45 protein-coding genes and 1 tRNA gene (2 of these 46 only partly in view) are annotated in these 57671 nt (G+C 72.7%); 28 read left to right on the top strand and 18 right to left on the bottom strand.

What is annotated here, in order from left to right; all coding sequences use genetic code 11:
- From ACGFIB_RS25710 to ACGFIB_RS25655, 12 genes are all read left to right on the top strand, one after another.
- Nucleotides 1-130 carry the final stretch of a chorismate mutase family protein gene (locus ACGFIB_RS25710; protein WP_393375565.1) on the top strand. 179 nt of this gene lie to the left of the window's left edge, so 130 of the gene's 309 nt are visible here — the last part of the coding sequence; its start codon lies beyond the left edge, outside the window; its stop codon occupies nt 128-130.
- Nucleotides 131-185: 55 nt separating this feature from the next.
- Complete coding sequence (gene pabB, locus ACGFIB_RS25705) at nt 186-2261, top strand: aminodeoxychorismate synthase component I (RefSeq protein WP_142574698.1); 2076 nt, start codon at nt 186-188, stop codon at nt 2259-2261.
- Nucleotides 2262-2263: 2 nt separating this feature from the next.
- The gene (locus ACGFIB_RS25700) at nt 2264-3256 is read left to right on the top strand and encodes a prephenate dehydrogenase/arogenate dehydrogenase family protein (RefSeq protein WP_393375562.1); all 993 of its coding nucleotides are present in this window, start codon (nt 2264-2266) and stop codon (nt 3254-3256) included.
- A 5-nt stretch (nt 3257-3261) separates the two neighbouring features.
- Nucleotides 3262-4947, top strand: a complete 1686-nt coding sequence (locus ACGFIB_RS25695) for a class I adenylate-forming enzyme family protein (RefSeq protein WP_357262279.1) — start codon at nt 3262-3264, stop codon at nt 4945-4947.
- Between the two features lie 224 nt (nt 4948-5171).
- A complete protein-coding gene (gene aroF, locus ACGFIB_RS25690) occupies nt 5172-6254 on the top strand; it encodes a 3-deoxy-7-phosphoheptulonate synthase (RefSeq protein ID WP_142574701.1) in 1083 nt (360 codons plus the stop codon).
- Nucleotides 6255-6297: 43 nt separating this feature from the next.
- Entirely contained in the window at nt 6298-8430 is a 2133-nt protein-coding gene (locus tag ACGFIB_RS25685; protein WP_393375559.1) for a molybdopterin oxidoreductase family protein, read from the top strand.
- Nucleotides 8427-9908: an FAD-dependent oxidoreductase gene (locus ACGFIB_RS25680; RefSeq protein ID WP_357262285.1), complete on the top strand. Its 1482-nt coding sequence runs from the start codon at nt 8427-8429 to the stop codon at nt 9906-9908. Before ACGFIB_RS25685 ends, ACGFIB_RS25680 begins: the two co-directional genes overlap by 4 nt.
- A gap of 30 nt (nt 9909-9938) precedes the next feature.
- A complete protein-coding gene (locus tag ACGFIB_RS25675) occupies nt 9939-11432 on the top strand; it encodes an MFS transporter (protein ID WP_393375556.1) in 1494 nt (497 codons plus the stop codon).
- 362 nt (nt 11433-11794) lie between these two features.
- A complete protein-coding gene (locus tag ACGFIB_RS25670; protein ID WP_357262288.1) occupies nt 11795-13021 on the top strand; it encodes an ATP-grasp domain-containing protein in 1227 nt (408 codons plus the stop codon).
- Nucleotides 13018-14325, top strand: coding sequence for an MFS transporter (locus ACGFIB_RS25665; RefSeq protein WP_393375552.1), 1308 nt, complete (start codon nt 13018-13020; stop codon nt 14323-14325). Before ACGFIB_RS25670 ends, ACGFIB_RS25665 begins: the two co-directional genes overlap by 4 nt.
- Nucleotides 14326-14339: 14 nt before the next feature.
- Nucleotides 14340-15155, top strand: coding sequence for a cupin domain-containing protein (locus ACGFIB_RS25660; protein WP_393375550.1), 816 nt, complete (start codon nt 14340-14342; stop codon nt 15153-15155).
- A 183-nt stretch (nt 15156-15338) separates the two neighbouring features.
- The gene (locus tag ACGFIB_RS25655; protein WP_393375547.1) at nt 15339-16265 is read left to right on the top strand and encodes an aldo/keto reductase; all 927 of its coding nucleotides are present in this window, start codon (nt 15339-15341) and stop codon (nt 16263-16265) included.
- A gap of 49 nt (nt 16266-16314) precedes the next feature.
- On the opposite strand, the gene ACGFIB_RS25650 is transcribed toward ACGFIB_RS25655, so the two are convergent.
- The 3 genes from ACGFIB_RS25650 to ACGFIB_RS25640 form a co-directional block, all read right to left on the bottom strand.
- A complete protein-coding gene (locus ACGFIB_RS25650) occupies nt 16315-17028 on the bottom strand; it encodes a response regulator transcription factor (RefSeq protein ID WP_142574708.1) in 714 nt (237 codons plus the stop codon).
- 67 nt (nt 17029-17095) lie between these two features.
- The gene (locus ACGFIB_RS25645) at nt 17096-18184 is read right to left on the bottom strand and encodes a sensor histidine kinase (RefSeq protein ID WP_393375543.1); all 1089 of its coding nucleotides are present in this window, start codon (nt 18182-18184) and stop codon (nt 17096-17098) included.
- A 42-nt stretch (nt 18185-18226) separates the two neighbouring features.
- A complete protein-coding gene (locus tag ACGFIB_RS25640; protein WP_393375540.1) occupies nt 18227-19108 on the bottom strand; it encodes a UbiA family prenyltransferase in 882 nt (293 codons plus the stop codon).
- A gap of 364 nt (nt 19109-19472) precedes the next feature.
- On the opposite strand from ACGFIB_RS25640, the gene leuA reads away from it, so the two are divergent.
- The 4 genes from leuA to ACGFIB_RS25620 all read left to right on the top strand — a co-directional run bounded on the left by leuA (nt 19473) and on the right by ACGFIB_RS25620 (nt 26257).
- Nucleotides 19473-21206 (top strand): 2-isopropylmalate synthase, encoded by a 1734-nt coding sequence (leuA, locus tag ACGFIB_RS25635; RefSeq protein ID WP_393375537.1) that lies wholly within the window; start codon nt 19473-19475, stop codon nt 21204-21206.
- 93 nt (nt 21207-21299) lie between these two features.
- A complete protein-coding gene (locus tag ACGFIB_RS25630) occupies nt 21300-24095 on the top strand; it encodes a helix-turn-helix transcriptional regulator (protein ID WP_393375534.1) in 2796 nt (931 codons plus the stop codon).
- Nucleotides 24096-24166: 71 nt separating this feature from the next.
- Nucleotides 24167-25507 (top strand): APC family permease, encoded by a 1341-nt coding sequence (locus tag ACGFIB_RS25625; RefSeq protein WP_393375532.1) that lies wholly within the window; start codon nt 24167-24169, stop codon nt 25505-25507.
- Nucleotides 25508-25615: 108 nt separating this feature from the next.
- Nucleotides 25616-26257, top strand: a complete 642-nt coding sequence (locus tag ACGFIB_RS25620) for a phosphatase PAP2 family protein (RefSeq protein ID WP_357262309.1) — start codon at nt 25616-25618, stop codon at nt 26255-26257.
- On the opposite strand, the gene ACGFIB_RS25615 is transcribed toward ACGFIB_RS25620, so the two are convergent.
- The 4 genes from ACGFIB_RS25615 to ACGFIB_RS25600 all read right to left on the bottom strand — a co-directional run bounded on the left by ACGFIB_RS25615 (nt 26220) and on the right by ACGFIB_RS25600 (nt 31503).
- Complete coding sequence (locus tag ACGFIB_RS25615; RefSeq protein ID WP_393375529.1) at nt 26220-26882, bottom strand: response regulator transcription factor; 663 nt, start codon at nt 26880-26882, stop codon at nt 26220-26222. The two genes, ACGFIB_RS25620 and ACGFIB_RS25615, sit on opposite strands and share 38 nt — an antisense overlap.
- Nucleotides 26883-26923: 41 nt before the next feature.
- The gene (locus ACGFIB_RS25610) at nt 26924-28735 is read right to left on the bottom strand and encodes a sensor histidine kinase (protein ID WP_393375527.1); all 1812 of its coding nucleotides are present in this window, start codon (nt 28733-28735) and stop codon (nt 26924-26926) included.
- A complete protein-coding gene (locus ACGFIB_RS25605) occupies nt 28736-31039 on the bottom strand; it encodes a sigma-70 family RNA polymerase sigma factor (protein WP_393375525.1) in 2304 nt (767 codons plus the stop codon).
- Nucleotides 31040-31152: 113 nt separating this feature from the next.
- Nucleotides 31153-31503 (bottom strand): YciI family protein, encoded by a 351-nt coding sequence (locus ACGFIB_RS25600; RefSeq protein WP_142574717.1) that lies wholly within the window; start codon nt 31501-31503, stop codon nt 31153-31155.
- Nucleotides 31504-32012: 509 nt separating this feature from the next.
- On the opposite strand from ACGFIB_RS25600, the gene ACGFIB_RS25595 reads away from it, so the two are divergent.
- Both ACGFIB_RS25595 and ACGFIB_RS25590 read left to right on the top strand, forming a co-directional pair.
- On the top strand, nt 32013-32813 hold the full coding sequence (locus ACGFIB_RS25595; protein ID WP_393375522.1) for a DUF998 domain-containing protein: 801 nt from the start codon (nt 32013-32015) through the stop codon (nt 32811-32813).
- Between the two features lie 247 nt (nt 32814-33060).
- Nucleotides 33061-33792, top strand: coding sequence for a dienelactone hydrolase family protein (locus tag ACGFIB_RS25590; RefSeq protein WP_393375519.1), 732 nt, complete (start codon nt 33061-33063; stop codon nt 33790-33792).
- Between the two features lie 74 nt (nt 33793-33866).
- On the opposite strand, the gene ACGFIB_RS25585 is transcribed toward ACGFIB_RS25590, so the two are convergent.
- From ACGFIB_RS25585 to ACGFIB_RS25550, 8 genes are all read right to left on the bottom strand, one after another.
- Nucleotides 33867-35216, bottom strand: a complete 1350-nt coding sequence (locus tag ACGFIB_RS25585) for a sensor histidine kinase (protein ID WP_393375516.1) — start codon at nt 35214-35216, stop codon at nt 33867-33869.
- Complete coding sequence (locus ACGFIB_RS25580; RefSeq protein ID WP_357245315.1) at nt 35213-35884, bottom strand: response regulator transcription factor; 672 nt, start codon at nt 35882-35884, stop codon at nt 35213-35215. Before ACGFIB_RS25580 ends, ACGFIB_RS25585 begins: the two co-directional genes overlap by 4 nt.
- 51 nt (nt 35885-35935) lie before the next feature.
- On the bottom strand, nt 35936-36550 hold the full coding sequence (locus tag ACGFIB_RS25575; RefSeq protein ID WP_393375513.1) for a hypothetical protein: 615 nt from the start codon (nt 36548-36550) through the stop codon (nt 35936-35938).
- 317 nt (nt 36551-36867) lie between these two features.
- Nucleotides 36868-38010, bottom strand: a complete 1143-nt coding sequence (locus ACGFIB_RS25570) for a sensor histidine kinase (RefSeq protein ID WP_393375510.1) — start codon at nt 38008-38010, stop codon at nt 36868-36870.
- Between the two features lie 64 nt (nt 38011-38074).
- Nucleotides 38075-38713, bottom strand: a complete 639-nt coding sequence (locus ACGFIB_RS25565) for a DedA family protein (protein ID WP_191053561.1) — start codon at nt 38711-38713, stop codon at nt 38075-38077.
- A 284-nt stretch (nt 38714-38997) separates the two neighbouring features.
- The gene (locus ACGFIB_RS25560) at nt 38998-39288 is read right to left on the bottom strand and encodes a hypothetical protein (protein WP_142574724.1); all 291 of its coding nucleotides are present in this window, start codon (nt 39286-39288) and stop codon (nt 38998-39000) included.
- Nucleotides 39289-39590: 302 nt separating this feature from the next.
- Nucleotides 39591-41069, bottom strand: a complete 1479-nt coding sequence (locus tag ACGFIB_RS25555; RefSeq protein ID WP_393375507.1) for an N-acetylmuramoyl-L-alanine amidase — start codon at nt 41067-41069, stop codon at nt 39591-39593.
- Between the two features lie 19 nt (nt 41070-41088).
- Entirely contained in the window at nt 41089-41988 is a 900-nt protein-coding gene (locus tag ACGFIB_RS25550) for a M23 family metallopeptidase (protein WP_393375504.1), read from the bottom strand.
- A gap of 101 nt (nt 41989-42089) precedes the next feature.
- Between ACGFIB_RS25550 and ACGFIB_RS25545 the strand changes: the two genes are divergently transcribed.
- The 5 genes from ACGFIB_RS25545 to ACGFIB_RS25525 all read left to right on the top strand — a co-directional run bounded on the left by ACGFIB_RS25545 (nt 42090) and on the right by ACGFIB_RS25525 (nt 50853).
- Nucleotides 42090-45026 carry an AfsR/SARP family transcriptional regulator gene (locus ACGFIB_RS25545; protein WP_393375502.1) on the top strand — a complete coding sequence of 979 codons (2937 nt, stop codon included), beginning with the start codon at nt 42090-42092 and terminating at the stop codon, nt 45024-45026.
- Nucleotides 45027-45055: 29 nt separating this feature from the next.
- Nucleotides 45056-48223 (top strand): formate dehydrogenase, encoded by a 3168-nt coding sequence (gene fdh, locus ACGFIB_RS25540; protein ID WP_393375499.1) that lies wholly within the window; start codon nt 45056-45058, stop codon nt 48221-48223.
- The gene (locus ACGFIB_RS25535) at nt 48216-48968 is read left to right on the top strand and encodes a 4Fe-4S dicluster domain-containing protein (protein WP_393375496.1); all 753 of its coding nucleotides are present in this window, start codon (nt 48216-48218) and stop codon (nt 48966-48968) included. The genes fdh and ACGFIB_RS25535 overlap by 8 nt, the downstream gene beginning before the upstream one ends.
- Nucleotides 48969-48990: 22 nt before the next feature.
- Complete coding sequence (nrfD, locus tag ACGFIB_RS25530; protein ID WP_393375494.1) at nt 48991-49926, top strand: NrfD/PsrC family molybdoenzyme membrane anchor subunit; 936 nt, start codon at nt 48991-48993, stop codon at nt 49924-49926.
- 183 nt (nt 49927-50109) lie between these two features.
- A complete protein-coding gene (locus ACGFIB_RS25525; RefSeq protein WP_393375491.1) occupies nt 50110-50853 on the top strand; it encodes an alpha/beta hydrolase family protein in 744 nt (247 codons plus the stop codon).
- Nucleotides 50854-50927: 74 nt separating this feature from the next.
- Here the strand turns inward: ACGFIB_RS25525 and ACGFIB_RS25520 are convergent, their stop codons facing one another.
- Nucleotides 50928-51359 carry a hypothetical protein gene (locus tag ACGFIB_RS25520; RefSeq protein ID WP_393375488.1) on the bottom strand — a complete coding sequence of 144 codons (432 nt, stop codon included), beginning with the start codon at nt 51357-51359 and terminating at the stop codon, nt 50928-50930.
- Between the two features lie 222 nt (nt 51360-51581).
- Here ACGFIB_RS25520 and ACGFIB_RS25515 point away from each other — a divergent pair, with 222 nt between their 5' ends.
- Nucleotides 51582-52841 carry a sensor histidine kinase gene (locus tag ACGFIB_RS25515; protein WP_357262351.1) on the top strand — a complete coding sequence of 420 codons (1260 nt, stop codon included), beginning with the start codon at nt 51582-51584 and terminating at the stop codon, nt 52839-52841.
- Nucleotides 52826-53473, top strand: coding sequence for a response regulator transcription factor (locus ACGFIB_RS25510; protein ID WP_357262354.1), 648 nt, complete (start codon nt 52826-52828; stop codon nt 53471-53473). The genes ACGFIB_RS25515 and ACGFIB_RS25510 overlap by 16 nt, the downstream gene beginning before the upstream one ends.
- Before the next feature lie 9 nt (nt 53474-53482).
- Here ACGFIB_RS25510 and ACGFIB_RS25505 read toward each other — a convergent pair whose 3' ends face one another.
- Nucleotides 53483-54022, bottom strand: a complete 540-nt coding sequence (locus ACGFIB_RS25505; RefSeq protein ID WP_357262357.1) for a DUF6886 family protein — start codon at nt 54020-54022, stop codon at nt 53483-53485.
- 114 nt (nt 54023-54136) lie between these two features.
- The gene (gene selD / locus ACGFIB_RS25500; RefSeq protein WP_393375485.1) at nt 54137-55153 is read right to left on the bottom strand and encodes a selenide, water dikinase SelD; all 1017 of its coding nucleotides are present in this window, start codon (nt 55151-55153) and stop codon (nt 54137-54139) included.
- 91 nt (nt 55154-55244) lie between these two features.
- Between selD and ACGFIB_RS25495 the strand changes: the two genes are divergently transcribed.
- The 3 genes from ACGFIB_RS25495 to selA all read left to right on the top strand — a co-directional run.
- Nucleotides 55245-55338: transfer RNA gene (locus ACGFIB_RS25495), tRNA-Sec, on the top strand.
- A 294-nt stretch (nt 55339-55632) separates the two neighbouring features.
- The gene (locus ACGFIB_RS25490) at nt 55633-56499 is read left to right on the top strand and encodes a hypothetical protein (protein ID WP_357245344.1); all 867 of its coding nucleotides are present in this window, start codon (nt 55633-55635) and stop codon (nt 56497-56499) included.
- Between the two features lie 546 nt (nt 56500-57045).
- Nucleotides 57046-57671, top strand: partial view of an L-seryl-tRNA(Sec) selenium transferase gene (gene selA / locus ACGFIB_RS25485; protein WP_393375482.1) — the 5' portion only. The gene runs 664 nt beyond the window's last position; the window shows 626 of its 1290 coding nt (coding positions 1-626); it begins with the start codon at nt 57046-57048; its stop codon lies off the right edge, out of view.

The following is a 57671-nucleotide window of genomic DNA, read 5'->3' as shown; positions in this document are numbered from 1 at the left end:
GCGGCGGGCCGCCCGATACGCGCAGGACCACGGAATCGACCCCGACTTCCTGCGCCGCCTCTACGAACTCGTCATCGCGGAGACCTGCAGGGTCGAGGACCTGGTGATCGGCGATGTCGTCGCTCGGTGAACGCGGCGCCGGCGGCTCACCCGGTTATTCCGACACGGCTTGGAGGAACCCCGGAATGAGAACGATCCTGATCGACAATTACGACTCGTTCACCTACAACCTCTACCAGCTCCTGGGTGAGGTGAACGGGCAGCCGCCGGTGGTGGTGCGCAACGACGCCGACTGGTCCCAGGTGCCGATCCACGAGTTCGACAGCGTCGTGATCTCCCCTGGTCCCGGCCGGCCCGAGCGGGCCCGCGACTTCGGCGTGAGCGCGCGGGCCATCCGCGAGAGCGGGCTGCCCGTGCTCGGCGTCTGCCTCGGCCACCAGGGCATCTGCCACCTGTTCGGCGGGACCGTCACCCACGCGCCGCAGCCGATGCACGGCCGCGTCTCGCAGGTGCGTCACACCGGCGCCGACATCTTCGCCGGCCTGCCCTCGCCGTTCTCGGTCGTGCGCTACCACTCGCTGGCCGCCACCGACCTGCCGGACGAGCTGGAGGCCGTGGCCTGGACCGACGACGGCGTCGTCATGGGAGTCCGGCACCGCACGGAGCCGATCTGGGGCGTCCAGTTCCACCCCGAGTCGATCAGCAGCGAGTACGGTCGCGAGCTGCTGGCCAACTTCCGCGACCTCGCGCTGGCCCACCGCCAGGCCAGGGAGGAGCGCGCCGCCGCCACTCGCTCGCCCTATCGGGTGCACGTGCGCAGGCTGCCGCTGCTGCCGGACGCGGAGACCGCCTACCGTGAGCTGTTCGCGGGCAAGGAGCACGGCTTCTGGCTCGACAGCAGCTCGGTGATCGAGGGCCTGTCGCGGTTCTCGTTCATGGGCGACGGCTCCGGTCCGCTCGCCGAATACGTCACCTACCGGGTGGCGGAGGGCGCGGTCACCGTACGCCGGGCCGACGGGTCGCGGCAGCGGGTCGAGCAGCCGTTCTTCGAGTACCTGGACGAGCAGTTGCGTGAGCGCGCCGTGCCGGCGCCCGAGGGCCTGCCGTTCGACTTCAACCTCGGGTACGTCGGCTACCTGGGCTACGAGCTCAAGGCCGAGGCGGGCGGCCAGGCCGCGCACCAGGCCGAGGAGCCCGACGCGGCGCTGCTGTTCGCCGACCGGATGCTCGTGCTCGACGACGTGGAGGGCGCCTGCTACCTGCTCGCGCTGACCACGAACGCGGACGGGGACACCGACGGTGGCGCGCTCGCCTGGCTGGACGAGACCGCGGCGCGGCTGTTCTCCCTGCCGCGGCACCGGCCGGCCGAGCCGGTCGCGTTCGCGGGAGTCGGCATGACCGACCCGGCGATCGCCGACGCGGTCGAGATGCGGCACGACAAGCAGGGTTACCTCAGCCGGATCGGCGAGTGCCTGGAGGAGATCTACCACGGCGAGTCCTACGAGATCTGCCTGACCAACGCCGTCACCGTCCGGGCCGAGATCGACCCGCTGCGGACCTACAGCCACCTGCGGAGCATCAGCCCGGTGCCGTACGGTGCGCTGCTCGACTTCCCCGACGTCGCGGTGCTCAGCGCCTCGCCCGAGCGGTTCCTGACGATCGGCCCCGACCGGGTCGCCGAGTCCAAGCCGATCAAGGGCACCCGACCACGCGGCGCGACCCCGGAGGAGGACGAGGCGCTCCGCCACGACCTGCTCAGCCGGGAGAAGGACCGCGCCGAGAACCTCATGATCGTCGACTTGATCCGCAACGACCTGAACACGGTCTGCGAGGTCGGGTCGGTGCACGTGCCCCGGCTCTTCCACGTCGAGACGTACGCGCCGGTGCACCAGCTCGTCTCCACGATCCGCGGCACGCTGCGCCCGGAGGAGTCGGTGGTGAGCTGCGTGCGGGCCGCCTTCCCCGGCGGGTCGATGACGGGCGCTCCCAAGCTCCGCACGATGGAGATCATCGACCGCCTGGAGGAGGGGCCGCGCGGCGCCTACTCCGGCGCGCTCGGCTGGTTCTCCCTGGGCGGGGCCACCGACCTCAGCATCATCATCCGCACCCTGGTCGCCACCGAGAACCGGGTCAGCTTCGGAGTCGGCGGCGCGATCGTGGCCCTGTCGGACTCCGAGGAGGAGTTCGAGGAGACGGTCGTCAAGTCCCGCGCCATGATCACCGCGGTGCTGGCCACCGCGGCCCAGACCGTAGGGGCCTGACGATGACACGCAGGGACCACACGACGGACCACGCGGCGGACCTGCTGCGGCGCTGCGTCGTCGTCGGCGGCGCGGGCGCCGTGGGCGGCCTGTTCGCCGAGCACCTGCTGCGGTCCGGCGCCGAGGTGCTCGTCGTCGACCCCGGCGCCGGGGAGGCACTGCCCGGCGAGGCACTGCCCGGAGAGGCGAGGTTCCTGCGCGGCGACATCACGGACATGGGACCCGATCTCCGCGAGGAGATCGGGCGGGCCGACCTCGTCCTGCTCGCGGTGCCCGAGCAGGTGGCGCTGGCGGCGGTGAAGCAGGTGGCCGCGGCGATGCGGCCGGGCGCGCTGCTCGCCGACACGCTCTCGGTCAAGGGCCCGGTCGCCGGCGAGATCCTGGCGCACGCCGGGGACGTCGAGGCGGCCGGTCTCAACCCGATGTTCGCCCCGTCGCTCGGCTTCGCGGGGCGGCCGGTCGCCGCCGTCGTGCTCCACGACGGTCCCCGCGCGACGGCGCTGCTGCGGCTGGTCGAAAGCTGGGGCGGCCGCGCCGTACGGCTCGGCGCGCACGAGCACGACCGGCTGGCCGCGGCGACCCAGGCGCTCACTCACGCGGCGGTGCTGTCGTTCGGGCTCGCGCTGGCCCGCCTCGGCGTCGGCGTCGCCGAGCTGGCCGCGGTCGCTCCGCCGCCACACGCCACGATGCTCGCACTGCTGGCCCGGATCGCCTCGGGCACCCCGGAGGTTTACTGGGACGTCCAGTCGGCCAACCCGCAGGCCGCCGCCGCCCGCGAGGCCCTCGCGGACGGCGTGCGCACACTCGCCGGCCTCCTCGACGGCCGGGCGGACGGGGAGGCGGAGTTCGCGGCGGCCCTGGGCGGGCTGCGCGACCTCATCGGCCCCGGCCTCGACTTCTACCGCGACACCTGCGCCGAGATGTTCGGCGCGCTTCCCCCGTACGAGCTCAGCCCCACCACGAGCACGTCATCTCCTGTCACGACTGAAAGGTGAGATCGATGACCATCTCCCACGAGACCGTCCTCACGCCGGAGCAGCGCGCCAGGTTCGCCGCGGACCCGGACCTCGGCGGCGGCAACCTCCTGACGAAGGCCATCGAGGCCAACCCGCACCCGGAGCTGCCGTTCATCCACCTGGGCCGGCCGCTCACCAACACCAAGGGTGAGCAGCAGACCGAGTTCAGCCTGCTGGACCTCGACGAGCTGGCCCAGAGCTGGTCGGTGTGGTACCTGCGCCAGGGCGTGCGGCCCCGCGACCGCGTGGCCATCTACCTGGAGGACTCCTTCGCCTACTCCCTGCACTTCTACGCGCTGTCCCAGATCGGCGCGGTGGCGGTGCTGGTCAACAGCAAGGCGTCGCGGTACATCGCCACCGAGCTGTGCCGCCAGACCAACCCGGTCGGCATGTACACCGACCTCGCCCACCTGGAGATCCTCGGCGAGGAGTTCCACCTGCTGCCCGGCCTGAGATGGACGCAGGTGGCCGAGGAGCTGCCCGCGCCTCCGCCCGCCGTGCTGCCGCAGGAGGCCCGCTTCCGCCACGTCGGCGAGGACCCGGTCTCGATCCTGCACTCCTCCGGCACCACCGGGCGGCCCAAGCCGGTCATCCAGACCCACCACTCGTGCGTGGCCGGGCCGCGCTTCCGCCTCGTGGACCACCACGAGCAGCCGGGCGCCGTGATGATGACCGCGCTGCCCCAGTCGCACCTCGGCTGCATCGCCTACACGACGTACGCCATGCTGGGCGGCACGCCCATCGTGCCCTGGTTCGACACCAGCGGCCCCGAGCTGGCCAAGGCCGTCGAGCAGTTCCGCCCGACGACCGTCATGGCCTTCGGCCACGCGTACGCCGAGCTGGCGGGCGCGGACCTGCCAGCCGGCGCGATCGACTCCGTCAACGTCTGGATCTCCATCGGCGACGCGGTCCACGAGAAGCACATCAAGGGAATTCTGGCCAAGCGTGACCCCTCGCTGCCGCCGGCCGCGTTCTTCGACCGCCTCGGCACCACCGAGCTGGGCTGGGGCGTGCTGCTGAAGGTCCGCACGCTGGCCGACGAGCGCAACGACCGGTGCGTGGGCAAGCCGGTCGGCGTCGCCGAGGTCGCCGTGCTGCGCAGGGACGGCACGATCGCCGACGTCAACGAGGTCGGGCTGCTCGGCGCGAAGGGCCCGGCGATCACCGCCGGATACTGGAGCGACTCCGACACCACCTACCGCAGCAAGCTGTCGGGCTACTGGCTGACCGGCGACATGGCCTACCGCGACGAGGCGGGCAACTACTTCCAGGTCGACCGGGCGGTGGACGCCATCGAGACCCCGACCGGCACCGGCTACTCGGTCTTCATGGAGGAGCTGCTGCTCAACGACCTGCCCGAGGTCCTCGACTGCGCCGTGGTGGCGGGCATCCACCGCGGTCGCACGGTCCCGGTGGCGGTCGTGACGTCGAGCGCGCTCAGGCCGGACGCGCAGAAGCTGCTCAACGAGGCGAACGAGAAGCTGAAGGCGGCCGGTCACCCCGAGCTGACCATGCTGGAGGTCGCGCGCAGCGACGAGGACTTCCCGGTCGGCGTCACCGGCAAGGTCCTCAAGCGCCGGCTGCGGGAGAAGTACAGCTCGCTGTCCACCTACATCCGCGAGAACGGCGGCAAGTCGCTCGGCACGATCCTCACGGACGTCTTCGTCTGATCCCGCCCGGCCGACGCCCCCGATTCCCGCGACACGCACGCGGATCGAAGGCGATTCGCACGCGGATCAACGGTGATCCGCACCCGATCCGCGCCGCCGGGCCGGGCCGGAGGTCCCCCCCAAGACCCGGCCCGGCGGCGCACACCCCGACCCCGGCCCCGACCCCGACACCGCCGCCGCCCCGACACCACGAAGACCCGACCACACGGATGTGGAGAATTCCCATGACTGACGCCGAGCTGTTGCTGGTTTTCGACTCGACGATCGATCCGTCCGGCATCGACGGGTGGGCCCAGCACTTCGACTCCACCGGCACCACGGCCAGGACGTACCGGCTGGGCGGGGCGGACGTGATGGTGGCGCAGGGGCCCGGCACCCTGCTGCCCCTCCCCGCCGACCTGCCCCGGCCCCGGCAGACGGCACAGGCGAGCGGCGGCTTCCGGCTCGGCCGGCGCGAGCTGTTCCCCTCGGGCACGGCCGTGTCCATCGGCTCCGCCGTGATCGGGGACGGGGACATCGCCGTCTTCGCCGGACCCTGCGCGGTCGAGAACCCCGGGCAGATGATGTCCACGGCCAGGGCCGTCGCCCGGCACGGCTCGGTCGGCCTGCGCGGCGGCGCGTTCAAGCCGCGCACCACGCCCTACTCCTTCCAGGGCCTCAAGTGGGCGGGCCTGGACCTGCTGGCGCAGGCCAGGGAGGAGACCGGCCTGCCGATCCTCACCGAGGTGGTCGACCCCCGGCACGTCGACCGGATGGCCGAGGTCATCGACGGCTTCCAGATCGGCACCCGCAACATGCAGAACTTCGAGCTGCTGACCGAGGTGGGCCGCAGCGGCATGCCGGCCGTGCTGAAGCGCGGCTTCGGCTGCACGGTCGACGAGCTGCTCACCGCGGCCGAGTACCTCCTCGCCGAGGGCAACGACCAGGTCGTGCTGTGCGAGCGGGGGATCAGGACGTTCGAGGGGGCCACCCGCTTCACGCTCGACCTGTCGGCGGTGGCGCTGCTCAAGCGGCGCACCCACCTGCCGGTGATGGTCGACCCCAGCCACTCTCTCGGCATCCCCGAGCTCATCGAGCCGCTCACGCTGGCCGCCGTGGCCGCGGGCGCGGACGCCCTGCTCATCGACGTGCACGTCCAGCCCGAGCAGGCGCTGTGCGACGGCAAGCAGGCGCTGCTCCCCGAGGACTTCGCCCGGCTGATGAGCCGGCTGGAGATGCTCGCGCTCGGCGTCGGCCGCCGGATGGCCCCGGCCCCGGCCGCCGACTACTCAGAGATCCACGACGCCCTCACTCCCGACGTCGTCTAGACCGGCCCGGCTGCGTACGAGTGCCGGTCGAGGAGGTGGAGCGATGAGCGCGGCGACGAGCACGCGCCCGGCGGACGCCACTGTCGGCGCCGTCGACACTCACTGCCCCTACTGCGCGTTGCAGTGCGGCATGACCCTCAGCCCGGCGGGCCGCGCCTCGGTGCGGGTGCGGCCCCGCGACCCGTCCGCGGGCGGACTGTGCCAGAAGGGCTGGGCCGCCGCGGCCCTGCTCGGCTCGCCGGCCCGGCTCACCACGCCGCTCGTCCGCGACGGCGGGACCCTGCGCCCGGCGAGCTGGGACGAGGCGGTCGGCCTGGTCGCCCGCAGGATCAAGGAGATCACCGCCGATCGCGGGCCGGACGCCGTCGCGGTCTTCGGCGGCGGCGGGCTCACCAACGAGAAGGCGTATCTGCTGGGCAAGTTCGCCCGGGTGGCGCTCGGCACCTCCCAGGTGGACTACAACGGCAGGTTCTGCATGTCGTCGGCGGCGGCCGCGGCGCACCGCGCCTTCGGCCTCGACCGGGGGCTGCCGTTCCCCCTGACCGACCTGGAGGGCGCGGACGCGGTGCTGCTCGCCGGGGCCAACCCGGCCGAGACCATGCCGCCGTTCCTGTCCCACCTGCGCCGCGCCATGGACGCCGGCGGGCTGATCGTGGTCGATCCCCGGCGCACCCCCACGGCCGAGCGTGCGGCGCTGCACCTCGCGCCGGTTCCCGGCACCGACCTCGCGCTGGCGCTCGGCATCTTCCACGCCGCCGTGGCCGACGGGCGCCTCGACCACGGTTTCGTCGGCGACCGCACGACGGGGTTCGACGAGGCCTGGCGGGTGGCCGCCGCCTGGTGGCCCGAGCGGGTGGAGCGGGTGACCGGCGTCGCCGCCGCCGACCAGCGCAGGGCCGCCGCGATCCTGGCCGAGGCCGCGAGCGCCTACGTGCTGACCGCACGGGGGACCGAGCAGCACTCCACCGGAGTGGACACGGTCGGGGCCTGGATCAACCTGGCGCTCGCGCTGGGCCTGCCCGGCCGCCGCGGCTCGGGCTGGGGCTGCCTGACCGGCCAGGGCAACGGGCAGGGCGGGCGTGAGCACGGGCAGAAGGCCGACCAGCTGCCCGGCTACCGGCGGATCGACGACCCGGCGGCCCGCGCGCACGTGGCGGGGGTGTGGGGGGTCGAGCCGTCCGCGTTGCCCGGCCCGGGACGGTCGGCGTTCGAACTGCTCGACGCGCTCGGCACCCCCGACGGCCCGTCCGCGCTGCTGGTCTTCGCCAGCAACCCGGTCGTGTCGGCGCCGCACTCGGCCCGGGTGGCCGACCGGCTGGCCGCGCTCGACCTCCTCGTGGTCGCCGACATCGTGTTGTCGGAGACCGCCAGGGCCGCCGACGTGGTGCTGCCGATCACCCAGTGGGCCGAGGAGGACGGCACGCTGACCAACCTCGAAGGACGTGTGCTGCTGCGCCGCCGCGCGCTGGCCCCGCCGCCCGGGGTGCGCACCGACCTGGAGGTCCTGCACGACCTGGCCGTACGGCTCGGGCAGCCGCCCGAGCGCTTCCCCGCCGACCCCGAGACGGTCTTCACCGAGCTGCGGGCCGCGTCGGAGGGCGGCCCCGCCGACTACTCGGGCGTGACCTGGGACCGGCTGCGCGCCGGAGAGCGGCTCCACTGGCCGGTTCCGGCCGGGCCCGAGTTCCGCCGGCCGGGTCATCAGGGAACGCCGCGGCTGTTCCTGGACCGGTTCGCCCATCCCGACGAGCGGGCCAGGTTCGCCGCCGTGGACCACAAAGGGCCGGCCGAGCCGCCGGACGAGGAGTTCCCCCTGTACGCGATCACCGGGCGGGTGCTCCAGCACTACCAGTCGGGCGCGCAGACCCGCCGGGTGGAGGAACTGCGCGCGGCCGTGCCCGAGGCGTACGTCGAGGTGCACCCGGACACCGCCGAGCGGGCGGGGCTGCGCGACGGCGCGGCGGCGGCGGTCGTCGGCAGGCGCGGGCGGGTCCTCGCGACGGTGCGCTGCGTGCCGTCGATGCGGCCCGACGTGGTCTTCCTGCCGTTCCACTTCCCGGGCGCCCAGCGCGCCAACCTCGTGACGAATCCGGCGCTCGATCCCGTCAGCCGGATGCCCGAATTCAAGGTCTGCGCCGTACGGCTGTCGCCGGCGGGGGAACGGGAGGCGCAGTGAGAACCAGGGTCGTGATCGCCGGCTACGGCATGGCCGGCGCCCGGCTGGCGGAGGAGATCCGCCGCCGGGACCCGGCGGGAGAGCGCGTCGCGATCGTGGCGATCGGGGACGAGCCCCACCCGCCGTACAACCGGGTCCTGCTGTCCAACGTGCTGGCGGGCGCGATGTCCGCCGAGTCGGTGCGGCTGCAGGAGGAGGGCTGGGCCGTCGCGCACGGCGTGGAGGTGCGGCGGGGCCGCGAGGTCGTCTCGATCGACCGCGACGGGCGCCGCGTCACGCTCGACGACGGCACGCTGGTCGGCTACGACGTGCTCGTGCTGGCCACCGGCGCCCGCGCGTGGGTGCCGCCCGTGGAGGGGCTGACCGGCGACGACGGCGAGCTCGCCCCCGGCGTTGCGACGTTCCGCACGTTGGACGACTGCGCCGCGATCGCGGCGGGAGCGCGCGGCGGCGCGCGGGTGGCCGTGCTCGGCGGCGGCCTGCTCGGCCTGGAGGCGGCCAGGGGCCTGGCGGCGCGCGGCAACGCGGTCACCGTCGTCCATCCGAGGGCCCACCTGATGGAGCGCCAGCTCGACCACGGCGCGGGCCAGGTGCTCGCCCAGGTCCTGCGCGGCCTCGGCGTGCGGGTGCTGCTGAACTCGCGGGCGGCCCGCTACCTGCCCGGCGACGGGCTGAAGCTGGACGACGGCCGGCTGGTCGATGCCGACCTCGTCGTCGTGGCGGCGGGGGTGCGCCCGCAGACTGCGCAGGCGTGGGTGGCCGGGCTCGACGTCGAGGGCGGCGTGCTGGTGGACGACGACCTGCGCACGAGCGACCCGTTCATCCACGCGATCGGCGACTGCGCCCGGCATCCCGGCACGGTGCCCGGGCTGGTGCAGCCCGCCTGGGAGCAGGCCGCCGCGCTGGCCGCGCTGCTCACCGGCACCCGGTCGCCCTACCGCGGCACGAAGGTGGTGACCCGGCTCAAGGCGAGCGGGGTGGACCTGGCCGCGCTCGGCGACGTGCACGCCGCGCCGGACGACCCGCACGCCGAGGTGCTGTGGCTGAGCGAACCGTCCCGTGGCCGCTACGCCAAGCTCGTCGTCCGCGACGAGCGGGTGGCGGGGGCCATCGCGCTCGGCGTGCCCGACGCCGCCGCCGCGATCACCCAGTTCTACGACCGCGGCCTGCCCGTGCCGCCCGACCGGCTCGCGCTGCTGCTCGGCCGGGCCATGCCGTACGGCGAGGGCGCGGCCTCCGACGGCGGAAACCCGGCGGGGCTGTCCGGAACGAGCGTGGTGTGCCGCTGCAACGCGGTCAGCAAGGACACGCTGGTCGCCGCCTGGCGCTCCGGGGCCCGTGACCTGACCGCCCTCGCCTCGGCGACCCGCGCGACCACGGGCTGCGGCACCTGCACCGACACGGTGTGCGGCATCGCCCGCTGGCTCGCCCAATCGGAGAAGGCGCAGGCGGCGGGGACGGCGCATGCCCCTTCCTGAGACCCCGACCATGCTGACGAGGAGTTGCCCATGAGCGAAACGAGGGCGGCCGCCCGGCGCGGCCGCGGATGGATCGAGCACTGGAACCCGGAGGACGAGGAGTTCTGGGAGACCACCGGCCGGCGGGTGGCCCGGCGCAACCTGATCCTGTCGGTCTTCACCGAGCATCTGGGCTTCGCGATCTGGGTGCTGTGGTCGGTGGTGGTGCTGAGCCTGCCCGCCGCCGGGCTGCCGATGAGCGTGTCGGAGTCGTTCTGGCTCGTCTCCGCGCCCAATCTGGTGGGCGCGGCGATCAGGATCCCCTACACGTTCGCGGTGCCGCGCTTCGGCGGCCGGGTGTGGACGACGGTCTCGGCGGCGCTGCTGCTGATCCCGTCGTCGCTGCTGGCGTTCGTCGTGCCGAGCGGCTGGCTGGCCGCGCAGGACCACGACACGAGGTTCTGGGTCCTGCTCGCCTGCGCCGCCGTGGCGGGCGTCGGAGGCGGCAACTTCTCCTCCTCCATGGCCAACATCTCGTTCTTCTATCCCGAGCGGCGCAAGGGCTTCGCGCTCGGCCTCAACGCGGCCGGCGGCAACCTCGGCGTCGCGGTCGTCCAGCTCCTGGTGCCGCTGGTGGTCGTCGCTGGCGTCCCCGCGGCGGCGTCGGGCACACGGGTCCACCTCGCGTACGCCGGCCTGGTCTGGATGCCGTTCATCGTGGTGGCCGGGCTCGGCGCCTGGCTGTTCATGGACAGCCTCGCCGAGGCCAAAGCCGACCCCCGGTCGTACGCGGCGGCGTTGCGCCACGGGCAGACCTGGATCGTGTCGCTGCTCTACGTCGGCACGTTCGGCTCGTTCATCGGGTTCTCCTTCGCGCTGCCGCTGGTGATCAAGACGACGTTCCCCGAGTTCCTCGCCCAGCACCCGTTCGTGCGCGACTACCTCGCCGGGCTCGGCTTCGTGGGGGCGCTGGCCGGGTCGGTCGCCCGGCCGTTCGGCGGCAGGCTGTCCGACCGGTACGGCGGGGCCCGGGTCACGCTGGCCGTCTTCGCCGGGATGGTCGTGGCGACCGTCGTGGCGGCGGCCGGGGTGATCCGTCACGACTTCGGCCTGTTCTTCTGCGCCTATCTGGTGGTCTTCGCCTGCTCCGGCGTGGGCAACGGCTCGACCTACCGGATGATTCCGGTGATCTTCGGTGAGCTGGGGCGCAGGGAGGCGGCCAGGGCCGGCCTCGATCCGGCGCTGACCGCGACGGACTACAAGCGCAGGGCCGCGGCCGTGATCGGCATCGCCGGGGCGTTCGGCGCGTTCGGCGGGTTCCTGATCCAGCAGGTGTTCCGCCTGGCGAGTCTCGACGCGGCGAGTGCGATGAAGGGCGTGACCGGCGTCGACGCGGCCCGCGTCGCCCAGGAGTACGCGGGGTGGTCGCTGCCCGCCCTGTGGATCTTCGTCGGCGCCTACGTGCTGCTCGCCGGGCTCACCTGGTGGACCTACCTGCGGCGCGGGCCGAGCCGGGCGCCGAGCTTCGCCTACGCCCGCGTATGAGTTTTTCGTAGCACTCAGGCGTAACCAAAGTTGTAGGCCGTCTGCCCCTTCCGTCATCCGGTCCGGTCGGTAGGGTGCGCGGCCGTTGTGGCGGCCGTGTACGCGTGCCAGCGTGCTGGTCACAGGGCCCGTGAAACGGCTCGTGCGGGACCACGTACGGAACCTCGTACCGGACCACGTACCGGGACCTCGTACGGACTTGGAGGGATTTCGATGGCACGTCGCATCCGCGTGAGCAAGCCGACCGGAAAGCCCCAGCCGAACTCGCCCGACCTCCGCACCCCGTCGGGCCGCGCACTGCCCTACTGACCGATCCACATCAGGCGCACAACCACTTCCAGCAGAAAGAGGGGAGGATCCCGGTGAGCAATCTCGTCATGGTCATGCCCTACCGGGCGTTCGTCATCAAGGCCCGAGAGGAGGGGCACCGGATCTGCGCGGTCTGGGATCCCGCCCTGCAGACGCCGGACTACCTGGCCGGCATCGCCGACCTGGCCGACGCCTTCGTGCTCACCGACTTCGCCGACCCCGTCGCGTTCGACCGGACCGTACGGCAGGCCGTGCGCGACTTCGACGCCGACCTCGTCTACCACATCGGGGCCGAGGAGAGCATGCTCGCGACCTACCGCATCGCCGAGGACCTCGGCAAGGCGGTCAACCCCGCGCGCTCGATCGAACTGCTCAACGACAAGCTCCAGTTGCGGCGGCTGCTCGCCGAGCACGATCTGTCGCCGGTGCGGTTCGCCCACGCGGCGCGCTGGCAGGACGTGCCGGCCCTGCTCGGCGGCTTCGACCTCCCCGTGGTCGTCAAGCCGACCGAGCTGGCCGGCAGCCGCGGGGTGTACCTGCTGAGCGAGCCGGGCCAGGTCGCCGAATGGGGCGCGCTGCTCGACTCGTACGGCTACGGCGGCCCGGTCCTCGTGGAGGAGTACCTGCGCGGCCCCGAATACAGCGTGGAGTCGATCAGTGACCACGGTCGCCACCAGGTGGTCGGCGTCACCCGCAAGGTGCTCGGCCCGCCGCCGCTGTTCGTCGAGGCCGGGCACGTGCACCCCGCGCAGGCCGGGCCCGACACGGCGGCGATGGCCGAGCTGACGATCGAGATGCTGCGGCTGACCGGTTACCGGACCGGCCCGGCCCACACCGAGATCATCTGGACCGCCGCCGGTCCCCGGATCGTCGAGTCGCAGGCGCGGCTCGGCGGCGACCAGATCCCGCGGCTGGTGCAGCTCGCCACCGGGCTCGACATCGAGCGGGCCGTCTTCCGGATCCTCGACGGCCGGTCGCCGGGCACGGTGGAGCGCCGGGCGGTCGCGCACATTTCGTACTTCAGCCTGACGCCCGGCGAGGTCCGCGCCGTCTCCGGTGTGGAGGAGGCCAGGGCGCTCGACTTCGTGGACATGCTGGAGTTCCCGTTCCGGCCGGGCGACAGGATTCCCGAGACGGTGGACTGGCGCACCCGGCACGGCTTCGTCGTCGTGACCGGGGAGACCGACGAGCAGGCCGTCGCGCGGGCGCGGCACGTCCACTCGCTCGTACGGGCCGAGGTGGGCGAGCCGGTCACGGCCGGGGCGGGCGTGGCGTCATGAACCTGTCCGCCCTCCATCCGAACTTGCGCGTCCGCATCGCGGTCGGCTTCCTGCAGCGCCTGCTCGACTCGATGGTCATGTCGTTCATGGCCATCTACCTCGCCTTCGAGTACGGCGTGGCGGTCGCGGGCGTGCTGGTCGTGACCGTCATGGTGCTCGGCGTCGTGGGCACGCTGGCGGGCGGGCACATGTCCGACGCACGCGGGCGGCGGCGCACGCTGCTGCTCGGGGAGACCGGCGTCTGCCTGACGTTCGCGCTCATGGCGGTCGCCGACTCGCCCGCCTGGCACAGCCCGGCCATCGTCTACTGCGGCTACCTCGTCAACAAGTTCGCCGCGAGCTTCGCGATGCCGGCGAACGACGCGATGATCCTCGACGTCACGACCCCCGAGAGCCGCAAGCTCGTCTACACGATCAACTACTGGTCGATCAACCTCGCGCTGGCCTTCGGCGCGCTGCTCGGCGGCTTCCTCTACAACGGTCACTTCACGCTGCTGCTGACCCTGGCCGCCGGGGGCACGGTCGTGATCGCCGCGGCCACGTACTTCCTCATCGCGGAGACCAAGCCCGAGGAGACCGAGCCCGAGGAGACCGAGCGGGGGCAGAATGAGCGGGGCGAGACCGGCGGGGCGGCCGAGCCACGCGGGTCGATCCTGCGGGACTTCGCCAACGGCTACCGGCTGGTGCTCCAGGACCGCGCCTTCGGCCGGCTGCTGGTGGCCGCCACGCTGTTCATGTCCATCGAGCTGCAACTGATCAACTACATCGGCGTACGGCTGGCCAGGGACCTTCCGGCGCAGAACCTGCTGTCGATCGGCTCGTGGTCGGTCCGCGTGGACGGCGTGGAGATGCTCGGCATCCTCCGTGCGGAGAACACGGTGCTGGTCGTGGCGCTCGCGCTCGTCGCCCACCTGGTGCTGCGCCGGGTGCCCGACCGGGTCCGGATGTACGCCGGCGCGGGGCTGTTCACCGCCGGATACATGGTGCTCGCCGTCAGCGACACCGGCTGGGTCCTGCTCGTGGCCGCGCTGGTGCTCACCGTGGGCGAGCTGATGGACGTGCCGGTGCGGCAGGCACTGCTCGCCGACATGGTCCCGGCCGCGTCCCGCACCCGCTACATGGCGGTCTACAACCTCAACATCCGGGTGGCCCTGGTCGTCGCGTCGCTGTGCATCACGATCGGCTCGGTCCTTCCTCCGTGGGGCATGGCCGCGCTGTACGGCGTCTTCGGCCTTGTGATCATCTGGCAGTACCACGCGATCCTCACCCCCTCCGCCGCCCGCGCAGAACTCGCGCGGGCGTGACCAGGGAGAGTCCGATGAACCTGACCACGCAAGAGATCGGCGCCAGGCAAGAGATCGGCGCCAGGCAGGAGACCGGCGCCCGGCAGGAGACCGGCACGGTGTTGCGGGGCGCGCGGCTGGAGTATCGGCCGCACGGCGACTGCTGGGTGAGCCCGGTGGCCGGCCCGCACATCGGCGCGCGGCACTCCACCGTCGACGCGGTCCGCATCCCCGCGGGCCGCCAGTGGGCGCCGCCGGGCGCGGCGGCGGCCGAGCAGATCGCGGTCGTGCTGGCCGGCGCGGGCGTCGGCACCGTCGGCTACGAGATCGGCCGGATGCGCGCCGCGTCGGCGCTGTACTCACCCCTGGGCAGTACGTACTCCCTGTCGGCCGGCGACCGGGAGATGACCGTCTACATCTGGAGCGCCGTGCCGTCCGAGGGCGGCACGGACCGCGCCGTCCGGCCCAGCGCCGGCCAGGCCCGGTTCCGCTCGCTGTGGAACGGCGAGACCTGGCTGACCCCGCCCGTCGCGAACGTCCTGTTCCGGCCGGGAGCCGGCCATGCGGGGCTCTGCCTGCGCTGCGGGATCATGCTGCCGGGGGAGACGCTCGGCGTCCGCCCGCGCGAGCAGAGCGAGGCGGTGTACTTCGTCTTCGAGGGCGAGGGCCAGGTCTACCTGCACGACCGGTGGGTGGACCTGGGGCCGGGCGACGGCGTCTTCGCGCCGCCGGGCGTCCGGCACGGCGCCCGCAACCCCCACGCGGGCCACCTCGCCAGCCGCTTCGTCGTGTTCGGCGGATCCGTGGCCGAAACGCCGTCATATCTGGCCGATGGTTTACCAGGTTTGTAGCGCGAACGGCCGTGGCGGTGGGGAAAAATAAGGGTGGAAAATCCGCCTCATTCAATCCGAGTGGTCTCGGGTGCATCCTCGCGTTTCTTGTACCTCCATTACTTCCAGCGGTGTCCACGTGAATGACGAAGCGATATCGAAACCGTTCGAACGACCTCGGCCACGCGGGTCGCGGGTGGCGTCATGCGGCGCGTGAACCTCGGCGGGCAGGGGCTGGTCGCCACGAGCCTCGGGCTCGGCTGCACCGCGCTGACCGGATCGTACGGCCCGGCCGACCCCGATGAGGCGATGCGGGTCGTCCTGCGCGCACTCGACGGCGGCGTGTCGCTGATCGACCTGATCGACGCCGACGGCGAGGCCGAGCGTCTGGTCGGCAAGGCCGTCGCCCACCGGCGCGACGAGGCCCTGATCGCGGCCGCCCCCGGTGCGGCCCGCTGGGAGGGGCGGGGCTGCGTGTTCCGCCCCGAGGACCTCGGCCGCGCCTGCGACGCGTCGCTGGCCCGCCTGGGGATCGAGCGGATCGACCTGTTCGTGGTGGACCCCGGCGCGGCCGGCGCGCCGATCGAGGAGACGATGGGCGCGGCGGGCCTCCTCCAGGACGCCGGGAAGATCGCGCACATCGGCGTTCGCGGGCTGGACGGAAACCGGCTGCGGCGCGCGCACGCGGCGCGGCCCGTGGCCGCCGTCGCGGTGGAGTACTCCCTGTGGCAGCGCCGGGCGGAGCGGGAGCTGCTGCCGCTGGCGCGCGAGCTGGGCATGGGCGTGGTCGCCGGCAGGCCGCTCGGCCGGGGCTTTCTGGCCGGCCGGATCACCTCGCAGGTCCAGCTCGGCCCGGGGGACGTGCGCCGCCTGGACCCGCGTTTCTCCCCCGAGAGCCTGGAAGCCGAGCTGCTGCGGCTGCGCGACGCCCAGGGGGTGGCGGCGGACATGGACGTCGGCATGGGGCGGCTGGCCATCGCCTGGCTGCTGGCGCGAGGCGGCGACATCGTGCCGGTGCCGAGCACGCGCGACCTGGTCCACCTGGAGATGAACCTCACCGCGACCGGCATCCTGCTGCCCGAGCCGCTCAAGGCCCGCCTCGCCAGGGCCTTCCCTCTGGACGAGGACTGACTGCCCGCCTCTGAAGGAGGACGAGTCCGCCCTGGAGGAGGGCTGATGCTCAGGGGAGTGAGCGCTGCCCCCGCAGGCCGGGGGTGTTCGGCCGTGGGCGGGGCGCCGGCTGGTCGCGGCGCGGCGAGATGAGCGAGGCGGCCAGCGCCTTGTTGACCGCGTCGATCCGGGAGACGGCACCCAGCTTGGTGAAGATGTTGTGCAGGTGCCGCTTGATGGTCGCCTCGGTGAGCGTGAGCCGGGTGGCGATCTGGTAGTTGCTCAGGGCCTGGGCGGCGAGTTCGAGGATCTCCCGCTCCCTGTCGGTCAGCACCACCTTCGACCCGCCTCCCTGCACCTGGGCGAAGGAGTCGCGCGAGACGGCGAGCACGAGCCGGTCGGGCTCGACCCTGACGCTCCTGACGGCCGAGATCAGCTCCTGGCGGTGCACGCTCTTGAGCAGGTAGCCGCGGATGCCCGCCGCCAGCAGGCGGCTCAGCAGCTGCGGGCCGTCGTACATGCTGAGGATGATGATCTGCGACTCGGGCGAGATCGTGCGCATGCGGGCCACGGTCTGTGTGGCGTCGTCTCCGGGGATCTCGACGTCGAGGAGGACCACGTCGGGCCGCTCCCGCTCGACCAGGGCCACCGCCCCGTCGGAGTCGCCCGCCTCGCCGACGACCTCGAAGTCGTCCTGGGCCTCCAGGATCTCGCGCAGGCCCTCCCGGAACAGCGCGTGGTCGTCCACGACGGCAATCCTGATCATGGTGCCCGGTGCGCTCATTTTGTCCCCTCGCCTGGCGGCTCGGGGCCGCGTGAGCGAGTCGCGCGGTGTTCCCTGATCCGCTCGCTCATGCGGTAAGCCCCGAGAACGGCACGTAAAGTTCGACGTGCGTGCCGTTGCCCGGCCTGCTCGTGATGGTGGTCGTCCCTCCGATGATCGCAGCGCGTTCCTGCATCGACAGCAGGCCCACCCCGTCCGACCGCCTTCCCCCTTGCGCGAAGCCCAGGCCGTCGTCCTCCACCGACGCCCGCAGTTCGTGGGGGGCGAAGTCGATCCGGATCAGCACCTTGGTGGGGTTGCCGTGGTTGAGCGCGTTCCTGGTCGCCTCACGCAGGATGAGGAAGGACTCGTCGCGCACGGTGGGAGAGGCCCACGTCTCGTCCCCGCTGACCCGCAGCCGGATGTCCACCTCGTCCATGTCCACGGTCTCGAGGTAGTAGAGAAGGGCCTTCTCCAGGCTGTTGAGCGGCTCGTGCGGGTGCAGCTCGCTGGTGACCGCCCGGAGGTTCTGCATCGTCTCCAGGATGGCCTGCTGGGCGGTCTCCACCTTGGCGGTCGCCGTCGCCGGCTTGTTCGCCCGGTGCAGGTCGTACAGCTCCAGTTGCCGGTGGGCGACGCTGAGGCCGTGCCCGAGCCGGTCGTGCAGTTCGCGGGCGATCCGGCGGCGCTCCTCGACCTGGGCCTCGTGGACCTTGTCGAGCAGGAAGCTGGAGTAGCTGGCCGAGGCCTCCCTGATCCGTGTCGTGATGCTGCGCTCCAGCCCCAGCACGACCAGCGTGAGCAGATGCATGGACTCGGCGTCGCCGGGCATGCGCTCCAGCAGGCAGGTCACGACCGCCTGGAACCACACCGACGCCGCACGGAGCGATTCGTCCGGATGGACCCCGCTCGCCGCCCTGGTCACCCCCACCTCCCACGCGATGATCTTGTGGGAGTCGCCGACCCTGATGCTGCCGGCCCGGAGCGTCTCCGCGACGTCGTCGAGGATCTGCTCCGCGTTCGCCAGCGCCTGCCGCAGGGCGATCGGATCGCGGCTGATCGGGCTGTTCAGTGCCGCCAGGTTCTGCGCGTACGCTTCCAGAATCTCGGAGCGATGGGCTTCGAGGAAACCCTCGAAGTCCGGGACCGCCGATCCCAGTTCTCGATCTCCCGCCAATGGACCCTCCGAGGGGAAGCGGACGAGTGTCTCCATCCTGGACTAAGCCGCACGCCCAGACAATAAGAATTGTGACACCAGCGGGAGAAGAACGGCCAAATGTACAGCGTATTGCGTCGTCATGAACGCCCGGTAGGGCAGGCGGCGGCGCACCCGGGACCCCCGGGAAAGCGGAGTGAGGGTGACGACGACGAGCAGCGATGCGCCGGTGAGCATCGCGGCCGGCGCCATGCCGAGGGGCGCCCGCAATAGGACCGCGACCGCGCAGAAAGCGAGCGCGACGGAGGCGGCGACCGCCGACAGCAGCAGCCTGACCGGCCATTCTCCGCGGCTCACCGCGAACGTCACGCGCCCGGCGGAGCGGTCGCCCGCGATGTCGGGCAGGTCCTTCGCCGGAGTGCCGACCAGGCCCATCCACAGCGAGGCCGCGAGGGCGAACGCGGGCAGCGCGATCACCGCCTCCCCGGCGGGGCCGGTCCCGCACGAGGTGTAGCCCGCGCAGTAGGAGAGCAGGCCGGACACGCCGCCGACCACCACGGTGGCGCTGGACCACTTCTTCAGCTGGAAGGGCGGCGCCGAGTAGAGGTAGCCCAGCACGAGCACCGCCGTGACCAGCCAGATCATCGGGCCGCCGAGCAGCAGCGCGCCGAGCAGGGCCGCCGCGGCGGAGGCCCAGGCGACGATCCGGGCCTGGGCGGGGTCGAGCTCGCCGCGGGCGATCGGCCGGCGCGAGCCGTTCACGCGGTCCTCCCGCACGTCCATCACGCCGTTGAACAGGTAGACGAAGAAGATCGCGCACTGCCACACCACGGCCCCCGCCATCAGGCGGAACGGATCGGCGGGGGCGAGTCCGGCGTCCAGGGCCGCGCCGGCGGCGAACCGCAGGAAGAAGATGGCCAGAACGGACGGGCGCGCCTCGGTCACGCACATTCCGAGGATTCGGAAAGGCGAAATTGAAATGGCCGGGAAAGCTGCTCTGGTGATCGACATGACTCGGAGTATGTGTCCGATTCAGGGGGGCGTTAAGAGGGCCGCCCGGGAGGTTGTACCAGGTCTACAACTTTCGATACCCCTACCGATCGTACGGGTGATACGGGGCGCACTCTAGTTGCTTCTCCCTTGCCCCTTGACCAGGGCGCTTGTAGCTTCGGCAACGTACCGGTCAGCGAATCACCAGCAATTTGGACGGCCTTCCGGACGGAAGTCGGCGCGATTCGCGGGCAGCTTTTCGGAGAAACGGTCGGTCGCGAATTCGGTGGCAAGGTCGCCGATGAGAAAGGAATTCCTCATGAGCAGCTCTCCTTCCCGTTACTCGGCCTTCACCCCCGTCCGCCTGGCGGACCGGCGCTGGCCGGACCGGATGATCGAGGCCGCCCCGCGATGGCTGTCCACCGACCTGCGCGACGGCAACCAGTCGCTGGTCAACCCGATGAGCCCGGAGCGCAAGCTCGCGATGTTCGACCTTCTCGTACGGATGGGCTACAAGGAGATCGAGGTCGGTTTCCCGGTGGCGAGCCAGGACGACCACGACTTCGTGCGCATGCTGATCGAGCAGGACCGGATCCCCGACGACGTGCGGATCTCGGTTCTGGTGCAGGCGCGGGACGAGCTGATCCGGCGGACCGTGGAGAGCCTGGCCGGTGCTCCCCGGGCCAACATCCACCTCTACAACGCGACCGCCCCGCTCTTCCGCCGGGTGGTCTTCGGCATGACCCGCGACGAGTGCAGGAACCTCGCCGTCGAGGGCACCCGCCTGATGATGAAGTACGCCGAGGCGACCCTGGGCGACTGCGACCTGGGATTCCAGTATTCGCCCGAGCTCTTCAACGAGACCGAGCCCGAGTTCGCGCTCGAGGTCTGCGAGGCGGTCATGGACGTGTGGCAGCCGGAGGAGGGCCGGGAGATCATCCTCAACTTCCCGACCACGGTGGAGCGGTCGCTCCCGCACGTCTTCGCCGACCAGATCGAATGGCTCGACCGCAATCTGTCCCACCGCGAGCACGTCTGCCTGTCGATCCACCCCCACAACGACCGGGGCACCGGCGTGGCCGCCTCCGAGATGGCGCTGCTGGCCGGCGCCCAACGGATCGAGGGCTGCCTGTTCGGCAACGGCGAGCGGGCCGGCAACGTCTGCCTGGTCACCCTCGGCCTGAACATGTACACCCACGGTGTCGACCCCGGCATCGACTTCTCCGACATCACCGAGATCCGGCGCACTGTCGAGTACTGCAACGAGATGCAGGTCAGCCCCCGCCACCCGTACGGCGGCGACCTTGTCTACACGGCCTTCTCCGGCTCCCACCAGGACGCCATCAAGAAGGGCTTCGACGCGCTGACCGTGGAGGCCGGCGAGGCCGGCGTCAGCGTGGACGACCTGCCGTGGAGCATGCCGTACCTGCCGATCGACCCCAAGGACGTCGGCCGCACCTACGAGGCGGTGGTGCGCATCAACAGCCAGTCGGGCAAGGGCGGCGTGGCCTACATCCTGAGCGCCTGGCACGGGCTCAACCTGCCCAAGAACCTGCAGGTGGAGTTCGCCCGCGTCGTGCAGGCCCACGCGGACGGCTCGGGCGGGGAGATCACTCCGACCGTCGTCCGTGACCTGTTCGACGAGGAGTACCTGTCGCGGACCGAGATCACCGTCCCGCTCGGGCTCGGCGGCCGGCCGCTGCAGACCACCTTGTACGTCGACGGCGCGCGCTTCGACGTCACCGGGCCGCGGGCCGACGCCATCCGCACCCTGGGCGCCCGGCTGGCGGTCTGGAACGTGGACGTGCAGATGGTCCACCGCACCGGCGTGGAGGCCGCGGCGGGGAGCGCGGAGGACCAGGAGGTCGCGGTCTACGCCGAGTGCGTGATCGACGGGCGGCAGGTCTGGGGGGTGGGCCTCGACCGCGACGTGGTCGCCGCGTCCTTCGCGGCCGTCCGCTCGGCCCTGGCCCGCGCCGGCGAAACGGACGCGGAAGGCGCGGGAGAGCGGGCCGGCGAGAGCGTTTCGGCGCAAATGACGCTGGTCGGCTGAACACCGCTCAACAGATGATCTTTACATAAGTCACGGCAATTGTGAAACCGGCCGGCCCGGCCGAGAAATCGAACGAAATTCGGGAGGCTCATTATGGCCCTGGTGGAGCGGGAAGAGGTGTTGGCCTCCCTTGAGGACATGCTGGCCGACGCCGTCACCGGCAGAGGAAAGATCGCGATCGTCGGCGGACCCGTCGCGACGGGAAAGACCGCACTGCTCAACACTCTGGTCGAGGACGCGCTGGAGCACGGCGCCCTGCCGCTGACCGCGAGCTGCTCCCAGTCCGAGACGGGACTGGCGCTGGCCGTGCTGTCGCAGATCCTGCACAACGCGCCGCTCACCCCCGAGGAGGAGGAGCGCACCCGCAACCTGCTGCACGAGGGCGCCCGCTGCGCCATGTCGGCCGACCCGCTGGCCGACTACGTCGACCAGGTGGACGCCCACATCGTGCACGCCCTGTGCATGGTGCTGCTCGAACTCGCCGAGCGGCACCCCCTCATGATCGTGGTGGACGACATCCAGCACGCCGACCGCGCCTCCCAGCTCTGCCTGGCCTACCTCGCCCGCAGGCTGCGCTTCGCCCACATCCTGGCGATCTTCAGCCAGTCGGAGGAGACGTGGAACGCCCCGTCGCTTTTCCAGACCGAGCTGCTGCGACAGCCGCACTGCCGCCGCCTCCCGCTGTCGGCCCTGTCCCGCGAGGGCGTCGAGATCATGGCCGCCGACATCGTGGGTGACGACGTCGCCCGGCGGTTCGCCGCGGACTGGCACGCGGTCAGCGGCGGCAACCCGCTGCTCGTGGGCGCGCTCGTCGAGGACCACCTCGCCGCGACCGACGCCGGAGGCGCCCCGGCCGAGAGCGAGGCGGCGGATCCGGACGAGATCGTCACGGGCGACGCCTACCGCCAGGCGGTGCAGTCGTGCCTGCGCCGCGGGCACCCGCTCGCGGCCCGCGTCGCCCGGGGCCTGGCGGTCGCCGGCGACCCCGGCCACCTCGACCGGCTGCTCGACCTCGACGCCGGCGTCGTCGTCCAGACGCTCAACGCGCTGCACAACGCCGGACTGGTCGGGGCCGACCTGCACCTGCGCCACCCCCAGGCGCGCGCCGCCGTGCTCGCCGACCTCGACCGGCACGACCGGACGGACCTGCACCGCAGGGCCGCCGAGCTCGCGTACGGCCAGGGCGCCCCGGCCGCCGTGATCGCCGAGCACCTGCTGGCCGCCTCGCACAACGGTGGCTCCTGGGCCGTGCCGATCCTGGAGGAGGCGGCCCGGCAGGCGCTCAGCGAGGGACGGGTCGAGCCCGCCGTCGACTACCTGCGGCTGGCCGACGGCGCGTGCACCGACGACCAGCGCCGGGCCACCATCAAGACGACGCTGGTGCGGGCGGAGTGGCGGCTCAACCCGAGCGCCCCCGCGGCCCACCTCGACGAGCTCACCGACGCCATGCACCGCGGCCACCTGCGCGGCTCCGACGCGGTCGTGCTGGCCAAGGCGCTGCTGTGGCACGGCCGCTTCGACGACGCCCGCGACGTGCTCGACCACCTGGGCAGGATCGGCACGATCATGGACGCGGAGACCGTGGCCGAGATCCGCGCCGCCCGGCCGTGGCTGCGCTGCTCCTACACGCCGTTCCTGGCGCACATCCCGAGGGTCACCGACGTGAGCACGCAGGCGCCGCCGTCCGCGCCGGTCATCGGCCGGCTGGAGGCCGCCACCGCGCTCGCGGCGGTGCTCACCAAGGGCCCGCACCCGCAGACACTGGCCGACGTGGAGCGCATCCTGCGCGGCTCCCGCCTCGACGACATGTCGATGGACGCCGTCGAGTGCGCCCTGCTCGCGCTGATCTACGGTGAGCGGCCCGACCTGGCGGCCCCCTGGTGCGACCTGTTCTTCGAGGAGGCCGCCAGCCGGCGCGCCCCCAGCAGGCAGGCCCGCCTCGCGGCGCTGCGCGCCGAGATCAGCCTGCGGCAGGGCGACCTGGAGGGCGCCGAGGGCCTCGCCCAGATGGCCGTACGGCTCATCCCGCCGACGAGCTGGGGGGTCGCGATCGGCGGCCCGCTGTCGGTGCTGCTGACGGCGGTGACCGCGATGGGCCGGCTGGACGAGGCCGTGCAGCTGGTCAACCAGCCGGTGCCCGAGGCCATGCTCCAGACCCGGTACGGCCTCCACTACCTGAACGCGCGGGGCCGCTACCACCTGGCGACGGGCGACCTCGGCATGGCGTTGCGCGACTTCCAGACGTGTGGCGAGCTGATGGGCTCCTGGAGCCTCGACTCGCCGGGGCTGGTCTCCTGGCGGACGGGCGCGGCCGAGGCGCTGATCGGCATGGGCCGCGCGGAGCAGGCCCGGCCGCTGCTGGACGAGCACGTGGCGCGCTGCGCCCCCGGCCCGGTCCGCGCCCGCGGGACCGGCCTGCGGCTGACGGCCGCCGCGAGCGAGCCCCGGCAGCGTCCCCCGCTGCTGCGCCGCGCCGCCGACATGCTCCAGGCGAGCGGCGACCAGTACGAGCTGGCCCGGGCTCTGGTCGACCTGGCCGACGCCTACCAGGCGGTGGGAGAACTGCGCCGCGCCCGTACGGTCGCCAGGCAGGCGCAGCGGATCGCGGAGGAGTGCGAGGCCGTTCCGCTGGTCAACGCGCTCACCCAGGGCGGTCCCGGGCAGCCGGCCGAGCCGCCCCGCACGGACAACGGCCCCGGGACGCTGAGCGAGGCCGAGCGCCGGGTGGCCTCGCTCGCCGCGGTCGGATACACCAACCGCGAGATCGCCGACAAGTTGTACATCACGGTCAGCACGGTCGAGCAGCACCTGACCCGCATCTACCGCAAACTCAACGTCACCCGCCGTTCCGACCTGCCCGCCAGCCTCGAGTTCAGCACCTCCGCCTGAGACAGCTCCCACGCCCTGGGCCGGCCGGACTTTCCCGGCCGGCCGTTTCCCTGACTGGAAGGTGAACGCGCATGACTCAGACGAGCGTCACCCCTGCCGCCGCCCCCGCTGCTCCATCGGCCGCTGCGCCATCGGCCGCCGCACCGGCCGCCACACCGCTGGGCCGTCTCACGGCGGCCCAGGGCGCAGCGATGTACGTCGGCGCGGTGCTCGGCACGGGCGTCATCGCCCTGCCCGCGCTCGCGGCCCAGGCGGCGGGGCCGGCGTCGCTGCTGGCCTGGCTCGGCCTGGTCGTGCTGTCGGCCCCGCTGGCCGCGGCGTTCGCCGCGCTCGGCGCGCGCCACCCCGACTCCGGCGGCGTGTCGACCTACGCCCGCCTCGCCTTCGGGGACCGGGCCGCGGTCGTCGTCGGCTGGTGCTTCTACTTCGCGATCCCGCCCAGCGCCGCCGCCGCGGCCCTGTTCGGCGGCGAGTACGTCGCCGCGGCGGTGGGCGGCGGGAGCGGCACCGCGACGCTGACGGCGGCGGGGCTGATGGTGATCGTGACCCTGTCGAACGCCTCCGGCCTGCGGGTGACCGGCCGGGTCCAGCTCGGGCTGGCCGGGCTGCTCGTCGCGTTGCTCGTCGTCGCCGTCGCGCTGTCGCTCCCGCACGCCGACATGGCCAACCTGCGGCCGTTCGCCCCGCACGGCTGGACGGCCGTCGCCCCGGCGGCCGCCCTGCTGGTGTGGAGCTTCGCCGGCTGGGAGGCGATCACGCACCTCGCCGCCGACTTCCGCAGGCCTGCCAGGGACCTGCCCAGGGCCGCCGCGGCCGCCGTCGTGGTCGTCGGCGTGCTGTACCTGTCGGTCGCCTTCGCCACCGTCGCCGTCCTCGGCCCGGCCGCCGGAGGCGCGCGGGCGCCACTCGGCGACCTGCTGGCCCTCGGTCTCGGCGGCAACGCCCGGCTGCTCGCCGCCGTCGCCGCGCTGCTGCTGACGCTCGGCGCGATGAACGCGTACTGGGCCGGGGCGGCCAAGCTCGGCGCGGCCCTCGGCCGCGACGGCGCCCTGCCCGGCTGGCTGTCGCGCGGCAGCGTCGCCGGGGAGGTGCCCCGGCGCAGCCTCGGCGTCGTCGCCGTGCTGTCCTTCCTGTCGCTCGCCGTCGTGTACGCGGCGGGGACGGGCATCCGTCCGCTGGTGCTGATGACCAACGGGTCGTTCGTGGTGGTCTACGCGATCGGCGTGGCGGCCGCCATCCGGCTGCTGCCGCGCGGCCGGGCCAGGGCCGCCGCCCTGCTCGCGCTCGTGGCGGTCGCCCTGCTGGTCGCCGCGTCGGGGGTCTACCTCGTCTGGCCGCTGCTGGTCGGCGGCGCCGCCCTGGCCTACACGCGGTTCGCCCGCCGGGGGGTGGCCGTCCCGGCAGAACGTTGACGAAAGTGAAGGGTCACCGGCGACTTTCCGCGAGTGCCCGCCGGTCCGTCCGGTCCGTAGGGTCGAGGGGCCGGACGGACCGGCGAGACGCGGCATGGAGGGGAACCGGTGGGCAACGAGATCGAGGACGTCCCGGACATCAGCGCCGAGTGGTATCGGGAGGTCACCGCCTTCGCCCTGCACACCCCCGCGTGGGTGCGCGACGCGGCGGGGATCGCGACGGACGCCGTCCCCGCGATCCTGTTCGCGTTCCTCGTCCTCGGGTGGTGGCGGGCGCGGCGGGAGGACGACCGCAGGATGGCGCTCGCCCTGCTCGCCCCGGTCGCGGTGGTGACGGCCTATCTCGCGAGTGAGGGTGTCAAGAGCGTCCTGCGGCTGCGCCGCCCCTGCTGGGACCTGGCCGACGTGGTCACCGTGGCGCACTGCCCGCCGTACGGCGACTGGTCGCTGCCGAGCAACCACGCGACCTTCGCCGCGGCGGCGGCCGTCGCGCTGGCCGTCCTGTGGCGCGGCATGGCGGTGGTGGCGCCGGTGCTCGCGCTGCTGGAGGCGTTCTCCAGGGTCTTCGTGGGCGTTCACTACCCCCACGACGTGGCGGCGGGCCTGCTGTTCGGCGCGCTGATCGCGCCGCTGGTCTTACTGGCCCCGCGAAACTCCGCGACCGCCCTGGTCGCCGCGATGCGGCGGCGCCCCGCGCTGGCGGCGGTGCTGACTACCGCCCGCCCGCCAGTCCCGCCTCATGGGCGATGACCGCCGCCCGCACCCGGTTGGGCACGCCGAGCTTTCCCAGGATCGTGCTCACGTAGGTCTTGACGCTGCCCTCGGCGAGGTGCAGGCGGGCGGCGATGCCCGCGTTCGACAGGCCCTCGCCGACCAGGGCGAGCACCTCGCGCTCCCGGCCGGTCAGCGCCGCGACCTGGTCCCGGGCCGCGGCCGAGCGCGACAGCCGGTCGCCGGCGAGCCCCCGGATGACCCGTGCGGCCACCGGCGGCGACAGGTACGCCCCGCCCTCGGCCGCCGCCCGCACCCCGAGGGGGAACTCGCGCGGATCCCCGGTCTTCAGCAGGAACCCCGCCGCGCCGTCGCCCAGCGCGCGGGCGACGTAGGCGTCCTCACCGAAGGACGTCATGATCAGTACGGCGGTGCCGGGGGCGGTCCTGCGCACCTCGGCCGCGGCGGCCAGCCCGTCCAGGCCGGGCATCCGGATGTCGACGAGCGCGACGTCGGGCCGGTGTGCCAGGACGGCGTCCACCAGCTCGCGCCCGTCGGCGGCCTCGGCGACCACGTCGATGTCCGGGTCCGCCGCCAGGATCGCCCGCACCCCGGCCCGGATCACCGGTTCGTCGTCGGCCAGGACCACCCGGATCGCGTGCATGCCTTGATGGTAGGCAAGCGTGGAAAGTCTCCGGGCGCCGCTCAGGAGGGCAGGAAGGTCTTGGCGATCAGACGCCCCCCGGCGAAGCACAGCCGGTAGAGCGTCAGGTCGCCGAACGGCTCAGGGTTGGTGCTGTAGTAGCGGCACCGGGCGCCCGGCGGGATCGGCGGCTCGGGCCAGGACGGATCGTCGATCCTGGTCCTGGCCGGCAGCACCGCCGCGACCTCGGCCTCGGCCTGCCCGGCCCGCAGCTTCGCGAACTCGGCCGGCGGCAGGACCGAGGTGGCCGCCTCGTAGACCGTGAACCCGAGCACGAACGCCGCCACTCCGGCCGCCGCGGCCACGCAGACCAGCGCCGCGGCCAGTCGCGTACGGCGCACCCGCCGCCGGGCCAGCGCGAGCGCCGGCTCCAGCTCCAGTTCCAACTCCAGATCCAACTCCAGATCCGGCTTCCGCTCCGGCTCCACGGGCCGCGACGCCGTCCGCGGGGGAACACTCGGGGGAACACGCAGGGGGACGGGCGAGGGGATACCCGGGGAGACACTCGTGGGGATACCCGGGTGGCCATTCGGTGGGCCATTCGGGGGGCCATTCGGGGGGCCATTCGGGGGGACGGTGTGCGGGAGCCGTACGGTCAGGGCGAATCCGCCGTCGGCGGGGCCGCTCTCCAGGGACCCGCCCTGCCGGCGAACCCGCTCCGCAAGTGCCCGCAGTCCGTGTCCGCCCGTCACGCCGCGCCCTTGCAGGCGGGACGCGGCGTTGGCGACGCCGACCACGGTCTCGCCCGGTGCGTGCGCGAGCCGTACGGTGACCGGGGCGCCGGGCGCGTGCTTGGCGGCGTTGGTCAGCCCCTCGCGGACGACCCGCCGCACGGTCGCCAGCGCGGGCGCGGGGATCCGCGCATCCTCCTGGGCGCCGTGCAGCGTCACCGGCATTCCGGCGGCCGCGGCGCGCCGGACCAGTTCGCCCACGCTCTCCTCGGACGGATCCGCCGTGTCCTCGTGCGCCGTGTCTTCGTGCGCCGTGTCTTCGTGCGCCGCGTCTTCGCGTGCCGCGTCTTCGCGCGCTGTGTTTTCGCGTTCGGGGCCGAGGCCGGGGCCGTCGCCGTCCCTGAGCACGGCGACGATGTCGCGCAGGCGCTCGGCCGCGGCGGTGACCGCCTCGCGGGCCTCGCCCGCCGCCCGGCGCCGGCTCTCGGGAAGGCCGGCGTCGACCTCCAGGGCCCCGATCCGCAGCGCGACCAGGCTGAGGTCGTGACCGAGCAGGTCGTGCATCTCCCTCGCGATGGCCGCCCGCTCCCGCAGCCTCGCCTGCTCGGCGAGCATGCGGTGCTCACGCTCCAGACGTCCGGCGCGTTCCCAGCCCGCCCTGGTCAGGGCCAGGCTCTGGTGCCGGGCGTGGCCCGCCAGCCACGGGACGAGTCCGAACAGCGCGATGCCCGTGACGGCGAAGAACCAGGCGCCGAGGTCCCACTGCGCCGAGAGAAGCCACCGTACGAGCGGGACGACGGCGGCGGCGACCACCGCGGCTCCCGACAGACCGAGCAGGGCGGGCCGGGCCCGAGACATGCGCACCCCGGCCTGGTAGCTCATCACCGCCAGGGCCGGGAAGAAGACGGTGGGGTCGCCCCGTACGGCCACCGAACCCGCCCACAGCGCGGCCGTCACGAGCATCGCCCCCAGCGGCCGGGGCCGGGCGAACGCGACGGCCACACCGATCGCCGCCAGCCCGGCGATCACCTCGGGCCAGGTGTACCTGTCGGCCAGGATGCGCGTGAGTCCCGCCCACAGCGCCGGCAGACCGAGGACGGCCCAAAGCAGGACGTCCTTGAGGTATGCCGCTTTCCTCCGCACTCAGGCAACGGTATCCGCAGGGCGCGGAATCCTGACGAATCCGTGCAGGGTCCGTACGCTGCCGTGGCCGGACAGGGACATCAGCATCGGCGCGGACCAGCCGTCCTCGCCGAGGTGGGCCAGGCGCGAGTGGCGCAGCCGGTGCAGGGTGCAGCCGCCGCCCTCCGGGTCGAGGTCCGCAGTGGCCCGTTTGAACAGGTACTCCGCCCGCTCGTACGACAGGCGCCCCCGGCCCGTGTCCGGGCACAGGTCGGCCGCCGCCGGCATACGGCCCGGCCCCGGCCTGCGGTCGGCGAGGAACAGCGGACCCCGGCGGCGGCCCTCGACGAGGAGGGGCAGGAGCGCGGCCGTGCCGGACTGCCACCGCAGCCAGTGCCCTCTGGCCTTCACCTCGCCGCGCATGCCGGGCAGGTCGAGGTCCTCCACGTTGAGCGAGAGCGCCCACTCCGCCGGGGCCGCGCTCTCGTACAGCAGCAGCCACAGCGTGCGCTCGCGCAGCGGGATGTCCGGCCGCTTCCACAGGCTCTCCAGCCGCGACCGGTCGATGGGGCGGGTGCGGGCACGGGGCTCGGGCCGCCGGTCGAGCGAGGCGGCGAGATCGGTGGCGGCCCAGCCGCGCTCGGCCGCCCACGTGGCGAACGACCGAAGCGCCGCACGGTGCCTGTTCCAGGTCGCGCCCGCTGCCGTGCCCCACGCCGCGGCGAAGACCTCGGCGACCCGGTGGGACGTCACGTCCCGCAGCGGGGCCTTCTCGCCGAGGTGCCGGCACAGCCGCGTCAGGGTCTGTCTGTAGGACCGCATGGTGTCGGCGCTCAGATCGGGCCGGGCGAGGAAGAGCCCCGCCGCCCCGCCGAGCGTGACGTGCGCATCCGCCAGGCCGGCATCCCCGGCCTCCGCGGCCTTCCCCCCGGCCTCCGCGGCTTCCCCGGTCTCCTTGGCCTTCCCCTCGGTCTCTCCGGCTTCCCTGGTCTTCCCGGTCGCCGCGGCCTTCCCGGTTTTCCTGGCATTCCCGGTCTCCCCGGCTTTTCCGGCCTCCTCCGCGCAGGTCGCGGCGCGCCGCAGCAGCACTGCTCGTTCCGCGCTGTTGCGGGTGAGGGACGCGGCGCGTTCGAACTCCGTCCGGGCCTCGTCGTGCCGGTGCAGCCGGGCCAGCAGATCCCCGCGTACGGCGGGCAGCAGGTGGTAGCCCTTGAGCGCCGGTTCGCCGGTCAGCGTGTCCACGAGCGTGAGACCGGCGCGCGGCCCGTAGGCCATGGCGAGCGCCACCGCGCGGTTGAGCTGGGCGACCGGCGTGGGCAGCACCCGGACGAGGGCCTCGTAGAGCGCCGCGATCTGCGGCCAGTCGGTCTCCTCCGGCGTGGCCGCCCCGGCATGGCAGGCCGCGATGGCCGCCTGCAGCACGTACGGGCCGAGGGGACCGCCGGCCTGCCGCGCCCGCAGCAGCGCCGCGAAGCCGCGCCGGATGAGCAGCGGGTCCCAGCGCCCCCGGTTCTGCTCGTGCAGCACGACGGGCTCCCCCGACGGACCGGTACGCGCGGCCGAGCGCGATTGCTGCAGCTCCATCAGCGCGACCAGGCCGTGCACCTCGGCCTCGTCCGGGGTCAGCTCGGCCAGGACGCGGCCCAGGCGCAGCGCCTCCAGGCAGAGGGACGGGCGCATCAGCTCGTCGCCCGCCGTCGCCGCGTATCCCTCGTTGAACACGAGATAGATCACTTCGAGCACCGACGACAGCCGGGCCGCCCGCTCCGGCCCTGACGGGACCTCGAAGGGGACATGCGCGTCGGCGAGCGCCCGCTTGGCCCGCACGATCCGCTGGGCGACGGCGCTCTCGGAGATGAGGAAGGCCCTCGCGATCTCGTCGGTGCGCAGGCCGCCGATCAGCCGCAGCGTGAGCGCGACCCGGGCCTCGGTGGACAGCACCGGGTGACAGGAGACGAACATCAGCCGCAGGACGTCGTCGCCGACCTCTCCGTCGAGCGCGTTCACCACGTCGTCCACGTCACGCTCGCCGTCGTCGGGGCGGGTGGCGAGATCGTGGGCGAGCTGCTCCTGCCCGCGGTCGCGCCGCTCCTCCCGGCGTAGGTGATCGACGGCGCGGCGCTTGGCGACGGCCATGAGCCAGGCGCCCGGGTTGCCCGGGACGCCCGCCTCGGGCCACTGCTCCAGCGCGGCGAGGACGGCGTCCTGCGCCAGTTCCTCCGCCAGGCCGACGTCTCCGACCATCCGCACGAGGCCGGCGACGATCCTCGCGGACTCCATCTTCCAGACCGCGTCCACGACGCGGTGAGCGTCCAGCGACGTCACCCGACCGATGACAGCACCGGCCCGCCCGCCGCGCAACCCGGTGCGTACGGCACCGGGGGCGCCTGCGGGCCGGACCTCTGCCTGATCACGGCCTTGCCCGGCGTGCTCCGGTGTCAGCGGGGGCCGGGCCCGGGGGCGTCTTCGGGGCCGAACACCCGCTGGACCGAGCCCTCGCCGTCGCCGACGATCTTCCAGAAGCCGCGGGCCAGTTCCACGGCCTCCTCGCGGGACCGCGCCTCGATCAGGGCGAAGCTGACGATCGCCTCCTTCGCTTCGGTGAAGGGGCCGTCGGTCACGGTGATCTCACCGCCGGAGGAGATCATCCGCAGGCCGCCCGGCTCCAGCCCGCCGGTGGCCAGCAGCACGCCCGTCCTGGTCATCTCCTCGATGAAGGCGCCCATCTCGGCCATCATCGCCGCATCCGGTGTGCGGGAGCCGCCCTTGGTGGTCATCAGAAACCGCATCGTCGTTCTCCTTCTTTCCGATCCTCTGGTCTGGCCGGGCCGTTCGCCGGTCCCGCCGTCACCTCCACGTCGTACGGGACGAGCCGGAATCGACCGGCTCCGATCCTGACACGTCGTGACCTGGGCCTTCGGCTCGATGTGACAGGGAATGCGCATCTGACAGGGAATGCGCACTCGCGACTGTCGCCGCAGGTCGGCGGGGTAGGCGGCGGGCGGTCGGCACGAGCGGGCACGGGCGGGCACGGACGGTCGAATCGCGCGGCCGCCGTTCGACGCGTCAGCGAGGCCGGACACCACACCGGCCCAGACCACCGAAGACCGGACCACCGAAGCCTCGGGACACCGAGACCGGGACACCGGAGCCCGGGACGCGAAGCCCCGGACCACCGGAGCCCGGGACACCGGAGCCCGGGACGCGAAGCCCCGGACCACCGGAGCCCGGACCACCGGAGCTCGGGACACCGAAGACCGGGACATGGAAGACCGGGACACCGAAGAAGGGAACGGCCATGACCGCCACGCAGGACACCACCCAGCTCACCTCCCACCGCACCACCCGGCGCACATCTCAGCTCACCTCCCGGCTCACCTCCCAGCTCACCCCTCAGCTCACCGTGCGGCCGGCCGCGCGGCGTCCCGCGCCGGGCTCGGCGGGCGCCACGAGCACGGCGGTCTCCACGGGATCGATGCGTGCGCTGCTCACCTGCGCCGTGCTCACCACGCCCGTCTTCGGGATCGTCTCGCTGACGCAGGCGTTCACCCGCGAGGGGTTCGACCTGCTCCGTCACCCGCTCAGCATGCTCAGCACCGGCGACCTCGGGTGGCTGCAGATCGGCAACTTCTGGATCACCGCCGTCCTGACGGTCGCCGGGGCGATCGGACTGCGCAGGGTCATGCGCGGCACGCCCGGAGGGACGTGGGCGCCCAGGCTGCTGCTCGTCGAGGGCGCCGGACTCGCGGGCGCCGGGGTCTTCAGCATGGATCCGGGGGACGGCTTCCCCGCCGGCACCCCGCTGGGGGCTCCGGCCGGGATGAGCTGGCACGCGATGCTGCACATGGCGTCCGGCTCGGTGGCCTTCACCGCGCTGATCGCGGCCTGCTTCGTCCTCGGCCGGCACTTCGCCCGCGCGGGGCGGGCCCGGCACGCGGTCGCCTCCCGGCTCGGCGGCCTGGCTCTCCTGCTGGGCAACGGATGGGCCATGTCCGGCGGGCGGGCCGGCTCCCTCACCCTGTGCGTCGGCGTGCTCGTCGCGATGGCCTGGGTCTCGGTGGTCGCCGCCGCCAAGCGCGCGGACCTCGGGCGACGCTGACCCGGCCGACGCTGACCTGGCCGACGCTGACCCAGGCGACGCTGACCCGCCCGACGGGGAGGCCGCGCAGAGCTCCTGGTGATAAATCACTGGGAGCTCTGCGCCGTCCGGTGATACGTTCGGCGTCGCCGTGCATCGCCGCGACCCGAGGAGGTGAGACCGATCAACGCTGTGGCAGGTCGGGGCTCCCTCCGTTTCATGGTCTAGGGAGCGCCCGCAGAAGGCATCCCGAAAGGCGTGTAACGCTTTGCGCTTCATCTCTCGGACGTCGTCGGACGGCGTCACCGAACAGCTGTTCATCCTCGGCGAGATTCCCGGTGTGTTGTGGACGCCGGAAGACGCCGCCGGGGCTCGTCCCCTGATTTTGATGGGCCACGGCGGCGGGCAGCACAAGAAGGCCCCCGGCATCGTGGCCCGCGCGCGCCGTTTCGTCACCGAGGGCGGTTTCGCGGTGGTCGCGGTCGATGCGCCCAACCACGGCGATCGGCCGAAAACCGAGGAATTCGCCGAGGTCGCGGCCCGGTTGCGGGCCGGCATGGCCGCGGGTGAGGACGTCGCCTCGCATCTCGCCACCATGCACACGTTCCTGGCCGGCCACGCCGTCCCGGAATGGCAGGCGGTCCTGACCGCTGTGCAGGAACTCGACGTCGTCGGCGCCGGCCCTGTGGGCTACTTCGGCATGTCGATGGGCTGCGGGCTCGGTGTGCCCTTCGTCGCCGCCGAGCCCCGGGTCCGCGCGGCGGTGCTGGGCCTGCTCGGCGTGGACGGGATGGCCGAGGCCGCCGCCCTGGTCACCGTCCCGGTGCGGTTCCTGCTCCAGTGGGACGACGACAAGGTGCCGCGAGCCCAGGGCCTGGCGCTGTTCGACGCTCTGGGGTCGGCCGACAAGACGCTGCACGCCAACCCCGGCGATCACGGGGAGATCCCCGAGTTCGAGACCGGCAGCTCGCTGCGGTTCTTCGCCAGGCACCTCGGTTAGGGCCTGTAAGGCGGCCGGATCGCATCGAGCACCAAGCCGACTCACGGAACCCGAGGCACATCACCGGGGGGTGCCTAGGGCTCCGTGTGTTCGATGCACGTCGGCAGTATCAGCCGCAGTAACGCGCCGCTCTGACACGGCACGGCTTCGGCCGTGCCGCCATGAGCCTCGGCGACCTGCCGGACGATGGCCAGGCCCAGTCCGGAGCCAGGGTGCGCGCGGGCCGCGGGTGATCGGTAGAAGCGGTCGAAGACGAATTCGAGGTCGCTGTCGGGAATCCCCGGGCCGGCGTCTGCGACCTCGAGGGTGCCCGCCTTGACGCTGATCCTGATCCGGCCGTCGGACGGGCTCCATTTCACGGCGTTGTCGACGAGGTTCGCGACGGCGCGTTCCAGGGCGTCGGGGTCTCCGTGGACGAGAGTGGGCGCGCAGGCCAGCTCGAATTCGATCTGCGGCACCCGACGCGCCGCGCGGGCCGCGACGCGCTCGGCGACGAGGTCGAGGCGGACGTCTTCGGTGTGGAACGGGGCCTGGCCGTAGCGGGCCAGGTCGACCAGGTCGTTGACCAGTGTCGTGAGTTCGGCGGCCTGGCCGACCGCTTCGGCGGCGAGCAGTGGGGCCTGCGCGTCGGCCGGGTTCTCCGACAGCAGCTCGAGGTTCACCGTCAGGCTCGTCAGCGGTGTGCGCAGTTCGTGCGAGGCGTCGGCCACCAGACGGCGCTGGGCGCCGACCGATTCGTCCAGGGCGGCGGTCATCGCCGCGAACGCCGAGCCGAGCCGGCCGATCTCGTCCCGGCCGTCGGCGGGGATCGGGATGGACAGGTCGCCGGTCGTGCGGATCAGTTCGACGGTCTCGGTGAGCTGGTGCACCGGGCGGAGGACGCGGCGTGCCGCCAGGCGTGAGGCCAGTGCCGCCAGAAGTCCGGCGGCCACCGTCGAGCCGGCGAGCAGCCACGCGAGTTCGCGTAGCGTGGGTGCGGGATCGGATTCCGGGATGGCTGTGCGTACGAGCGTCCCCGATGATTCGGGCAGTTGGGCGGTGTAGACCCGGTAGGCGACTCCGTCGTAGACCGCGTCACGGAAGTAGGCGCCTGCGGTGCCGTCCGCGACGGCGACGTCGCGGGCGGTGAGGTCGACGAACTCCGTCGACGGCCCGACCTGGACCGGGCCTGGCACGATCTGCAGCTGGGTGCTTCCGATCCCCAGCGGAGCAGTCGGGAAGCCCGGTTCCCCGTTGGCGTCCCTGAACTTGGCCTTGATGGCCGCGGCCACGTCCGGCGCCCGGCCGGCGGCCGCGACCAGGGCGCTGTCCATCTGGCCGCGGAGGTTGGCGTTCACGGCCGGATACAGGACCACCGACACGAGCACCAGGGCGCCCGCGACCACGGAACCGCCGGCGATCGCCAGCCGGGTGCGCAGGTTCATGGCTCCTCGCGCAGGACATACCCCAGGCCGCGCACCGTCTGGATCAATCTGCCGCCGCCGTCCGCTTCGAGTTTGCTTCGCAGGTAGCTGATGTACACCCACAGCGCGTTCGACTCGGGGCCGAAGTCGTAGCCCCAGACGGACTCGAAGATCTGGGTCCGGCTCAGCACCCGGCCGGGGTTGCGCAGGAACAGCTCCAGCAGGGACAGCTCCGTCTTGGTCAGCTCCAGGCGCCGGCCGGCACGCTCGGCCCTGCAGCCGCTCACGTCCAGGTCGACGTCCGCGAAGTGCAGCACCTCGGCCCTGGCGCCGCTGCGCCGGAGCAGGGCTCTGAGCCGGGCCCGCAGCTCCTCCAAGGCGAAGGGCTTGGCCAGGTAATCGTCGGCCCCCGCGTCGAGCCCGGCGACCCGGTCGATGACCAGGTCCCGGGCCGTGAGCATCAGGATCGGCGTGTCGTGCCCGCCCTCACGTAGCGTCCGGCACACCTCCAGCCCGTTCGGTTCGGGCATGAGGACGTCGAGAACCACCGCGTCCGGGCGGAACACGCCGTGCTCGGCGAGGGCGGACGCCCCATCGGCGGCGGACGACACGTCGTAGCCGTCCCGGCGCAACGCATGCTCCAAGGACCGCCGCACAGCCGGGTCGTCGTCCACCACGAGTATCCGCATGGTCGCCCATCCTCACCCTCGATGCTGAAGTTGTATGAGACGCGGTGGCTGTCAGCCCTGGCTCAGTGACCGCTTCAGCTCCCTCAGCGCGGCATCGAGTTGGTCGGAGCCGACCCCGAGCGAGGCGGCGATGTCACCGAAGGCCTTTGAGGTCGGACGGACTCTGCCCAGCGCCACCAAGGCGGCCAGAGCGGCCTTGGCCTTGGCCTGATCGACACCGAGCGCCGCGGCCAGGGACGCCGCTGCGGCGTCGGTGGTGAACGGCGAGTCCGGCGAGCCGTCCCGGGCCTTTTCGTCCATGCAGCCCAGCTTGCCCTGGTCGTCACGACGCGGTGCGGGCGCGGCGACCATCGGCCCCAGAGCTTCCTGAACCTGCGAGACCGGCAGCCCCAGGGTGGCCGCGACCGCCGAGACGAAGGCCTCCGGCGTGACGTCGGCCGAGTCGGCCAGAGACGTCTTGGCCGCGACCAGCGCGGCGTTGAGCCGCTCGGTCGTCACTCCGAGTTTCGCCGCGATCGCGGCGAATTTGGCATCCGCGCCCGCCCTGGACTTCCCGTCTACCTTGACCGTCGCGGAGTCGGATTTCGCAGCGCCGGGTGTCGGTGCCGGGCCGGCCGCCGCTGCCGTACCGGTCGCGGCCAGTGTGGCGAGCGTGACCGTGGCCACGACCAGCCGTGTGCGTTTCATCATTGCGATGCCTTTCGTCCACGGAGCGCGCCGGACGAGTGCCGGCGTCGTGGGGACAACGCAAATATCGCGGCCTCTGGCGTGGTTTCAGCCACCTTTAAAGGTTCCTTAGAACGGCCACGTTCTCCCGAGCGAGCGAGCGGTCATGCCGCTGACGATAACGCCGTACGGCGAGCTGTCACCGGTCTGAAGGCGGCCATGCGACGCGCGTACGCCGACGACAGCCGATCGTTGCCCCTGCTCGGCGGGTGGCCGGACGAGCCCCTCCCGCAGGAGGATCCGGCTTTCGGCCGGGGTCACGCGCGGGGCAGCTCCGCGCTCACGGTGGTCGGGCCGCCGGGCGGGCTGTCCACCCGGAACCGGCCGTCCAGCGCGGCGACCCTGCGGGCCAGCCCGGACAGGCCGCCTCCGCCGGGGTCGGCGCCGCCCCGCCCGTCGTCGCGCACCCGCACGACGATCGTGTCCCCGTCCTCCAGGATCTCCACCCGGACCTGCCCCGCCGCCGCGTGCTTGGCGGCGTTCGTCACGGCCTCCCGTACGACGAAGTAGACCGCCGTCTCCGCCTCGGTGGGCGGGCGCGCGCTCAGGCCGTACGCGACCGTGACGGGCACGCCGGCCCGCTCGGCGACGGCGGACAGGGACTCGCGCAGCCCGAGCGTGTCGAGCTCGGCCGGGTAGACCCGCCAGGCGACCTCGCGCAGCTCGCGCAGGGCCTCCTGGGCCTCCTCGTGGGCCTGCTGGAGCAGGTCGTCGCGCAGTTGCGGGGCGCGCCCGCGCCGGGCCCGCCCGATCAGCACGGCGAGCGCCACCAGCCGCTGCTGCACGCCGTCGTGCAGGTCGCGCTCGATCCTGCGCCGCTCCTGGTCCACCGCGCTCACGACGCCGGCGCGGGTCCTGGCCAGCTCGTCGATGCGGCGCTCCAGCAGCTCGGTGGGGCTGGGCCCGAGGAAGCGGCGGGCGATCCGCAGCTCCAGGGCGGCGACACCCTGGATGCCCATGATGTCGAGGAAGAGCAGCACCACCGCGGACACTCCGATGTAGGCGAGCACGCCGGGAGTGGGCGGGATGCCGTCGTAGTTCTCCCCGTGGGCCCAGCCCCACACCAGCCGCACCCCCTCGCTCACCCCCAGCCACAGCAGGAAGAGCACGAGGCCGCCGAGCAGGCCGATCGGCCACCGGGCCGCGAGATACCCGGTCAGCCGCCCGGTCCCGGTGTCGAGGTCGAACCCGCCGAGCAGACCGAGCCTGCGGATCTCGACCTGAGCCAGCCGCACGGCCACGGCTCGCAGCGCCCGTTCCCCGGCCCGTCGCGCGGCGGCGTGCGGCAGGCAGAGCAGGGCGACCGGCGCGGCCACCAGCAGGCAGGCCAGCTCGACGACCGCCGTCAGCGTGCCGATGACCAGCGCCGCCAGGGTCCTGAGGGCGCGTGCGACGTTCATCGGCTCCTTCGCGGCGGTTCGCGCCGCGCGGGACGGCAGGCGCACTCGCCCGGGAAGCGGCTGGTCAACGCGCATGGCGTCTCTGGCCGCGCCGTTCCCGCAGCCGTACGGCCGCGAACCGGACGACGACGAGCACGACGGCCGCCACGACCACCTTGGACACGATCCCCATGTATTCCTCGACGAGGTGCCAGTTCTCGCCGAGCAGGTAACCCGCCAGCACGAACACGGTGTTCCAGATCAGGCTGCCGAGCGTGGTGAACAGCAGGAAGGTGCCGAGCGGCATGCGTTCCACACCGGCGGGGACCGATATCAGGCTGCGGAAGATCGGGATCATGCGCCCGAAGAACACCGTCTTCACACCATGCCGGGCGAACCACGCCTCCGCCTTCTCGATGTCGGAGATCTTGACCAGCGGCAGCCGTGCCGCGATGGCCACCGTACGCTCCCGGCCGAGCAGTGCGCCCACACAGTACAGCGCGAGCGCTCCCACGACGGAGCCCGCGGTCGTCCACAGGAGGGCGGCGACCAGGCTCATGTCCCCGCGCGCGGCGGTGAACCCGGCGAGCGGCAGGATGACCTCGCTGGGCAGCGGGGGGAACAGGTTCTCCAGAGCGATCGCGACGCCGGCGCCAGGCGCGCCCAGGCGTTCGGTGAGCTCCATCGCCCACCCGGCGATCCCTCCGATTTCCGTGATGTCCATGCGGACGACGCTAGAAGCGGGGCGACGCGGTCACCATGAGGGGCGCCGCCGGCCTCCCTCCGGTGCGCCGCATCCCGGGGGTGCGGAAAACCACAAGGAGTGGGAGAGGCGCAGCATGTGGGAAGCGCGGGAGGCGGGAGAAGCAGAGGAGGGGGGAGAAGCGCAGGAGCCGAGAGATGCCGTGCGGTTGTCCACAGGCTGTGGACATCGGCGGGTCGCTCCTGGGCGTCGCTTCGGGCATGGTCGCTTCGGGGAAGGGGGCGAGTGCGTCCGCCGCCCCCGGCTCAAAGGTCGTCCTTCGGCGTCTGGGTGAGCACCTGGTCGGCGGTCGCCGTCACCACCGCCGCGGCCGCCGAGATGTCCCTGACCTGCTCCGCGGGAAGATCCCGCAGCACCCTTTCCAGCGCTTCCAGATCCGCCTGGTAGGCGGCCGCCATCGCCGCCTGGGCCTTGGCTGTGCGCCCTGCCTGCTCCACCGCCTTGCCGAGGGCCCGGCCGGCGCGTTCGACCGCCCTGGCCGCCTCGATCGCCGCTTTCTCTAGGTTTCTCGCCCACTCGGGCGGCTGGTCGCTCATTGCTGTCCTCTGGTGAGGGTGGTTCCGCAGGCATGAGTCGCCCACGAAGAGTGCCGAATCAGGCCCTTATTGCCCTCCCAGCGCGGTCTACACGTCGCGGTGCCCACGCTCTCATCAATCTCCTCATCGATCTCCTCGCCCATGTCCTCGCCAATGTCCTCGCCAATGTCACAGAGCAGCGCGAGGGCCCCCGCGCGGCGCGCGCGGAGGCCCCGGATCATGCTCCAGATCATGTGCCGGCCATTGCCCGGGACCAGGACCGATCCCGGAAGAGGTCAGCCGGTGAGGGTCAGCCGGTGAGGTCAACCACAGTGCTCGAAGGGGCTGTCGTAGGTGGACGAGCCCGCCTTGCCTCCCCACTTCACGCACTTGTCCGCCGCGGACGCTCTGACCGGTCCGGCGTAGTAGCCGTAGCCGCCGGAGTCGGTCACCCGGCTTCTGCCCTGGACCTCCAGGTAGGCGGTGGTCGCGGTGGCCGTTCCCAGCGAGGTCTTCTTCATGGTGACGACGCAGTTGTTGCCGTTGCCGGAGTTGTAGAGCAGGTAGACGGTGCCCGCCGTGCCGAGGGCGGCCGAGTCGATCACCGAATAGCCGCTGCCGCACACCTGCTCCGGCGTGTACGGGTTCCCGGTCCCGCCGCCGCCCGTGACGTACTGCATGTACGTGTTCCAGTCCCAGTGCGGCCCGGGATCGGTGTGGTCGGAGCCGGGGACCTGGGAGTGCCCCACGATGTGGGACCGGTCCTTGGGGATGCCGTACCGCGCGGCGACGGAGCGGACGAGGGCGGCCGAGGAGCGGTACATCGCGTCGGTGAACCAGGACGCGTCGTCCACGTATCCCTCGTGCTCGATGCCGATGGAGTGGTGGTTGTAGTCGGAGTTGCCGGCGTGCCAGGCCCGGTCCTTCTCCCGCACCATCTGGGTGATCGCGCCGTCGGAGGACCGTACGACGTAGTGCGCCGAGACCTGGGCGGCGGGGTTCTGGAACCAGGAGATCGTCCCGGCGTACGAGCCCTGGGTGACGTGGATGACGATGCGGTCGATCGTGTCGCTCGCCGGCCGGTCGGACACCGCGTAGTTGGCGGTGCTTGCCGCCACCCACGTCGCGCCGGGGTAGTCGACGGCCGCCGCGGCGAGCGTGCGGTTCTCCGGCTGGTCGAGGTCGCGGACGTTCGCGAGGGCTCCCCGGTCCGGATTCACCGGGCGGGCGGCCACCGTGATCGTCTCGCCCGCCGGCGTCCGTGTGGTGAACCCGGCCGACAGCAGGTCGTAGACGGCGTCGGCGTACAGGCGGGCGACCTCGGGCGTGCCCGCCCCGCCGTAGCGCGCGACGGCGGTGTACCAGCGGCCGGCGTCGGCGCGGGCGGCGGCGTCCAGGCCCAGGGCGTCGGCCCCGGCCCGCAGGACGGCCGCCGCGCCCGCCACGTTGGCCGCGTCGTCGGCCTTGAGCGAGGCGACCGGCGCTCCGGTGAGCCGCGCCGCCTCCTCCAGGGTGTGCAGCGTGGGATTGGTGACCAGGTGCGCCACGCCATACCCGCCGCTCGCGCTCGGCCTGCCGTCGTGGCCGTCGAGGTGGGTCTCGGCGTAGGCGAGCGCGACGAGCAGGTCGCGGGGGACGCCGTGGGCCGCCGCCGCCCGGGTGAAGGCGCCGGCGAGCGGGCCCTCGGCGGCCGAGGCGTGCGCGGCCGGGACGAGCCCGGCCAGGCACAGCAGGAGCGTCACGACGCCGGCGGCGGTCAGGGCCGTACGCCGGGGTGCGTGGACGATCAGGGATCCGGTCATGGGGGTCAGCCGGTGCGGGTCAGCCACAGTGCTCGAAGGGGCTGTCGTAGGAGGACGAGCCCGCCTTGCCGCCCCACTTGACGCAGGTGCCCGAGGCCGAGGCGCGCACCGGTCCGGCGTAGTAGCCGTAGCTGCCGGAGTCGGTCACCCGGCTTCTGCCCTGGACCTCCAGGTAGGCGGTGGTCGCGGTGGCCGTGCCCAGTGACGTCTTCTTCATGGTGACGACGCAGTTGTTGCCGTTGCCGGAGTTGTAGAGCAGGTAAACGGTGCCCGCCGCGCCGAGGGCGGCCGAGTCGATCACCGAGTAGCCGCTGCCGCACACCTCCTGCGGGGTGTAGGGGTTGGCCGATGTGCCGCCGCAGTTGTGCGAGGTCACGGTCTGCGCGGGGTAGCCGAAGGTGACCCCGTTGAACACCGCCTTCTGGATGTTGGCGGGGTAGGACGTGTCGCTCGTGCGCACCTCGTAGTGCAGGTGCGGGGCGATGTTGTTGCCCGGCTTGCTGGTGTTGCCGACCTCGCCGATCTTCTGGCCTTGGGTGACGTGGGCCCCCGCGCTGACCGAGCGCAGGCTCAGGTGGGCGTAGTAGGTGAACCAGCCGCCGCCGTGGTCGATCTTGATGAGGTTGCCGAACCCGTTCGTCGAGCCCTGGTGGGCCGAGATGGCCACGGTGCCGGCCGCCGCGGCCACGACCGTGTCGCCGTAGTCGGCGTCGGCCGTGCTGCCGCGGTTGAAGTCGATCTCGTACGACTGGTGGGCGCTGCTGGCGCCGGAGTTGCCGGTCCACACCTGGCCGCAGGGGAACGGCATCTGGAAGTCCGGGCGCGCACCAGCCGCCGAGGCCGCCGGGGCGGTCGTGGCGCCGAACGCGAGGCCGAGGACCACCGCGAGGCCCACCGTGACAAGCGATTTAAGTCTCATGACCAAAAAGAGTCGGAATCTGCCGCACAAAAAACATCAAGAATTCGGTACAAAGGGTGGGCGAGTCATGGCGAACCGGTCCTTCGAGGAGCAACGCGGTCATGACAGTCGATCAGCCTATTTTCAGCGTCCTTGGTCCCCTGGAGGTCCGCCTGCCGGGCACGGCGCCACGGCTCGGCGGCCGCAAACCCCGCATGCTCCTGGCCACCCTCCTCCTCCACGCCGGCCACACGGTCGGCGGCGACGAACTCGCCGAGGTGCTGTGGCCGGACCACCGGCCGCGCTCGACCGCGGCCAACCTCCGCACGTACGCGAGCGCGCTGCGCGCCGAGCTCGGGCAGGCCCCGGCCCGCATCCGGGCCCTCGGGGCGGGGTACGCGATCGAGGTGCCGCCGCACGAGCTCGACCTGCTGCTGTTCGAGGAGCGGGTGGCCGCCGCGCGGGAGTGCCGGGCGCGGGGCCGGCCGGGCGAGGCGGCCGGCCTGCTGGCGCGGGCGCTGGCGCTGTGGCAGGGCGTCCCGCTGTCCGACCTGCCCGGCAGCCCGCTGTGGGACCGCCGGCTCGAACGGCTCGCCCAGGCGCGGCTGCGCGCCGCCGAAGACCTGGTCGAGCTGCTCATGGCGGCCGGGGAGTACGGCGAGGCGGTCGGGGAGCTGCGGGCGCTGCTCGCCGACCATCCCTTCCGCGAGGACCTGTGGCGCAGGCTCATGCTGGCCCTGCACTGGTCGGGGCGGCAGGGCGAGGCGCTGCAGGCCTTCGCGACGGTCCGCGAACACCTCGTGACCGAACTCGGCATCGAGCCCGGCCCCGAGCTGCGCCGGGCGCACGAGGCCGTGCTCGCCGGGGAGCCGCCCCCGCGACCGTCCGCCCCGCCCGGTCTCCCCACCGAGCCCGCACGCGCCACCGCCTCCGGTCCTCCCGGCGGCGCGTCCGCGCCGCATGGCGCGCCGGTCTTCGGCCCGGCCCTGGTCGTGCCGCGTCAGCTGCCGCCCGACCTGGTGGACTTCACCGGGCGGGCCGTCGAGGTAGCGGCGCTGACCCGGGCGCTCGCCCCCGGCGGGGTCGCGGTCGTCACCGGGCCGCCGGGCGTCGGCAAGACCGCGCTCGCGGTGCGGTGCGCGCACGCCGTCCGCGAGGCCTACCCCCACGGCCAGCTCTTCCTGTCGCTGGGCGGCACCGCCTGGTCGCGGGCCGAGCCGGGGGAGCTGCTGGCCGAGGCGCTGCGCGCGCTGGGGGCGGCCGAGCCGCTGCCGCCCACGGTGCACGAGCGTGCCGCGCTCTACCGCACCCTGCTGGCCGAACGTCCGATGCTGGTCGTGCTCGACGACGCGGCGGGCGCCGCGCAGGTGGGGCCGCTGCTGCCGGGCGGCGGCAGCGCCGTCGTCGTGACCGGCAGGCGCCGCATCACCGAACTGCCCGGCGCCGCGCGGATCGACCTGGACGTCCTGCCACAGGCGGAGGCGCTGGGGCTGCTGACGGCGATCGTGGGCGGGGAGCGGCTGGAGCGGGAGCCGGAGGAGGCCGCCGCCATCGTGCGGGCCTGTGGCCGGCTGCCGCTCGCGATCCGGGTGGCCGGGGCCCGGCTCGCCGCCCGCCCCGGCTGGTCGCCTGCCGTGCTGCGGCGACGGCTCGACGACGAGACGGCCCGGCTCGCCGAGTTGCGGGCCGGCGACCTGGAGGTGCGGGAGTCCTTCGACCGCAGCTACCGCCTGCTGCCGGACGACGCCGCGCGCACGTTCCGCGCGCTCGGCCTGCTCGGCACCCGGCCGCTGCCCGGCTGGGTGGTCGACGCCGTGCTCGACCGGCATCGAAGCGACGACGTGACCGACGTGCTGGTCGACGCGAACCTGCTGCGCCCGGTGGGGACCGACCTCCTCGGCCAGCCCCGCTACCGGCTGCCCGACCTGCTGCGCGTCGACGCCAGGGACAAGGCGGGCGGGGTGGACATGCCGGCGCTGGCGCGCGTGGTCGCGGGCTGGACGGCCGCCGCCGAACACGCCACGGCCCGCCTGCCCACCACGGTCTTCCGGCTGACCTCGCCCGCCGCCCGGCGCTGGCGGCTGCCCGAAGACGCCCTGCGCCGGGTCGCCGCCGACCCGGTCACCTGGTTCGGCGCCGAGCACGAGACCCTGGTCGAGGCCGTACGGCTGGCCGCGGAGGCGGGGCTGGCCGGCGCCGCCTGGGGCCTGGCGGCGGCGCTCGTGCCCTACTTCGACCTGCGCTGTCACCTCGGCCCCTGGGAGGAGACCCACCGGGTCGCCCTGGAGGCCGCCCGCACCGCCGGAGACCGGGCGGGTGAGGCCGCGATGCTGCGGGGGCTCGGCCAGGTGGCCCTCTACCGGGACAGGTACGTCCAGGCGGCCGGCATGTTCCGCCGGTCCCGGGCGATCTTCCGCTCGCTCGGGGACGTCAGGGGCGAGGCGGTCTCGGTCTGCGGGCTGGGCGCGGCCGGCCAGTTCCGGGGCGATCAGGCCGCCGCCTCCCGGCACTTCCGCAGGGCCTTCGGGATGTTCGTGTCGCTGGACGACCGGTCGGGCGAGGCGTACGCCCGGCAGGCGCTCGGGCGCACCTGCCTGAGCGCGGGCGACCTGAACGGCGCCGCCGACTGGCTCGGCGGCGCGCTGCGCCTGGCGCGGGAGCTCGGCGACGCCCACAGGGAGGGCTGCGTGTCGCTGCAGATCGGCCGCCTGCACGACCTCGCGGGGGAGACCGGGCGGGCGATGCGGGCCCAGGGCCGGGCGCTGACGATATTCGAGGGCTTCGGCGACCGCCACTGCGCGGCGTACGCGATGCAGGGCCTGGGCGGGCTCCAGGCGGCAAGGGGCGACTGGCGGCACGGCTCGGCCCGGCTGGAGAGCTCGCTGGCGATCTTCCGGCAGCTCGGCGACCGGAGCGGGGAGGCGGCCACCCGGCGGCTGCTCGGCGAGCTGCACCGCTCGTCCGGGCGTCGGGCGCTCGCCCGGGGCTACCTCCACGCGGTCACGTCCCGGCAGGTGGTGGAGGACACGGTGCCTCACACGGTGATTTCTCATGATTAGACCGTCGTGACCGGGGCATCAGAGGCGTCGTGGGTGGTGGATGGCTCTCCCGCTGGCCGGTGATCCGGCAGCTCAAGGGAGAGGACGGCAGAGGGCGGGCGGCGCGCTCGGCGCGTACGGACGCCCTGCGGCCCCGGGTCGAGGACGCCGACACCGTCGCGCGTTCCGTCTGTCCCTACTGCGCCGTGGGCTGCGGCCAGCTCGTCTACGTCAAGGACGGCAAGGTCACCCAGATCGAGGGCGACCCCGGCTCGCCGATCTCCCGCGGGCGGCTGTGCCCGAAGGGAGCGGCCAGCAAGCAGCTCGTCACCCACCCCGGCCGCCAGACGAAGGTCCTCTACCGCAGGCCGTACGGCACCGAGTGGGAGCCGCTCGACCTCGAGACCGCGATGGACATGATCGCCGACCGGGTCGTGCGGACCCGGCGCGAGACCTGGCAGCAGACGCACGAGGGGCACGAGGTCAGGAGGACTCTGGGCATCGCCGGCCTGGGCGGGGCGACGCTCGACAACGAAGAGAACTACCTGATGAAGAAGCTCTACACCGCCCTCGGCGCGATCCAGGTCGAGAACCAGGCGCGCATATGACACTCCTCCACCGTCCCCGGTCTGGGGACCAGCTTCGGGCGTGGCGGCGCGACCCAGTATCAGCAGGATCTGGCCAACGCTGACTGCATCGTCATCCAGGGCTCCAACATGGCCGAGTGCCATCCGGTGGGGTACCAGTGGGTGATGGAGGCCCGTGCGCGCGGCGCGAAGGTCTTCCACGTCGACCCGCGCTTCAGCCGCACCAGCGCGACCGTCGACAGGTATCTCGCGATCCGCGCCGGCACCGACATCGTGCTGCTCGGCGCACTGATCAACCATGTGCTCTCGAACGGGCTCGACTTCCGCGAGTACGTCCTCGCATACACGAACGCCGCGACGCTGGTGAACCGGGACTTCCGCGACACCGAGGACCTCGACGGCCTGTTCTCCGGCTTCGACGAGGAGACCGGCAGGTACGACCCGTCGACCTGGGCGTACGAGGGCGACGTGCCCGAGGAGGAGGAGCCGGTCGAGGGCGGCGGGCACCACGCGGAGGCGGCGGGGTCCGACTCCTACGGCGCCCGCGGCGCGGGCGCGAGCGCGTCGCCGCCGAGCGACCCGACGCTGACCGACCCGCGCTGCGTCTACCAGATCCTCAAGAGGCACTACTCCCGCTACACGCCGGAGATGGTCGAGGAGCTGTGCGGCATCCCGCCGGAGCGGTTCCACGAGCTGGCCGAGGCCGTCACGGCCAACTCGGGCCGGGAGCGGACCACGGCGTGGGTCTACTCCGTCGGCTGGACGCAGCACTCGGTCGGCGTGCAGTACATCAGGGCCGCCGCGATCCTGCAGCTGCTGCTGGGCAACATGGGCAGGCCGGGCGGCGGCATCATGGCGCTGCGCGGGCATGCGAGCATCCAGGGCTCCACCGACATCCCGACGCTTTTCAACCTGCTGCCGGGATACATCGCGATGCCGCACGCCCACCGGCACGACGGCCTCGACCACTATCTGGAGCAGGAGGGCGCCGACACCGGCTGGTGGGGCAACCGGCGGGCGTACGTCGTCAGCCTGCTCAAGGCCTGGTGGGGCGACGCGGCGACGGAGGCCAACGACTACCGCTTCGACTACCTGCCGCGGCTCACCGGCGACCACGGCCACTACGCGACCGTGATGGGCCAGATCGACGGCACGGTCAAGGGCTACTTCGTCGTGGGCGAGAACCCGGCCGTCGGCTCGGCCAACGGCAAGGCGCAGCGCCTCGGCCTGGCCAACCTCGACTGGCTGGTGGTCCGCGACCTCATGCTGGTGGAGACCGCGACGTTCTGGAAGGACGCGCCGGAGATCGAGACGGGCGAGCTGCGGACCGGGGAGATCGGCACCGAGGTCTTCTTCCTACCGGCCGCGAGCCACGTGGAGAAGGAGGGCACCTTCACCAACACCCAGCGGCTGCTGCAGTGGCGGGAGAAGGCCCTCGACCCGCCGGACGACTGCCGCAGCGACCTGTGGTTCTACTACCACCTCGGCAAGCGGATCAGGCAGCGGCTCGGCGACGACGAGATCGACCGGCCGGTGACGGAGCTGACCTGGGACTACCCGGAAATCGGCGCGCAGCGTGACCCCGACGCCGCGGCCGTCCTGCGCGAGATCAACGGCACCGCCGCCGACGGCCGCCCGCTGGCGTCGCTGCGCGAGCTGGAGCCCGACGGCTCGACGAGCTGCGGCTGCTGGATCTACTGCGGGGTGTACGCCGACGGGGTCAACATGGCGGCCCGGCGCACGTCGCACACCGAGCAGGGGCCTGTCGCGCTCGAATGGGGCTGGGCCTGGCCGGCCAACCGGCGCATCCTCTACAACCGCGCCTCGGCCGACCCGCAGGGCCGCCCGTGGAGCGAGCGGAAGAAGTACGTGTACTGGGACGGGACCAAATGGACCGGACCCGACGTGCCGGACTTCGAGGAGGACAAGGCGCCGGACTACCGGCCACCGGAAGGGGCCAGGGCGCAGGACGCGCTGGCCGGCACCGACCCGTTCATCATGCAGTCGGACGGCAGGGGCTGGCTGTTCGTCCCGTCCGGCCTGGCCGACGGGCCGCTGCCCACGCACTACGAGCCGCACGAGTCGCCGGTGCCCAACACGCTGTACGGACAGCAGGCCAACCCGGCCCGCCGGACCATCGACCGCCCGGAGAACCCGTACAACCCGGCGCTGTCGCCCCGGTTCCCGTACGTCTACACGACGAGCAGGCTCACCGAGCACCACACGACAGGCGCCATGAGCAGGCCCCTGCCCTACCTCGCGGAGCTGCAGCCGGAGGCGTTCTGCGAGGTGTCCCGGGAGATGGCGGAGGAGATCGGGCTGGACAACGGCGACTGGGCGACGATCGTCACCGCGCGGGCCGCGATCGAGCTGCGCGTGCTCGTGACCGGCCGCGTACGGCCCCTGCGCCTGAACGGGAAGGTCGTCCACCAGATCGTCATGCCGTACCACTGGGGATACAGCAGCGGTGGGGTCGTCACCGGGGACGTCGTCAACGACCTGCCGTCGATCGTGCTCGACCCGAACGTCTACATCCAGGAGAGCAAGGCCGGCACCTGTGACGTCCTGCCGGGGCGGCGCCCGCGCGGCCGGGCGCTGCTCGACCTGATCGAGAGGTACCGCGATGGCTGAGCAGCGGATGGGCTTCTTCACCGACACGACCGTCTGCATCGGCTGTAAGGCCTGCGAGGTGGCCTGCAAGGAGTGGAACGACGTGCCCGACGACGGGTTCGTGTTCCGGGCCACCTCCTACGACAACACCGGCGCGCTCGGCGCGAGCACCTGGCGGCACGTGGCGTTCGTCGAGCAGGACGGCCGGTGGCTGATGTCGTCGGACGTGTGCAAGCACTGCACCCACGCCGCCTGCCTCGACGTCTGCCCCACCGGGGCGCTGTTCCGCACCGAGTTCGACACCGTCGTCGTGCAGGCCGACGTCTGCAACGGCTGCGGCTACTGCGTCCCCGCCTGCCCGTACGGGGTGATCGACCGCAGGGAGGACGACGGCCGGGCGTGGAAGTGCACGCTCTGCTACGACCGGCTGCGCGGCGGCATGGAGCCCGCCTGCGCCAAGGCGTGCCCGACGAAGTCCATCCAGTTCGGGCCGCTCGACGAGCTGCGGGAGCGGGCCGCGGAACGGGTCGAACGGCTGCACGCCGAGGGCACGACGCAGGCCCGGCTGTACGGCGCGGACCCGGACGACGGGGTGGGCGGCACGGGCGCGTTCTTCCTGCTGCTGGACGAGCCGGAGACGTACGGCCTGCCGCCGGATCCCGTGGTGACCACCCGCGACCTGCCCGCGATGTGGCGCTGGGCGGGCGGCGCGGCGCTCGCCCTGGCCGCCGGCGTCGCCGTGTGCTTCGCCGGGAGGAAGCCGTGATCGTTTCTGTGGGGAGGCACTGATGCCGAGGCGCCGGGACGAGATGGTGCCGGACGCCGAGTTCCGGTCCTACTACGGCCAGCCGGTCATCAAACAGCCCATCTGGCACGAACCCCACATGCCGGCGTACCTCTATCTGGGCGGGCTGTCCGGCGCGGCGGGCGCGATGGCGGCGGCCGCCCGCCTCACCGGGCGGGATCGGCTGGAGCTGGCCGCCCGGATGACCGCCTTCGGCGCGGCGAGCGCCGGTGCGGTCTTCCTCGTGGCCGAGCTGGGCCGTCCCGAGCGCTTCCTGAACATGCTGCGCGTGTTCAAGCCCACCTCGCCGATGAGCGTCGGCTCATGGACGCTGGCCGCCCACAGCGGGCTGACCGGCGTCGCGGCCGGCGCGGCGGTGACCGGCCTGCTGACCCCGGCGGGCGACGCCGCGTCGGTGGCGAGCGGCCTGAGCGGCCTGGCGATGGCGACGTACACGGCCGTCCTTCTCGCCGACACCGCCGTGCCGTCGTGGCACGAGGGGATGCGCGAGCTGCCGTTCCTGTTCTCGGGGAGCGCGCTCGCCTCCGCGGGCGCGGCCCTGATGCTGACCACGCCCAGGGCGCAGGCCGGGCCCGCCCGCGCCGCCGCGGCGGCGGGCGCCGTGGCCGAGGTCGTCGCCGGTGGGCTGATGGAGCGTCGCCTCGGTCTCGTCGGCGAGCCGTACCGCACGGGCAGGGCGGGCAGACTCATGCGGGCCTCCCGCGTGCTCACCCTCGGTGGCGGCCTGCTCGCCACGGTCGCCGGGCGCAGCCGGGCCCTCACCGCGCTGTCCGGGCTCGCGATCACCGCCGGGGCCCTGTGCACCCGGTTCGGCGTGCTGGAGGCGGGCCGGGCCTCGGCCAAGGACCCCAAGTACACCGTCGTGCCGCAACGCGACCGCCTCGACGCCGGCCACCCCGCCTCCGCCCCCGGCCGCTGAAAAGGGTTCGAGAAACGATCGACGAGCTTGGTAACGTGCCGGTGACCGTGAACCGCCCGAGGAGGTGAGACCCATGAACGCAGGATCGATGTGGGTGCTCCCCCTTCCCATCACGGCCGGGCGATCGACGTAGGTGTCGCCGGGAGCGCCTCGACAACAAGGCTCTCCCGAAAGGCAACACCTGTGCACTCTCTGCAGTTCACCGCCGAGTCGTCGTCGGACGGCATGGTCGAACGCGACTTCACCGTGGGCGGCGTCCCCGGGGTTCTCTGGTCGCCGGCTCCCGGCGCCGATCGCGCGCCCCTGGTCCTGATGGGCCACGGCGGCGGCAACCACAAGAAGCATCCGGCGATGGCGGGCCGCGCCCGCCTTCTCGTGACCGGCTGCGGCTTCCACGTCGCCGTCATCGACGCGCCCGGTCACGGCGACCGGCCGCGTACGGCGCACGACGAGCAGGAGATCGCCGAGCTGTTCCGGGCGAGGGCGGCGGGCGAGCCGGAAGGACCGATCGTCGTCCGCTACAACGCCCACCTGGCGGAGCTCACCGTGCCCGAATGGCAGGCGACCCTGGACGCGCTCCAGGAACTTCCGGAGATCGGTGCCGACGGGCGGGTCGGCTACTTCGGCATCAACATGGGCACCGCGATCGGAATACCACTTGTGGCGATCGAACCCAGGATCACGGCCGCGGTCTTCGGCCAGCACTGGCCCGATGTCCTGGCCGAGAAGGCGAGGCGGATCACCGTCCCGATCGAGTTCGACATGCAATGGGACGACGAGCACATTCCGCGCGAGGCCGCTCTCGCGCTGTTCGACGCCTTCGCCTCAAAGGAGAAGACGTTGCACGCCAACGCGGGCAGGCACAAGGAACTGCCCAGGTTCGAGGCCGACAGCGCGGTCCGGTTCTTCGCCCGGCACCTCGGCTGAGCGGTCACCCCGCCGGCCTGAAGTACGCGGTCGCGGCGTCCGGCTCGCCGGCCGGGCGCCGCGGCAGCGGATGCTCAGCGCGTCTTGGGGAAAGCGGCGCGGGGCCCAGAGCCGTTGAGGATGAAGGCGACCGCGACCAGGGGCAGGACGCTCATGGCCTGCATCACGGCGTACCACGCCGGGCAGATGCCGGGGATCAGGTCGACGCCGATGATCGCGATCGGCATGGTGACGCTGATGGTGCGCATACGGTCGAAGCTGCGCCGCGATCCCTGCGACGCACGCACGATCATCCGGTGGAGCATCGGAGCGATGGCGAGCAGTATGACGGCCCGGACCCACATGAACGGGGTCTCCATGTGATCGGCGATCGACAGCACGGCGACCGTCGCGAGGGTGATGCCGCAGATCATGCCGGAGAGCGTGACGCACTTCTTCGCCAGGTCGAAGGCCTCTCGGGTGCGGCTGTCGTCGAGGTGTGCCGTGGCGCCGGTGATGGTGGTCATGTCGTTTCTCCTTCTCGTCGTGGTCTCGACGCTAGAGAGCGGACGGGCGGCGCGGTATGCGTCTGGACGTACGCGGGGGTGGGGCCAGACCCACTCCGGGGGCGATCGGCTGGGCGCCGTGCTCTGTGCGGTACACAGTGGAAACATCACGCCGTACCGGCCCGGACCGGCGCATCGCCGAACACCTCGGGAACCGGGGTCGTGGAGTACGAAGGAAGGCTCATGCGACAGCTGGTGTCGTGGCTGGCGAGTGCCGCCGTTGGGTTCGTGCGAGCGTGCGTCGTGCTCGTCGTCAGCATGCTGGTCCCGGCCGTGTGGGCCGCCGCCGCGGGGCTGTGGATGTGGTGGTGGGGCGGCAACCCGTGGCCCGGGCTGGCGCCGCTCCTGTGGGCGTGCGTCGGCACGCTCGCCCTGGCCCGCCCGATCTGCCGGATGGTCCGCGCCCTCGTCGCCAGATGGACGGGCACCGTCATTCCTCCCGGATATCGGCAGGCCGCGCCGGTGGTGCGCATGTCGACGGGGTACTGGTGGAACGGATTCTCCTACGAGCGCACCAGCCGCGACGCCCGCCGGGACCAGAGGATGCGGCTCTGGTGGAGCGATCCCGCCACCTGGCGTGACCTGCGGTTCGCGGTGATCGCTCCGTTCACCATGGGGGTGATCGCGGCCGTCCCGCCGGCCGGAGTCGTGGCGGCGGTCGTCGGGTTCGGCCACCCGGCGCCCTCCATGCGTCTCATCGGGGTGCTCGGCGTGGCCGTGGCCGTCGGCGCCGCTCCGTACGCCTGGCGGCCGGTCCGGCCGGTGGCCGTCCGGTTCCTGCGGCCGTCGCCGGCGATGGCACTGGCGGACCGGGTGGATGAGCTGACGGCCCAGCGCGCCGACACGACGGTCGCGCAGGCCGCCGAGATCCGGCGCATCGAACGGGACCTGCACGACGGAGCGCAGGCGCGCATGGTCGCGCTCGGGATGTCCTTGGCGACCGTGGAGAAGCTGATGGAGACCGACCCCGACCGGGCCAAGGCGCTGCTGCGGGACGCGCGAGCAGGGGCCACCGCGTCCCTGGCCGAGCTCCGCGACCTGGTCAGGGGCATCAGCCCGCCGGTGCTGACCGAGCGCGGGCTCGTCGACGCCGTTCGCGCTCTCGCCCTGGACAGCTCCCTCGAAGCCGCGGTCAGCGCCGACCTTCGGCTGCGCCTGGACCCGCCGATCGAGTCCGCCCTGTATTTCGGAGTCGCCGAACTGCTCGCCAACGCGGCCAAGCACGCCCGCGCGACCCGCGCCGGGATCTCCATCGCCCGCACCGGCGCAGGCGTCGTCGTCGACGTCGAGGACGACGGCACGGGCGGGGCCGGCGTGCGGTCGGGTGGCGGACTCGACGGGCTACGTCGCCGTCTCGCGGTCTTCGACGGCACCCTGGAGGTCACGAGTCCGGCGGGCGGCCCGACCCGCGTGAGAATGGTTGTGCCATGCGAATCGTTGTAGCCGAAGACCTCTACCTCCTGCGCGACGGGATGGTCCGCCTCCTGGAGGCGTACGGGCACCAGGTGGTGGCGACGGCGACCACCGGGCCGGAGACGCTCGACGCGCTGCTGACCCAGCGGCCGGACGTCGCGGTCGTCGACGTCCGCATGCCGCCGACCCAGTCGGACGAGGGACTGCGGGCGGCTCTCGACGCCCGCCGCCGGGTGCCCGGACTGCCGATCCTGATCCTTTCCCAGCACGTCGAACAGCTGTACGCCCGCGAACTCCTGGCCGACGGCACCGGCGGCATCGGCTACTTCCTCAAGGAGAGCGTGTTCGACGCCGATCAGTTCGTCGACGCCCTGGAGCGGGTGGCCGGCGGCGGGACCGCCATGGACCCGGCCGTCATCGCCAAACTGCTGTCCAGCGGGTCGTCGAACCGGCGGCTCGAACGGCTCACGGAACGCGAACACGACGTGCTCGGCCTGATGGCCGAAGGGCTGTCGAATCAGGCCGTCGGCCAGCGACTCTTCCTCAGCGAGAGCGCCATCAGCAAGCACACGACCTCGATCTTCGGCAAGCTCGGCATCACCGACGACGGCAACAACAACCGCCGGGTCCTCGCCGTCCTCACCTACCTGAACAACGCCTGACGTGCTCCGTTACGCCGGCCGGGGGCGGGCGTTGCGGAGGCGGATGCCGCTCCAGCCCAGGGAACTGGTGGTCACCGCGTCCCAGAACGGCCAGAGGTTGTCCAGCAGCCTGAGCTGGATGCCGGCATCCTCGTGCAGCCGCAGCAGGTCGCCGACGGGTTCGGGCGGCCCGAGAGGTTCGACGGGCTCGGTCGCGACCACCGCGCTCGGCACCGGCTCTCCGAACGGGACGAACTTCTCCGCCGAGAAGCGGTAGGCGTACAGGCGGACGGTCAGGAACGCCTCCAGCCAGCCGTACTCGATGGCGTGGACGCGCCGGCCGCAGCCCGGCCCGATGATCCGGTCGTGGTCGTCGTCCGTGGTCGCCGGGGTCGTCCAGGCCATGGCCCGCGGACACTGGCGGGGAAACCAGTAGTCGGGGCTGCGCTCGGCCGTCACAGCCCAGACGTACGCCTCCGGCTGCCGCGCGGTGGCCGCCACATGCGGAACGAATCGGGTGATCTCCGGGTCTTCGGAGAAATGCAGCACCTCGCCGGGCTCAGGTCGCATGTCCCGGGTCTACCACCTCGCCGCGACCACGGCCCGCGCCGCGTTCTCAGACGAGCCGGATCGCGGCCCGCGCCGCGTTCTCAGACGAGCCGGATCGCGGCCCGCGCCGCGTTCTCAGACGAGCCGGATCGCGGCGGCGGCCTCGGCCGGGACGAGTTCGCCGACGATCGGCGCGCCGGGGACCTCGCCGGCGACCAGCAGGCCGCCGGAGGTCTGGGCGTCGGCCAGCAGGAGCAGGTCCTCCTCCGCGTATCGGCCCGGATCGAGGTGGGGGTGGACCCAATCCAGGTTGCGGCGGGTACCCCCGCTCACGTAGCCGTCGCGCACCGCCTGCCGCGCGCCCTCCAGGTAGGGCACGGCCGCCACGTCGACCACGGCCGTGACGCCGCTCGCCCTGGCCAGCTTGTAGAGGTGGCCGAGCAGGCCGAACCCGGTCACGTCGGTCGCGCACCCGGCCCCGGCGGCCAGCGCCGCCCGCGAGGCGTCCCGGTTGAGCGTCGTCATGACCTCGATCGCCTGTGAGAACACCTCGCCGGTCGCCTTGTGCCTCGTGTTGAGCACACCCACGCCGAGCGGTTTGGTGAGGGAGATCGGCATTCCCGCCCGGCCCGCGTCGATGCGCAGCAACCGGTCGGGGTCGGCCAGGCCGGTGACCGCCATGCCGTACTTCGGCTCGGGGTCGTCCACGCTGTGCCCGCCCGCGACGTGGCAGCCCGCCGCCCGCGCCACGTCCAGGCCGCCGCGCAGCACCTCTCTGGCGAGGTCCATGGACAGCGTCTCCCTGGGCCAGCCCAGCAGGTTCACCGCCACGACCGGTTCGCCGCCCACCGCGTACACGTCGGACAGCGCGTTGGTGGCCGCGATCCGCCCCCAGTCGTACGGGTCGTCCACGACGGGGGTGAAGAAGTCCGCGGTCGCGACGACCGCCCGGCCGCCCTCGATCCTGACCACGGCCGCGTCGTCGCCGTCGTCCAGCCCGATGATCAGCTCGTGCGCGTACGCCGACGGGTCGGGGGCCACGAGCCCGGCCACGATGCTCTCCAGCTCGCCCGGGGGAATCTTGCAGGCGCAGCCGCCTCCGTGCGCCTGCTGGGTCAGCCGGATCCCGGCCCGCTCCGTCGTCTCGGTCATGCCGCCGCACCCGTTTCCCGTCGCTCGTCGCCGCGCCGCCACGACGGGGCGCCGCCCCGGTCCCTACCCCGTTCCGGTTAGGTTTCTCCCTGGAGGTGTGTGGGCGCCTGGTGGCCCCCGCGGTCTTCAAAACCGACGAGGCCGAGGTCCTCGGCCTGGCGGGTTCGATTCCCGTCCACCTCCGCTCACCCTTCGCCTTCCCCCGTCAGGCCTCCGGCCCCACCTCCCACAACGCGGACATCGGAAGCGCCCGCATCCGATCCCCGAAGGGGAGCGCCTCCGGACCCGCATAGAGGACGTATCCCGCGATCAGCCGGTCGCCGAGCTTGCGAGCGAGTTTCCGACGCCCTCCTTCGTGCACGCGATCACGGGCATGACCTCGGGAAGACCGGAATCATCGCGGCATCCGACCGAATTTCTGACGGCGGGCCTCGCAAGACGCGACTACTGCAGGTGACGAACTGATAACTTTCGGTGTCATGCCGTCCCCCCTGCATGACACGCTCAACCTGCTGTTCCGGCACAGACCGCAGTTCGCCGTGGAGATGCTCCGCGATCACCTCGGCGTGGACGTACCCGGCGGGCTTCCGGTCCAGGTCGCGAGCAACGACTTGAACGACCGTCCGTCCATCGATCTACGACCCGATGTCGTGATCACGGTCGGCCCCCGGCACTCCCCCCTTCACGCGATCGTCGTCGAGATCCAGCAGCGGCCGGATCCCGATAAGCAGCGTGCGCTACCTCGGTACGCCGCCGCCTTATGGCTGCAGTTGGATTGTCCGGTCACGGTGCTGGTGGTCTCCCCTGAGGCCCGGACCGCCTCTTGGGCGGCCAAACCAATTCGTACCAGCCTGCCGGGTTACACGCTGACCTGCGAGGTGATGGGCCCGGACCATATCCCTGTCATCACCGACCCTGCGGAGGCGGCCGCACATCCGGAGCTGTCCGCACTCTCCGTGATGAATCACGGAGAGCATGAAAAGGTGGTGGAGGCATTCGTGGCTGCGTTGCAGCACCTCCCCGACGAACACGCTCCGCATTACTATGAATACGGATATCGGATGGCGTCGCAGGCCGCCCGACACCTGATGGAGGCACTCATGGAGTCCACTGTTTGGCCGGTCTACAGCCCGTTCGCGAAGATGCACTACGGCAAGGGCCTCGAAGCCGGCCGCGCAGAGGGCGAGGCGAGGGCGGTGCTCACCATCCTGGAGGCGCGGGGGGTCCCGGTCGACGAAGACGACCGCGCGTTCATCATGGAGTGCACGGATTTGAAGCGGCTTGACGAGTGGGCGCGGCGGGCTATCACCGCGACGTCGGCCGCCGACCTGTTCGCCGAGGAGTAACCGCGGCTCCTTCGCGAGGGTGCCGGTCAGGATCGTCGGATTGACGCGATTCGCGAGGCCGTGGTCGGCGACGCCCTGCGGAACAGCCGCCGCGCGGTCCACTCAGTGGACCGGGCGTCAGGTGCGGACGAGGTTGCGCGTGATCTCCCGCGATGCGCGCAGCACGAGTTCGGTGAGCCCGGCCGGCACCGCCGGTCGCACCGCGAGCGCGCTGATCGACGCGACGACCTCGCCGTCCGGGCGCCGGACCGGTACGGCCAGGCGGTCGCCTCGGCCAGCTCGGAGCCCGGCAGGGCCGGCGGCACCTCCTTGACTTCGAGCACGCCGCGTCCGTTCGCCGTCCCGGCCCGGACCGCCGGTTCCCGGCGAGGACCGGCGGCGGAGTGGTCCTGTGCCTCCATGGGGCTCTCCTCCCGAGGCGGTCACCGGGGACTCGCGGACGAGGACTCCGCCGTTACCGCCGAATTCAGGAGAAGGGTGTCACCCGCCGGAGCGGCGGGGGGAGCAGGCCGGGGTGGGCGGGGCGCCGCCGCTGTAATTTGAAGTGTGGATCCACGGAGGCGGGTGCCGCGCACCGACGCCGTACTGGCCGATCCGCGGCTGGTCGCCGCCGCCGAGCGGCTCGGCCGTCCGGCGGTCAAGGACGCGGTCGCGCGGGCGCAGCAGCGGGTGCGGCAGGGCGAGATCGAGCCGGAGGACGTCGCGGATGCCGCGCTGGCGGCGTTGCCGCGCCACGCCACGAGCCTCCGTCCGGTTATCAATATGACCGGCGTGCTGCTCCACACGAACCTGGGCCGCGCGCCGCTGTCCCCGGCCGCCGTCGAGGCGGTGACGGTGGCGGCGGGGGCGACCGATGTGGAGTTCGACCTGGCCACGGGGGCGCGGGCGCGCCGGGGACGCGGTGCGGTCGAGGCGCTGGCCCTGGCCGTGCCCGACGCCGAGGGTGTCCATGTGGTCAACAACAACGCCGCCGCCCTCGTGCTGGCCGCCACCGCGCTCGCCGCCGGGCGGGAGATCGTGATCAGCAGGGGTGAGCTGGTCGAGATCGGCGACGGTTTCCGCATCCCCGACCTGCTCGTGTCCACCGGCGCGCGCCTGCGCGAGGTGGGCACGACCAATCGCACCGCCCTGGCCGACTACCGCGACGTGCTCGGGCCGCAGACGGGGTTCGT

The organism is Microbispora bryophytorum (assembly GCF_043197435.1).
Classification (GTDB): Bacteria; Actinomycetota; Actinomycetes; order Streptosporangiales; family Streptosporangiaceae; genus Microbispora; species Microbispora bryophytorum.
The sequence above is the reverse complement of the archived record's forward strand: the minus strand, read 5'-3'. Positions and strand labels throughout refer to the sequence as shown.

What these genes read in the sequence shown, in the direction of transcription:
- ACGFIB_RS25555 (WP_393375507.1), bottom strand. Translation starts at nt 41,069, where the DNA reads ATGACCGGATCCCTGATCGTCCACGCACCCCGGCGTACGGCCCTGACC.
- selD (WP_393375485.1), bottom strand. Translation starts at nt 55,153, where the DNA reads ATGACCGAGACGACGGAGCGGGCCGGGATCCGGCTGACCCAGCAGGCG.
- ACGFIB_RS25615 (WP_393375529.1), bottom strand. Translation starts at nt 26,882, where the DNA reads ATGCACGCGATCCGGGTGGTCCTGGCCGACGACGAACCGGTGATCCGG.
- leuA (WP_393375537.1), top strand. Translation starts at nt 19,473, where the DNA reads ATGAGCAGCTCTCCTTCCCGTTACTCGGCCTTCACCCCCGTCCGCCTG.
- ACGFIB_RS25515 (WP_357262351.1), top strand. Translation starts at nt 51,582, where the DNA reads ATGCGACAGCTGGTGTCGTGGCTGGCGAGTGCCGCCGTTGGGTTCGTG.
- ACGFIB_RS25660 (WP_393375550.1), top strand. Translation starts at nt 14,340, where the DNA reads ATGAACCTGACCACGCAAGAGATCGGCGCCAGGCAAGAGATCGGCGCC.
- ACGFIB_RS25560 (WP_142574724.1), bottom strand. Translation starts at nt 39,288, where the DNA reads ATGAGCGACCAGCCGCCCGAGTGGGCGAGAAACCTAGAGAAAGCGGCG.
- ACGFIB_RS25550 (WP_393375504.1), bottom strand. Translation starts at nt 41,988, where the DNA reads ATGAGACTTAAATCGCTTGTCACGGTGGGCCTCGCGGTGGTCCTCGGC.
- pabB (WP_142574698.1), top strand. Translation starts at nt 186, where the DNA reads ATGAGAACGATCCTGATCGACAATTACGACTCGTTCACCTACAACCTC.
- ACGFIB_RS25665 (WP_393375552.1), top strand. Translation starts at nt 13,018, where the DNA reads ATGAACCTGTCCGCCCTCCATCCGAACTTGCGCGTCCGCATCGCGGTC.
- ACGFIB_RS25535 (WP_393375496.1), top strand. Translation starts at nt 48,216, where the DNA reads ATGGCTGAGCAGCGGATGGGCTTCTTCACCGACACGACCGTCTGCATC.
- ACGFIB_RS25595 (WP_393375522.1), top strand. Translation starts at nt 32,013, where the DNA reads ATGACCGCCACGCAGGACACCACCCAGCTCACCTCCCACCGCACCACC.
- ACGFIB_RS25545 (WP_393375502.1), top strand. Translation starts at nt 42,090, where the DNA reads ATGACAGTCGATCAGCCTATTTTCAGCGTCCTTGGTCCCCTGGAGGTC.
- ACGFIB_RS25600 (WP_142574717.1), bottom strand. Translation starts at nt 31,503, where the DNA reads ATGCGGTTTCTGATGACCACCAAGGGCGGCTCCCGCACACCGGATGCG.
- ACGFIB_RS25695 (WP_357262279.1), top strand. Translation starts at nt 3,262, where the DNA reads ATGACCATCTCCCACGAGACCGTCCTCACGCCGGAGCAGCGCGCCAGG.
- ACGFIB_RS25565 (WP_191053561.1), bottom strand. Translation starts at nt 38,713, where the DNA reads ATGGACATCACGGAAATCGGAGGGATCGCCGGGTGGGCGATGGAGCTC.
- ACGFIB_RS25700 (WP_393375562.1), top strand. Translation starts at nt 2,264, where the DNA reads ATGACACGCAGGGACCACACGACGGACCACGCGGCGGACCTGCTGCGG.
- ACGFIB_RS25675 (WP_393375556.1), top strand. Translation starts at nt 9,939, where the DNA reads ATGAGCGAAACGAGGGCGGCCGCCCGGCGCGGCCGCGGATGGATCGAG.
- aroF (WP_142574701.1), top strand. Translation starts at nt 5,172, where the DNA reads ATGACTGACGCCGAGCTGTTGCTGGTTTTCGACTCGACGATCGATCCG.
- ACGFIB_RS25580 (WP_357245315.1), bottom strand. Translation starts at nt 35,884, where the DNA reads ATGCGGATACTCGTGGTGGACGACGACCCGGCTGTGCGGCGGTCCTTG.
- ACGFIB_RS25585 (WP_393375516.1), bottom strand. Translation starts at nt 35,216, where the DNA reads ATGAACCTGCGCACCCGGCTGGCGATCGCCGGCGGTTCCGTGGTCGCG.
- ACGFIB_RS25490 (WP_357245344.1), top strand. Translation starts at nt 55,633, where the DNA reads ATGCCGTCCCCCCTGCATGACACGCTCAACCTGCTGTTCCGGCACAGA.
- ACGFIB_RS25510 (WP_357262354.1), top strand. Translation starts at nt 52,826, where the DNA reads ATGCGAATCGTTGTAGCCGAAGACCTCTACCTCCTGCGCGACGGGATG.
- ACGFIB_RS25630 (WP_393375534.1), top strand. Translation starts at nt 21,300, where the DNA reads ATGGCCCTGGTGGAGCGGGAAGAGGTGTTGGCCTCCCTTGAGGACATG.
- ACGFIB_RS25625 (WP_393375532.1), top strand. Translation starts at nt 24,167, where the DNA reads ATGACTCAGACGAGCGTCACCCCTGCCGCCGCCCCCGCTGCTCCATCG.
- ACGFIB_RS25520 (WP_393375488.1), bottom strand. Translation starts at nt 51,359, where the DNA reads ATGACCACCATCACCGGCGCCACGGCACACCTCGACGACAGCCGCACC.
- ACGFIB_RS25655 (WP_393375547.1), top strand. Translation starts at nt 15,339, where the DNA reads ATGCGGCGCGTGAACCTCGGCGGGCAGGGGCTGGTCGCCACGAGCCTC.
- ACGFIB_RS25505 (WP_357262357.1), bottom strand. Translation starts at nt 54,022, where the DNA reads ATGCGACCTGAGCCCGGCGAGGTGCTGCATTTCTCCGAAGACCCGGAG.
- ACGFIB_RS25650 (WP_142574708.1), bottom strand. Translation starts at nt 17,028, where the DNA reads ATGAGCGCACCGGGCACCATGATCAGGATTGCCGTCGTGGACGACCAC.
- nrfD (WP_393375494.1), top strand. Translation starts at nt 48,991, where the DNA reads ATGCCGAGGCGCCGGGACGAGATGGTGCCGGACGCCGAGTTCCGGTCC.
- ACGFIB_RS25685 (WP_393375559.1), top strand. Translation starts at nt 6,298, where the DNA reads ATGAGCGCGGCGACGAGCACGCGCCCGGCGGACGCCACTGTCGGCGCC.
- ACGFIB_RS25570 (WP_393375510.1), bottom strand. Translation starts at nt 38,010, where the DNA reads ATGAACGTCGCACGCGCCCTCAGGACCCTGGCGGCGCTGGTCATCGGC.